This window comes from Pseudomonas sp. (assembly GCF_035512415.1).
GTDB lineage: Bacteria > Pseudomonadota > Gammaproteobacteria > Pseudomonadales > Pseudomonadaceae > Aquipseudomonas.
On the sequence record NZ_DATKDZ010000022.1, the window covers coordinates 1 to 57,671 of the forward strand.

Here is a 57,671-nt window from a genome sequence, read left to right on the forward strand (position 1 = left end):
GGCGGCGGTCGACGCGAAGCACCACCTGATCGTGACGCACGAGGTCACGAACGATGGGGCTGATCGTGACCAGCTGAGTTCCATGGCCAAGCAAGCGCGAGAGGCCATGGGTGTCGAGAAGCTCTCGGCGGTCGCAGACAGAGGGTATTTCAAGGGCGAAGAAATCCTGGCGTGCCATGAGGCTGGAATCACTGTTTTCGTGCCCAAGACGCTGACCTCGGGAGCGACAGCGGCTGGCCGCTTCGGCAAAGGTGATTTCATCTATGACCCAGCTAGGAACGAGTACCGATGCCCTGCTGGGCAAAGTCTGATCTGGCGCTACTCAAGCGTCGAGAAAGGGCTAAAGCTGCATCGCTACTGGAGTTCGCACTGCCAAGGTTGTGCGTTGAAAGAGCAATGCACACCGAGTCCGCAGCGTCGGGTGAGCCGCTGGGAGCATGAGGCCGTGCTTGAGGCGATGCAGGATCGACTGGATCAAGCGCCCGAAATGATGCGAATCCGCTGTCAGACGGTCGAGCATCCGTTCGGCACGCTGAAATCTTGGATGGGTGCCACCCACTTCCTCACCAAGACTCTCGACCGGGTGAGTGCCGAGATGAGCCTGCATGTGCTCGCCTACAATCTCAAACGCGTGTTGAGCTTGATGGGTAGCGATGCCTTGATGGCCGCGATGAAGGCCTGAGGCCTGTTTTACGACTCTTGCCGCCCTCCAGCAGGCGCACCGAAGTCGAAAGTGTCATAGCAACCAGAATCACCGATTGCGCCTGATCGGGCCTTCGACGGCCTTCTGGACGCCGAGAAAATCCCCGGCAGTTGATTGCCATCGCTTGCTGCGTTTTTACACGGTCTGGGCCAAAAGCGGCCAATCCCGGCAGGATGCTCTCTTCAATCTAGCAATACATGGCATCACGAAAGAGAAGCCGGGGCCTCAAGTCCAATCAGATGAGCTGCGGTTTGCTGTGCTTTCTCCAGATCGAGATACATCGTGGCGAACGACTCCATAAGAAGCTCAGGAGGCAGCGCCCAGTCCCATTTCTCCCTGATCATATTCTGAACGTTGTGAAGGACAGTGCTCGCCGTAAGCTCCTTCAAAGCCGCAACCTCTCGAAGCTTGCTTTCAAGCAATGCTCCTCCACCCTGCACTTCGATGACCAGTCCTGAGTTCTCAGTGGGCAAGCCGACGTACTCGAGAAGGACGGCCAAGGCATCGTTGGCCCAATCGCCCTGCCAGGTGAAAAGGCAGGTTCTTCCTCCGCTCTCAATAAAGCTTTGATGGCCCAACTTAAGATCAGCAAAGCTTTGCCGCGCCTCCGCCAGTAGATTCTGTGCCACTGGATCGAGGTAGGGATAAGTCTCCTCTTCCTGCAGTACGGTTTTCATCTCTTGCCGGACATTGTCGTGAACTCGAGCAGCCAGACCGTCAAAAGCAGGGGGAGCTCCTCCTGGGGAGGGCTTGACGACAATCACCTTGCCTTCCGTATCAACGTTAATCACCTGCCAACGACGCCCGGCGAAGATGATGCGCTGTTCAGCACACAGCGGTCGTGAGATAGGTAGAGCCCCAAGGGGTCTGCCATCGCAAACAACTCGGAATTCTTCATTGCTTGTGAATGCACTGTAGAAGTCGTAGTGGTTGATCAGCCGCTCGCCCAACTCACCAGGCAGCAAAAGCCCGGCCGGTTCCTGAATGATCAGATCTCGCTCACCCAAAGCACGCAGGAGGTTCAGAAAGCTGCCCTGCTCAACGGCCAAGAAAGGGCCATTGCTTACTAACGTTCCCCACAACTCAGCTGCAGTGGCACCACCTTGCTGCGCAATCATCGAGAGGCATTGTTGCACCAAGGTCGACAAATGCAGCCCCTGCGCTCTTGGCGGCTCAAACCATCCCCTCATCAGTAGCCGGATCATCGCGATGCTTTGTACCAATCCTTGGCGCAAGCGATCCGATATTGGAGAGTCATCCGTCAATCGACGCTCCTTGCAGTATCCGCGGAGAATGGCTGCCTCTCCTGGGCGACGCCCAGAACGGCCAAGACGCTGGCGCAAACTGGCAACTGAAGGTGGCGGCCCTATCTGTACAACCGTTTTGATGCTGCCAATGTCGATGCCCAGTTCCAGCGTAGTGGTACAGATCGCAGTCGCCGGCCGGTCCCCCGCTTTAAGGGCCCGCTCGGTATCCTCCCTAATATCTTTCGACAGGCTGCCATGATGTGGCCAGAACTCATTAGGTACACCGTCTTGCTCGCAGCGACGCCGTAGCTGATCGGCAAACCATTCGACCTGAGTCCTGCTGTTAGGGAACACCAAGTTGTTGCTTCCACGCAGCACCTGGAAGAGGTGCTCGGAAATTGCGTGATCGGAGGCTGAGTTGTCTTCTGGGCTCTCCTTATCTTCGGGCTGTTGGGGTGTGTCTTTCTCTGGCTCCTGAAAGCCTCTGATCTGAACTTTCAGAATTTGCCCCGAACCTTTCGATTCGATCACCGTCACCTTGCTCGGGGAAGCTGGGCGCAAGAAGGTAGCAGCCAGCATCATATCGCCCAGTGTCGCTGACAAACCTACTCGCGGGAGAGGACGTCCGATCACCTGCTCGACCCGATGCAACAAGGACTGCAGTTGCTTGCCTCGCTCACTGCCGATAAAGGCATGCAGCTCATCAATCACAAGGTAGCGCAGATTCGCGAAAATCCCGGGCAGACTCGTCCCCCGGTTCACGAACAGCGCTTCAAGAGACTCCGGGGTGATCAGCAGCACGCCTTCAGGAGATTTTAGAAAGCGGTGTTTGCGGCTCGACGAGATATCGCCGTGCCAGGCAACGACGGGAATCTCGAGTTCGTCGCAAAGCTTGCTCAGTCGCTCCCACTGGTCATTGATCAGCGCCTTGAGCGGACTGATGTAAAGCACTGACCCTGGCGGTTCCTGCTGCTTCAGCAGGTTCGTCAGAATGGGCAGGAACGCCGCCTCGGTTTTCCCCGCCGCCGTCGCCGCGGCGATGATGACGTCCTGATCAGCATTGAGCAGCGCGGGGATGGCCCGCTCTTGGGCATCTCGTAGAGAGGTCCAGCCTTCCATCCAGATCCAGCGCTGAATCCGGGAGTCAAGAAGGCTGAAGCCCTCCGACTCAGAGTTGGAAGGTTGCGAGCTCATCGTCGGCATCTACTTGAGTGTCGGCTTCACCACCTCTATCCGGGCTCAGCTCCACAGCCCCCAACAAATGTCTCCAGTCCGCGCTCGGGTTCTGCTCCAGCACGGCCAGCAAGTTGATGAATGCCGTGATCGTGGTGCGGGGTGTACGGAAATAGGCATCCCCCAACCGTTGGTTGCAATGCGCCATGAACAAAGGCAGCGCCTCGTCAGGAAGGAGGTAGCGTGTGCTGTCGCCCGAGGCGTAGACATGGCGCAGCTTCTGAAGAAGCACATAGAAGTCCTCGGGTGTCAGGCTCGCTAGGCGGATGACTGGCCCTGACAGATCCACCAACCCAGACTTGGCGAAACTGTTTTCCGCCAGACGCGACTGCAAAGCCGGATAGCTGTACAAGCCGCGGCGGGTATCCATCAGGAATTCGGGGGTGCCTCCGAGCACAAATCCAAGGCCTTCGGCAGAACCCTGCAAAGAGTCGTTGAGGATGCGCAGGATCTGTTCGTAGTTGGCGTTACGCGCCTGGGTATTGGCTAGCTTGTAGAGATTGACCAGCTCATCCAGGCAAACCATCAACCCCTCAAAGCCCGCCAAGCGGACAAACCGAGCCAGGAGCTTGAGCTGATCATAGACGGAAGCATCGTCGATGATTGTGCGTACACCCAAGGCAGCGCGCGCGTCGGTTCTTGTGGTGAACTCACCTCTCAGCCAGCGGATGGCATCGGCCTTGAGCTGTTCGTTGCCTTCCTCGAAGCCCTTGCAATAGGCCGCGATCACATCAGCGAAATCATAGCCGTTGACCATCTCGGTCAATTGGCCCAATTGCTCGCGTATCACAGCCTCGCTGTCCTTACCGGACGCCTTGGCCTCGCTCTTGGCTTGGGATATGAACCTTTCGACAATGCCCTGCAAGGCTCCGCCATCGGGCTTGGTACGCGTTGACATGTTTTTCGCCAGCTCAGCATAAAGCGAGCGAGCCTGGCCACCAGAGGCATGGAGCCGGCGATCGGGATTCAGATCCGCATGCATGGTCACGAGCTTGCGCTCCATCGCAATGGAGCGCACAAGATTCAGGAAAAAGGTCTTTCCCGCACCGTACTCACCAATTACGACTCGAAACGCTGAACCGCTCTCGGTCAAGCGCTCGACATCACGAATGAGCGCTTCCAGCTCACCAACCCTACCCACCTGGATCAGGTGTTGACCTGCCCGCGGAACGACTCCCGCACGAAGGGACTGAATAACCGCATCGCGATCTTTAGCTCTGATGCTGCTCATAATGGTAATTTTCCCATGATGTCAGGATTGATCTCGAGGGGATCTTCACCTTCGGTAATAGGCATATCGAAATGCTCGAAGGCCATGTCGTTAATGTGCTCAAGCGCGCCATCAAGCATGAGATCCATATCGCTGGCCACTGCTTCCAACTCCTCTCGTGACCATTCCATCCGAGAGACAAGCAAGCGAAGGAAGGCCGAGTGATCAGCATCCAGCCCACAGATGCTACTGGTGTCATCCGAAGCGCCACTGTTATCGGGCTCCTCTGGCTCGACGATTTGCTCATCTACGAAAACTTGGGCCAACAACGCCGACACCTGCTCGGTTTCACGTTGTAGTTGGGCAATCCGTTCATGATCCAACGTGAAGCCAGTCTTCGACGCTGATGATGCGGTGGATGGTGATATCGAGGCAACCGTAGGAGCAGTGCTCGTCGACGCGCCACTAGCTGCCACATGGAGGTCGCCGTATAGGAACTGAGAGTCCAGTTGAAGAACCTTGTAGACACGCTCAAGCAACTTCACTTCCGCAGGGCTCACCTCCCCATCCGCTTGAGCTAGGTGGGCAAGGAACGCCGCCACAGTTCGCTTCGCCGAGCTGGTCAGCGGTTCCAGCTTTTTCTTCAGGCTTTGCAAGGTCGGCGGCTGGTTGAGTTTTAGGCGGAGGTGGGCCTTCAGGCGCTTGCGATGCGCCCCACTCAAGTGGCTCCAGGAATCGACGTGACGGGACAGCAGCATGATCTCTTCTGGAGATGTGTCGCCATCCGCCGCCGCAACGGCACAGGCTAGATCCAAGGTGACCGAGGCGGCATTGTAAGCGGGAGATGCTCTTAGATCCCCGTCTTCGATCTGGGTGGCAAACAGCGCCACAGTATCTTCCGCCTTAGGTGTTTTGCTGCCGGCTAATACATCCGGCTCAATGCCGATATGCAATGACTCCAACGCCCGCGCCAGTGCGATCACCTTGTCCCGCGAAAGGGCTCCGGCACTTTTCAATCGCCCCGCCAATTCGCCGAAACTCATGACCACCATGCCATCGCCTATGCGCTGTTTCAGCGCATCCAACTCAGCACGCGACGCCGCCGGCCACAGCATGATGGGGAGCTGCAGCAAGCCTTCCAAGGCTTCAGGGGTATCGGGATTACGACCGAGATATCGGCTGTAGGGCTCCAGCTCCGCCGTGCATTCATCAACTATTTGCTGCAGCTTTTTGCGAGGAGCTGAAGTCGCTGTTACGTCTGGGATATCACCCACCCCCTCAAGCGCTTGAACCGGCAAGGCAGCCGACGCGGTGTTGTACTGCAACTTCAACCTGGTCTTGTTCTGCGGCAGAACCATGCCATCGCCATGAAGCTGCTCATACTTGATCTTGAACAACGCTGCGAAGGCGTCCTGGCAACGGCTCACTGGCGTTCGCTTGCCAATATTCTGATCCGCCAGCGCCCAGGACAAGGCCCATTCGGCGGGCACACGCTGCTTGTCGGCAGCTAGTTGTCCCAGGCCAATACGCAATTCCATGGGCATTTCATAACCGTAGGCCTGGTTGTCCGGCGGCGGTGCCAAATAACGTCTCGGCGGAGTCTCACCCATGCGTAGAAACGCTAGAAACCGACCGGCGTAGTTGCTAAATGAGCCGCTCCCCCCATAGATGGCGAGAAGGCGCTCGACTTCCGACACGATGCCAGCGATTTCGGAAGCGACATTAGGATCGCTCTTCGCATCAACGAATACACGCCGCTCAAGGCCGTAGAAGAACAGGAATACGTAGCCGATATTGGCATGAGGTGCTTTCCGCCCACTGGACAGCCAGTGTAAATAGGCGCGACGCGCCTCGGGTGAAATCGAGTCGTAACTGGCCCAGTAGCCAGTCAGCCTCTCGGCGATGTCGATAACACCACGCGCAACCTTGAGTTTGGGGTTGATCAAAGATGGCTCGGGTGCAGCATAACGATCAACTAGCCCTGTACCCACATAGATCATGCCGCCAGGAATCTTTTCTCCGGCTACCTCAACGAATTCACCGGCCGGAATCCATCGGACATTTTCATCCATCAGTGTCGCCGGCGCACTCGGCAGGCGATATGAAGGTGGCGTTGAGACTTCGAGGGTGACCGTGAAAAATTCTGAGTCCTCTCGCCTCCTGACTTTCTCCTCCGCAGCAGGTGCCAGTTCCCGAGTGTTGCCTGTATAGGCCTGATCTTGGACTTCGACCTCGTCCAGAGAAAACACTAAGCCACGATTCGGATCAGCCTCTACCGCTCTAGGCCAATTTCTCGAAGATGAAGGGCGGTGCTGTTGATGCGTCACAGAGGGAGGGGTTTTGGACGAGTTGCTGTTGGCCTTTACGATCAGCCATACACCGAAGCCGATAACCCCTACTCCAGCAAGAGCAATCCAGGCTTCTTTGGGGATAGAGGCAATCGCGCCCAAGAACAGAACCCCCAGGATAGCCACCCCGGAAATTTCAGATTTGTTTCTTCGCTTCCGTGCCATCAGATCTGACTGCCCCTCTGAGTCCATACTGGCTTATTGTCAGTATCTGCAATTTGAGCTGATCAGCCAATCTCTTTGATCCTCGGGATACGGCCTCGTCAAACACTTTTGCCTGCGGTTCCAGTTCGCGTTCGGGTACCAAGTCGGTTGGAGCCCTCAATGTGAGTCATTTTTGAGGCGCTCAGCAAGCACTCGGCCTCAATGACAGTGAACACTCCCGGCCTTGTTATCCATATGACAACACTGCCATGGCGGTGAGCTTTTGCGGCATCCACCCCCGTGCTCGACAATCTCCGTTCCACTCCGCGCCATACCATGACTTGCGCGCAGTCTTTGCCGTTCGATACACACGATTTCGATGGGATCGTATATCGACGCTTATGGCAAACATCAATGGCCACTATGGAGGTGGTTACCTCTCCGCCGCTTGCACTCCAGGCTTAAACAAGTGGAAGCCCAGAGCGGATAGCCATCACAGCAGACCATAGCTCGGCAGCCTGTCACCTACTGCCTCCCATAAGCGACAAACTTGTCGTGCCAGCTACACCAGGCCGCCTCCTTCCCAATCCCATACTTCTGTCGGCCTAAAGCCACGCACTATCGAACATTGCCAGATGTGCCCGCCCGAACCGTTCAAATGTGTCCACCGTGATATTCCTTCTTAATGCACCTATGCAACAGCGGTGCTACTGCAAAATATCAGGCTCCGGTGCCCGCAAATACTAGGTTCGCGGGCATAGCCCCGACCAACGCAGATCAGGTCAAATACAACCCTCACAGACCCAGTGATTTAGCCATTAAATGGCTGAAAAGCCATTCCTTAGTTGTAAAAGCCGCATCCTTTACTGAGTTTCATGACCCAGCCGACCGATTACGAACCTATCGGTAGGGTCACTGCGTATGAAATATGTAATGCAGTAACACGGGGAAAACATCAGACCATGCTGTAAGCCCCTATTCACTAAGGCTTGAGCAGAAAGAACGTAAACATCGAAACCCTGATTGCGATGTTTTTATATTGGGCCAGTTCTCACCGATTTGGCATGGATGTTGATGTGTGGAAGATGCAACCCAGTAACACCAAAAAAACATCAGGCCATTCTGGAGCCCTTTACTCATAAGGGCTTGAATTGAATTGATAAAAACATCAACTCATACACTTCGATGTTTTTCAGATGATTCGCAATACCTGGCAGCCCGGCCCGAAAATCGACCAGCAGGCAGTCTTCAACCGAGCTCAGATCGAGGGTTGGGTATATGAAATTGGTGCGTTTCTGAGTATCAAAAGTGCTCGTAGAGTTCACTTTTGTGAACTCCTAGTGTGAAGCTGCACATCAATAGATGTTCACAAAAGTGAACTTTATTGCCACCTCACCGTAGCGATTGTCGGCCTTCGACGCCCTCCTAGACACCGAGAAATTCCGCCGTAAGTTGATTACCGGCTCGTTTCGGTTTACACGGCCTGGGCCGAAATCGGTCTCGAAATTTCGTCTCTCATCCCCGCAAGCGCAATGCGTCACCAGCAACTTGAATGCCGCCGTCGGTTGCCGCCTAGGGTAGTACAAGCAGCCACCTCGGCACGAACCTTTCAACACGTTTACCACGCACGCTGTCGCTGAGTTTCTTACCAGCACAAATTCTCACGACGCCCCTACCACACTAACTTGCAGATCGAAGATCTCATGCTCAGATAAAAGAGAAAGAGCTTCGAAACTTCCGTCACGCAACTGACAAACGCCCACACAACCTATGCATACGGGTGCCTCGAACTGTCTGGTTTAAGGCCAGCCGGAAACTCAAAAGTAACTTTATGGCAATCACTCCAGCCGATCGTGATGAATCACCACAAATCTTGACCCGGGAGTTCAGACCCTGTTTAGGGCACAGATAGCCCGCATTTTCAGAAAATTGCCCCCCACCATGTACGCACCAAACGTTGATGAACGAAGAGGTGTTCATGGGTGGGGGAAAAAAATCAAAACCTTCTGGGCCTAGAAAAGGATGGTTTAGACAACTCCTGATGTCGAGTCAGGTGCGGCTATGACAACCGACGCTCACTCAATCGATCTCGACAAGATATCGGAAGAGAAAATGGCTGAGTTACTTGGCACAACCAAGCGCGCGCTGCAAGCAAAACGCGCTCGCAAGCAAATCCCTGAGGGGGTCTGGCTCAAAATTGGTCGAAAAATTATTTATAGCCTGCGGAGATACGACGAATGGCTCGAAAGTCAGTGGATATGCCCACCGGGGTGGAAGTTTTCCGAAACTCCATACGCATCAGGTTCACCTGGAATGGACGCCGGTGCAGCGAAACGCTCCCCTATCCCATCACGCCAAAAGGGATTGCGGCGGCATCCATCCTTAGAGATCAAGTAGTGCGCCTCTCCAAGATGGGCCTGCTCGATGATGCCAAGTACAGCGAACTATTCCCAGGCTCTGCGGTGCCGGAGGGCGGGCTTTCGTGCTTCGGTGAGTTTGCCCAGCTATGGCTGGACAGCCGTGACATCACTCAAGGAACCAGGCTGAACTACAAAAGCACGCTGAACCACTATTGGATGCCCCACTTGGCGTTAATTCGCATCGATCTGATCACCACAACACTGCTACGCCGCATCACTGCTGAGACGAAATGGACGTCCTCCGGAGTAAAAAGGAACGCACTCGTCAAGCTTTCGACGATCCTAAAAGCTGCTTTGGGTGATGGGCTGATCGAACGCAACCCAGCAGAAACATTGGAAGTGCCACGCAGATCACGCAAAGATCCGGATCCGCTGACTTTGGACGACGCCAATCGGATAGTCGAAAAACTCTACTCAACCTCGCACTGGCCAAGCCTGATCTATGCAGCCTTGTTCGAATTTCTATTTTTCTCAGGCCTGCGGTTATCAGAGGCGCTAGCTCTGCGATGGGAATCGGTGGATTGGAGTCGGAAACAAGTGCACGTCTGTCGCACAGTTGCACTAGGCGTGGTGGAAGAACGGACAAAGACCAAAAGTGGTCGGTATGTTCTGCTCAATGAGCGTGCGCTGCGGGCATTGTGGTTCGCCCTAAACTATGCGGAACGCCGGCAGCACGGTGTTGGTCGAGTCAAAAACACGCCTTACGTGTTTCCGCCGTCAAAAGGCCAGGAGTACATCAAGGAAACCTCCAACGTGCATCACCAATGGCGCCCTACCCTCGAGGCCTTGAGTATCCGCTACCGGCCGCCGTATAACTGCCGCCACACCTATGCGACAATATGCTTAATGTCCGGCATGAACCCCGCTTTCATCTCTCAGCAATTGGGCCATAGCGTCCAAATGTTGTTGTCGACGTACGCCCGCTGGATCAACTCAAGCTCCGACTGGAGCGAACTGGAAAAGCTGAACATTGGTATCAAATCGGTATCAACCCCATTCAGCAAGCCATAAGTCATTGATAGGTAAGACCTTTGATCTCCACCGCCAACATCACCATGCAATTCGGGGCCAAGCCCCTGTTCGAGAACGTTTCCGTCAAGTTTGGCGGCGGCAACCGCTACGGCCTGATCGGGGCCAACGGCTGCGGCAAGTCGACCTTTATGAAGATTCTCGGCGGCGACCTGGAATCCAGCGGTGGCCAGGTGATGCTGGAGCCGAACGTGCGCCTGGGTAAGCTGCGTCAGGATCAGTTCGCCTACGAAGACTTCAGCGTGATCGACACCGTGATCATGGGTCACGAAGAGCTGTGGAAGGTCAAAGCTGAGCGCGACCGTATCTACTCGCTCGCTGAAATGAGCGAAGAAGATGGCATGAAGGTCGGCGAACTCGAAGGTGAGTTCGCTGAAATGGACGGCTACACCGCCGAGTCCCGTGCCGGTGAGTTGCTGCTCGGCCTGGGTATCCCGTTGGAGCAGCATTTCGGCCCGATGAGCGAAGTCGCGCCGGGCTGGAAACTGCGTGTGTTGCTGGCGCAGGCACTGTTCTCCGATCCGGAAGTGTTGTTGCTGGACGAACCAACCAACCACCTGGACATCAACACCATCCGCTGGCTGGAAAACATCCTGACCCAGCGCAACAGCACCATGATCATCATCTCTCACGACCGTCACTTCCTGAACTCGGTCTGCACCCATATGGCTGACCTGGATTACGGCGAACTGCGCCTGTTCCCGGGCAACTACGACGAGTACATGACCGCCGCGACCCAGTCACGCGAGCAACTGCTGTCGGATAACGCCAAGAAGAAAGCGCAAATCAACGAGCTGCAAAGCTTTGTTAGCCGCTTCTCGGCCAACGCCTCGAAATCCAAGCAGGCATCGTCGCGCGCCAAGCAGATCGACAAGATCCAGCTGGCCGAGGTCAAGCCATCGAGCCGCGTCAGCCCATTCATCCGTTTCGAACAGAACAAGAAGCTGCACCGCCAGGCCGTGATGATCGATAAATTGGCCAAGGGTTTCGACGGCAAGGCGCTGTTCAAGAACTTCAGTTTCCAGGTTGAAGCCGGCGAGCGCGTGGCGATTATCGGCCCGAACGGAATCGGTAAAACCACCCTGCTGCGCACCCTGGTCGGCGAACTGACCGCGGATGCCGGCACTGTGAAATGGACCGACAGCGCGGAACTGGGCTACTACGCCCAGGACCACGCCTACGACTTCGAAGACGATATCAGCTTGTTCGACTGGATGGGTCGGTGGACTACCGGCGAGCAGATGATTCGCGGCACGCTGGGGCGCATGCTGTTCAGCAACGACGATATCCTCAAGTCGGTAAAAGTCATCTCCGGTGGAGAGCAAGGCCGTATGCTGTTCGGCAAGCTGATTTTGCAAAAGCCGAACGTGTTGATCATGGACGAACCGACCAACCACTTGGACATGGAGTCCATCGAAGCGCTGAACCTGGCGCTGGAAAACTACCCGGGCACGCTGATCTTCGTCAGCCATGACCGTGAGTTCGTTGGTTCCCTGGCTACGCGCATCATCGAGCTGTCGGCCAACGGCATCACCGACTTCAGCGGCACCTACGATGACTACCTGCGCAGCCAGGGCGTCATCGTCTAACACCGCAGTAACGCACGACCAACAAAAAGCCCGCTCAATTGAGCGGGCTTTTTGTTTTATGCAGCCAATCAGGCAGTGGCAAACAACTCAGCGACTTTCTCCTGCGCCGCCGTGATGGCATTGGCGCGCGGCTCTTCACCGTAGGCCAGGCCTTCGGCACGGACGATCTCGATATCGGTAATGCCGAGAAAGCGCAGCACCAGTTGCAGATACTCTTCATGGGCCTGGCCGCTTGGCTGACCCGCGTGAATACCGCCCGCAGTGGAAACGATCACCACCTTCTTGCCGCCCGCCAGGCCCTTGGGGCCGTTCTCGTCGTAGGCAAAAGTCTTGCCGGCTACTGACACACGGTCGATCCAGGCCTTGAGCTGGGTCGGTATGGTGAAGTTGTACATCGGCGCGCCAATCACGATGGCATCAGCCGCGAGAAACTCATTGAGGGTGCCTTCGGCCAGCTCGACTTCATGCTGCTGCGCCGCATCGCGCAGCTCCGCTGGGGTACCACCGGCTACCAGACTGGCGGCAGACAGATGGCTCAGTGCATCGCTGGCCAGATCGCGATAGCTCACCTGCGCTTCAGGCTCAGCGGCCAGCCAGGCGTCGACCACGGCGCGGCTGAGTTGGCGGGAGGCTGACGAGTCGCCGAGGATGCTGGAATCGAGGTGCAGTAGTTTCATGACAATCTCCAAATTGAGATCGCCCCGCGGCGATCAAGATGCTGGAGATACTATCGATGAAAGCAATAGCCGATTAGTCAGTGCAAATGCGATAGTTCGTCCTACTGATAGGACGATAGAACCATGCATGACCTCAACGACCTGTTCTACTTCGCCAAGGTGGTGGAAGCCGGCGGCTTTGCTGCGGCCGGGCGCACCCTCGGCATCCCCAAGTCACGCTTGTCGCGACGCATTGCCGAGTTGGAGAACCGCCTCGGCGCGCGCCTGCTGCAACGTACCACCCGAAAACTGGCATTGACCGATATCGGCGAACGCTACTTGCGCCATTGCCAGGCCATGCTGCAGGAAGCCGAACAGGCCGAGGAAACCGTGGCCAGTCTGACCAGCGAACCGCGCGGTCGTCTGCGGGTCAGCGCGCCAGGCGGCATCGCCCTGCTCTCGGAGCTGGTGGTGAGTTTTCTCGCGGCCTACCCCAAGGTGCAACTGGAGTTGATCCAGACCAACCGGCGCATCGACCTGCTCAACGAGGGCGTGGACGTCGCCTTGCGCGTGCGCAGCGCCGAAGATGAAGACCCAACGCTGATTACCCGCCGCTTACGTCCGGCACAGGCCTTTATGGTGGCCGCACCGGCCTTGCTGCAGCACGCCAGGATCAGCACGCCCGGCGACCTCTCAGCGCTACCTGCATTGGGCGCAATAGAAGCGGACCGCAGAATCCACCTGCGTTTGCAGCACGACAGCGGGCCCGTGCAGGAGGCTGTGCTGGAAGCACGCCTGGCCATCGAAGATTTCAACGTACGCAAGCAAGCAGCCATGGCCGGCCTGGGCTTTACCATGCTGCCCGCGCCCCTGTGCCTGGATGAACTGGCCGATGGCCGCCTGATCCGCCTGCTGCCTGACTGGGCGCTACCCGCCGCTAATCTACAAGCGGTGTACACCCACAGACGCGGCATGCTGCCGGCCGTACGCGCGTGGATCGAACACCTGAGTGATGCCTTTAGCCGTTGGGATCAGCCAATTTAATCGTAATCAAGCCTGTGGTTTACCCAGGGAAATGCCGAGCGAGGAAAGCCAGTAGCAACAGATTGACCTGCTCGGCCTGCTCGTTCTGAATCCAGTGTCCGCACTCTTTCAGCACATGCTGTTCAAGTCGGGCGACTCGCTTGGGCATCTGCTTGAGGGTATAGGCCTCCAGAGTGCCGACTGGATCCATATCCCCCAGTAGAAACAGCGCTGGTTGCTCGATCTGCCGGTCAGCCAGGGCCTCGGTGCGCTGCCAGTTACGCTCAAAGTTGCGATACCAGTTCAGCGCGCCATAAAAGCCGCGGCCCTCAAAGGTTTTCAGGTAATGCTCGAACGCTGCACGGTCACACCAGGCCGGCAGCACGCCGGGGTCCTGCATGCCATCAAACAGCCCAGCGCCGGCGGGTTTGTCCTGCAGAAAGTGATCCTTGGGCACGGCTGCCGAGGTGTTGTGCATCATCATGCGCAGGGTACGGGGGATGTCGGCATCCATTTCCGCCTCGGCTACGCCAGGCTGCTGAAAATGCAGAATGTAATGGAAACGCCCGGCGTACAGCTGACGCATGATCTCGATGGCCGGCTGCCGAGGCCTCCCACCAAACGGCACCGCCATGCCGACTACCGCCTGCACTCGCTCGGGCTCAAGCAGGGCCAGGTGCCAGGCAATCGGCGCGCCCCAGTCATGACCGACCACACACACCTGCTGCTGGCCTAGCTGATCCATAGCGGCCTGGATGTCGGCGCAGATGGTTAGGAGGTCATAGGCCGCAGGATCACGCGGTGCACTGCTCTGGCCATAGCCACGCATTTCCGGAATCAGCACGCGGTAACCGGCAGCGGTCAAAGGCGTGATCTGCTGCCGCCAGGAATGCCAGCACTCGGGAAAGCCGTGCAGCAACCAGACCGGCCGCCCCGCTGCAGGGCCAGCGCTGTATAGGCTCAGGTCGATACCGTTGACCTGAAGTATGTGCTGTTCGAGCTGATGCATATGCGCCTCCATCTAACCGAGGCCACTATGACAAAGGCGCACCCTGGGGTGCGCCTTTATTTATCCCCTGAATACTTAGGGCTGTGCCGTGCTCCAGTCGATCCACTGCAACTGCCAGGTCGCCAGAATCAACAAGCCGAAACCGATGCGATACCAGGCAAAGGCGGCATAGCTGTGCTTGCCGATAAAACTGAGCAGCGCCCGCACCGCGATCATGGCGAAGATAAAGGAGGTGACAAAACCAATGGCAAACACCGGCAGGTCACTGATCTGAAATAGATCGCGGTACTTGTAGCCGGAGTACGCAGCCGCGCCAACCATGGTCGGCATGGCAAGGAAGAAGGAGAACTCGGTCGCTGCCTTGCGCGACAACCCGAACAGCAGGCCGCCGATAATCGTTGCGCCGGAGCGTGAAGTACCCGGAATCATCGCCAGGCACTGGGCGAAACCGATCTTCAGCGCATCCTTCCAGGTCATCTCACCCACGCTCTCGGCGTGTACCAGATGCGTGCGCCGTTCGGCCCAGAGCATGATCACCCCGCCCACCACCAGCGCCAGCGCCACGGTGATCGGGTTAAACAGGTAATGATGGATCAGGTCGGCAAACAATACGCCCAGCGCCACGGCGGGCAGAAAGGCGATCAGCAGATTGGTCGTGAAACGTTGGGCCAAGGGCTCTTTCGGCAGGCCCACAACGATATCGAGGATCTTGCGCCGGTACTCCCACACCACCGCGAGAATCGCCCCCAGCTGGATGATGATATTGAAGGCCATCGCCCGCTCGCCGCCGAAACCAATCAGGTCGGCGACGATAATTTGGTGCCCCGTACTGGAGATCGGCAGAAACTCGGTAACCCCCTCAACTATCCCAAGAATAAGCGCCTGAAAAGCCACCCACAGATCCATCCGAACTCCCTAAAAGCGCACGCCACCGCGTGCGAACAACCGAGTCATAACAACCGGGTAATAAAGACAAGCCAAATCAGACAGCTACGTAAGACGGAAAGTTCAGTGTCGCTATCCGAACGGCAGCGCTGCGCGCAGATGATGCCACAGCCGGCACGCAACAGCCTCGCGCGGCACCAAAAAGTGTGCCCATAAACAGTGGCAGTACCGTTAATAATCGACTGCCCAGGTGCAATTAGCCTAATGTCTAACGTATTCCGCGATGTCATTACCCTATAAGAGGCGCCCGACGCCCCGTGAGAGAGCCAAACCATGAACAGCCTACGTAGCCTGCCCATTAGTCGTCGTCTCTGGTTGATCCTGTTAGTGGCCATTGTGATGCTGATTTTTCAAGGCGCGCTGCTGTTGCGCCAGATCCATACAGACCTCTATGCCGCCAAAGGCGAAAAAACCCAGCATGTGGTGCAAAGCGCCGCCGGTATCCTCAAGCATTACCACAGCCTGGAAAGCAGTGGCGGCATAAGCCGTGAAGAGGCCCAGGCCCAGGCCATGAACGTCATAAAGGGGCTGCGCTACGACGGCCAGGAGTACTTCTGGATCAATGACCAGACCCCGGTCATGATCATGCACCCTACCAATCCCAAGCTGGATGGGCAGAACCTCTCCGGGTTCAAGGACCCAGACGGCAAAGCCCTGTTCAATGAAATGGTCGCCATCAGCAAGAGCAAGGGGGCGGGCCAGGTCAACTACCGCTGGCCAAAACCCGGCTCCAGCGAGCCGGTACCCAAGGTTTCCTATGTCGAACTGTTCCAGCCCTGGGGCTGGATTATCGGTTCAGGCGTTTATGTGGATGACGTCCAAGCCGAGTTCCAGGCCCAGGCCCTGAAGGCAGTCGCCATTGGTGGGGCCATCGCGATACTGATGGTTGTGCTCCTGCTGCTGATCGTGCGCAGCATCACCCAACCGCTGCAGCAGGCCGTCAGCGCCATGGCCAATATCGCCAGCGGCGACGGCGACCTGACGCGTAATCTGGACGCCAGCGGTGGCGATGAACTCACGGCCCTGGCCAGGCACTTCAATGCCTTTACCGACAAGCTGCGCCAGGTAATCAGACAATCACTCGACTCCGCCGGCGAACTCGACAAGGCCGCTAATGCCCTTGGCCAGGTTTCCGGGACGGCGCAGCAGCACAGCGAACAACAATCGCAACAGATGGAGCTGGTGGCGACCGCGATCAATGAAGTGACCTACGGCGTACAGGATGTGGCAAAGAACGCCGAACACGCCTCCTCCGAGGTGCATGCCGCCGAAGAGCAGGCCCAGCAGGGGCTGCAGAATATCGATGCAAGCCTGCGGCAGATCAACCAGCTGTCTGGCACCATCAATCAGGCCGTCGAGGTCATCCAGACCCTCGCTGAGGAAAGCACCCAGATCGGCAGCGTGCTGGAAGTCATCCGTTCAATTGCCGAACAAACCAACCTGCTGGCCCTCAACGCCGCGATCGAAGCCGCCCGTGCCGGCGAGCAAGGCCGTGGCTTCGCCGTGGTCGCTGACGAGGTACGCCTGTTGGCACAGCGCACGCAGAAGTCCACCGCCGAGATTCAGGGCATGATCGAGCGCCTGCAGGGCAACTCGGAAGCGGCGGTCAAGGTCATCAACGAGAGCAGCCGCGCCTCGCAGCAGACTATCGAACAGGCTAGCCAGGCTGGGGCCAGCCTCACCCTGATCGCCAATGGCCTGCGCAACCTAATCGGCTTGAATGCTTCCATCGCCAGCGCTACGCTGCAACAATCTCACGTAGTCGAAGATATCAATCAGAATGTCACCCAGGCTGCCAGCCTGGCCCATAACAATGCATTGGCTGCCGAGCAATCCAGCGAGGCGGGCCGTCGTCTTGGGCAGTTGGCTGAGCAGTTAAACGGATTGCTCGGACAGTTTCGCGTATGAGGACTTAATGAGCAGCATGGAACATCAGGAAGTTGACCTCAATCGCGCGCAGAATCAGGACCTGGTCTGGGATCTGAACAGCATCGCTCGTCGCGAACTGGCCGAGCGCTTTATCAAGCTGTTCGAAAACCGCCTGTGCGTGTTCTCCGAGTCGGTGCACCAGCTGTACACCAACTACAACCTGCACTTCCCCAGCGATCAGGGCCGCAAGATGGTGGTGCTGCCCAACCCCTACGCCTTCCACGACACGCTGCACGGCATCGAGTCCCAGGCCGTGCGCCCAACCGGTCTCTGTGTGCTGCCAGGCGTGGTGCTGGGCAAACCCGGCCTGTTGCTCACCACCATGTTCAAGGAAGGCGGACCGGCCCCCAAGACCATGCCGTTCAAACAGGCCCTGGCGCAGATCATCAGCAATCAGAAAAAGGCTGGCGATGTATTTTTGCCGATCATGATGAAAGGCGATTTGCGCGAGTTCAATCAGCAGATGCCCTATATCCACCTGCATCGCCTGCAGGTCAGCCGCCTGACCCGCCTCTCCACCTTCGAGCGCGACGATATTCAGCAGACCATCACCCGCAAGCTCCTCACGCTCTATCGCCAGGCCGATAGCCTGAGCTGTCAGGAGCCCTGAGGGCTGCACAGCGGCCGCCCGGCATAAATCCGACGCATAAAGAAGCCGGCAGCAGTGACACTGCTACCGGCTTGTTGTCTCGTACCGCCGCTCTGGCGCGCTCAGTACCCATGCCTCCGAGCCCGGAGACGGCGTGGCTTATTGCTGGCTGACCCAGAACACCGCGGTGGCGACAAAGATCAGGATCAAGGCAAAGATCGCCTTGGCATCTACAGCGCTGTCGCCGTTATCAGATTCGGTATGTTCGCTCATGGCTACCCCTCTTGTTGTGATTATGGGTGAATCGCCCCTGCAGTTAAGACCAGTCAGGGCACTTACTCAAGCTCAGAGGTTATGTTCCACCCCTCACTTATCCCTTTAAGTTCTTTCCATATACTCAAACATCACTTTTGCGCATAACCCTGAGCTGGTATCTTCCTTCGGCTCCGCAGGGAGTGCGCGGCCGTGCGCGCTGATTAGCTGTAAAAAGCCTGATAACAGGACACTTCATGTACGTATACGACCAGTACGACCAACAAATCGTCGAGGACCGCGTCAAGCAGTTCCGCGATCAAACCCGCCGTTACCTGGCTGGCGAACTGAGCGGCGAAGAATTCCGCCCGCTACGCCTGCAGAATGGCCTGTATATCCAGCGCTTTGCGCCGATGCTGCGCATTGCCGTGCCCTACGGCCTGATGTCATCCGCGCAGGTTCGCATGATGGCCAAGATTGCCCGTGACTACGACAAGGGTTACGCGCATATCAGCACCCGGCAGAACGTGCAGTTCAACTGGCCGGATCTGGAAGATGTGCCGGAGATCCTCGCCGAGCTGGCCACCGTGCAGATGCACGCGATCCAGACCAGCGGCAACTGCATCCGTAACACCACCACCGACCAGTTCGCCGGTGTGGCCAAGGATGAAATCGTCGACCCACGTCCGTGGTGCGAAATTATTCGCCAGTGGTCGACCTTCCACCCCGAGTTCACCCACCTGCCGCGCAAGTTCAAGATTGCGGTCAACGGTGCGACCAGCGACCGTGCAGCGATTGAAGTGCACGACATCGGCCTGGAAGCGGTACAGAACGCCGCTGGTGAGCTGGGCTTCCGCGTCTCCGTCGGTGGCGGCCTGGGCCGTACCCCGATCGTTGGCAGCTTTATCAACGAATTCCTGCCGTGGCAGCACCTGATCAGTTACCTCGACGCCATCCTGCGTGTGTACAACCGCTATGGCCGTCGTGATAACAAATACAAGGCGCGCATCAAGATTCTGGTCAAGGCGCTAACACCTGCGGTGTTCGCCGAGCGGGTCAATGCCGAGTGGGCCCACCTGAAAGACGGCCCCACCACCCTGACCGAAGCCGAAGTGGCGCGCGTTGCCGCGCACTTTATCGACCCAAGCTACCAAGCCCTCGACGACCAGGACGCCGCGCTGGCTGCCCTGGATACCGAGCACCCAGGCTTTGCCCGCTGGCGTCAGCGCAACACCTTTGCGCACAAAAAGCCGGGCTATGTCGCCGTCACCCTGTCGCTCAAGCCGACCGGCGTGGCCCCGGGCGATGTCACCGACAAGCAGCTCGACGTGATCGCCGAACTGGCCGACCGCTACAGCTTTGGCGAAGTGCGCAACAGCCACAACCAGAACATCATTCTGGCGGATGTCGAGCAGGCGCAGCTGTTCACCCTGTGGGGCGAGCTGCGCGAGAATGGATTCGCCACGCCGAACGTCGGCCTGCTGACCGACATCATCTGCTGCCCGGGCGGCGACTTCTGCTCCCTGGCCAACGCCAAGTCGATCCCGATTGCCGAAGCCATCCAGCGCCGTTTCGATGACCTGGATTACCTGTTCGACATCGGCAATATCGACCTGAACATCTCCGGCTGCATGAACGCCTGCGGCCACCACCACGTTGGCCATATCGGCATCCTCGGGGTGGACAAGAAGGGGCAGGAGTTCTATCAGGTGTCCCTCGGCGGTAGCGCCGGCCGTGACGCCAGCCTGGCACAGATCCTCGGCCCATCCTTCGCCGAAGCGGACATGGCCGATGTGATCGACAAGATCGTCAAGGTCTATGTCGAGCGCCGCGATGAAGAAGAGAGTTTCCTCGACACCTTCCGCCGTATCGGTGTCGACCCGTTCAAGGAGCGCGTATATGCAGCGAATCATTAAGAATGGCCAGCTGATCGATGAAAGCTGGCATCTGCTGCCCAAGGACGCCACGCTGGACGGCATCTCCAACTGCGCCGACCTGATCGTACCGCTGGCCCTGTGGATCGAACACAGCACGGCGCTCAAGGCCCGCGATGGCGGGCTGGGCGTGTGGCTGGACGCCGGTGAGGAAATCGAGGAAATCGCCGATCAGCTGGATAACTTCCAGGTTATCGCGCTGAACTTCCCGGCCTTCACCGATGGCCGCCACTGCTCCACCGCCTACCTGCTACGCAACCGCTACGGCTACAAGGGCGAAGTGCGCGCCATCGGCGATGTGCTGCGCGACCAGCTGTTCTCCTACCTGCGCGTGGGCTTCGATGCCTTCGCCCTGCGTGAGGACAAGGACCCGCTGGATGCCTTGAAAGCCTTCGAGGAGTTCAGCGAGGTCTATCAGGCCTCCAGCGACCAGCCGCTGCCGCTGTTCCGCCGCCGCGCCTGATCAAAGGCAACAAAAAGCCCCGCCTATCCGCAAATAGGCGGGGCTTTTTTATCGGTCTCAAATGGCCCGCACACTGTCCCAGGCGATTTGCGCAAAGAGCTCACGGCATTGCGCCAGGTCGCTGCGTACCCGTCCGGCCAACCAGTTGCGGGAAAAGTCATGGGTCGGGCCGATGATCACCGAGGCAAAGCAATCGCTCGGCATGACCTTGAAACAGCCCTGCTCCCGATAGGCCGCCAGGGCCTGGAGGATCCGCGCGTAGTGCTGCTGATTGGCTTCGCGCAGTTGCTCGCCCATTTCACTGGCCTCGACCCGGCCACGGCTGTGCAGAACAAAGCGCGCCCAGTCCGGGTTGGCCACCACCCAGTCGATATAACTGGTGACCAGCAGCTTGACGCAGGCCTCGGCGCTATCGGCCCCGGCAAAGCCCTGCTCCAGCAGTTCGGCATACTGTGCGGTACCGGCCATATAGAGCGCCGCCAGGATGCGCTCCTTGTTGCCGAAATGGTGATACAGGCTGCCGATGCTGGCACCTGAACGATCGCGAATCATCTCGATGGTGGTGGCATCCACCCCCACTTCGGTTACGCACGCCAAGGCGGCCTGGAGAATCTCATCTTTACGGGTACTGCGAGCCATAACACTCCCTGGCGCTGAACCATGCATCGAAGCCGAAACGGCTCAGTCGAGGTTGACCAATACGCGGCCAACCTGCTGACCCGCCAGTATCCGGCCGATGGCCTGAGGCAGCTCGGCCAGGCCCAGCTCTGTGACCAGGGGCTCCAGATCGAGCTTCCATTGCAGCGACAGTCGGTCCCACATCGAGGCCTTGACCACCAACGGCAGCTCCACCGAATCGACGCCCAGCAGGTTCACTCCGCGCAGGATAAACGGCAGCACACTGCCGTTGAGGGCCACGCCTGCGGTCAGGCCGCAGCAGGCGGCACTGCTGCCATAACGCAACGACTTGAGTACATTGACCAGGATGTCGCCGCCCACCGTATCCACCGCACCGCCCCAGCGCTCCTTGAGCACGGGCCGCTCGACGCCCTCCAGCAACTCAGCGCGCGAGACGATCTCCTGCGCCCCCAGGCCCTTGAGAAAAACCGCCTGCTCGGCCTTGCCCGTCGAGGCGGCCACGCGGTAGCCCAGAGTATTGAGCAACACCACAGCGATACTGCCGACGCCACCCGTGGCACCGGTCACCAGCACGGGGCCGGCATCCGGAGTCATTCCTGCCTGCTCGAGCTTGTCGACACACAGCGCCGCGGTAAGCCCCGCAGTCCCCAGCAGCATGGCTTCGCGCAGGGACAGGCCCTTGGGCCGCTTCAGCGCCCAGGCAGCCGGAATGCGGATGTACTGGGCAAAGCCCCCGGAGGTATTCATACCCAGGTCGTAACCGGTGACTATCACCTCATCGCCAACGCCAAACTCGGCCACGGCAGACGCCTCAACCACCCCTGCTGCATCGATGCCCGGGGTATGCGGGAAGCTTCTGGTCACGCCGCGGTTGCCGCTGGCCGACAGGGCGTCCTTGTAATTGAGCGAGGAATATTTAACCCGCACCAGCAACTCGCCGGCGGGCAACTGATCGATCTCGCGCTGAACCATCACCTGCTCGAATTGGCCGGCGGCGTTCTCGACAGCCTGCAATGCGTTGAACCCACTCATCGTCTTCCCCTGTAGCAAACGGATTACCAGAAACGCTGCTGCAAACGGCTCAGCCAGGTCAGGGCAAAGCGATCCAGCGCCACGCTGGCTGCCAGCCCTACACGTTCCTGCAAGGATTTCTTCTCGGCATAGTGCAAATGAAACAGCTCGGTGCTCTTCGCCCGCTCTGCCAGGTACTCGTCACTGGTCTTGAGTTCATCGACCAGCTGCTTTTCCAGGGCGCTAAGGCCCAGCCAGACTTCGCCCGTGGCGATATCGTCGATATCCAACTGCGGGCGATAGCGCGCCACAAAATTCTTGAACAGTACATGGGTGGTTTCCAAGTCTTCCTGGAATTTCTCCCGGCCCTTCTCGGTATTTTCGCCAAATACCGTCAGGGTGCGCTTGTATTCACCAGCGGTGAGCACCTCGAAGTCGATGTCGTGTTTCTTCAACAGACGATGCACGTTGGGTAGCTGCGCCACCACGCCGATGGAGCCGAGAATGGCGAACGGCGCGGAAATAATCTTCTCGCCGATGCAGGCCATCATATAGCCGCCGCTGGCCGCGACCTTGTCGATGCAGATGGTCAGCGGCACGCCGGCCTGGCGAATACGCGCCAGCTGCGAGGACGCCAGGCCGTAGCTGTGAACCATGCCGCCGCCGCTTTCCAGGCGCAGCACCACTTCATCCTCGGGGGTGGCCATACTCAGCAAGGCGGTGATCTCGTGGCGCAGGTTGTCGGTGGCCGACGCCTTGATATCGCCATCGAAGTCCAGCACATAGACCCGGGGCTTGTGGCTGCCGGCTTTTTTCGCCTGCTTGGCCGCCTTGGCTTCGGCCTTGTGCGCGACTTTCAGCTGGTCCTTGTCCAGCACCGCCTGTTCCAGGCGCTGGTGCAGTTGCTTGTAGAAGTCGTTGAGTTTATTGACCTGCAACTGGCCGGCAGTGCGCCGCCCCCGTCCGCGCAATGCGGCAATCGCCACCAGCACGATCAGGATGGCCACCACCAGGGTCACCGTCTTGGCCAGAAAGCCCACATACTCCGCAATAAACTCCACGCATTCCCCCTAATCCAGATAGCAGCGCCTACTCGTCAGCACGCCGATGTTGCCCAAGCATACCGAGGCCACTGGCCCGCGACCAGCGAGCCAGGAGCAGACATTGATTGCAATGGTGCAATTCAAACAAGCGTATGTTTTTACGTTGACAGCTCCCCGGCTTCCCCATAACCTCGCGAAAACTTCAACGTACCGGGATCTTAGCGGACGTGGGCAGCATCTACCTGATTCGACATGGCCAGGCCTCCTTCGGTGCAGACGATTACGATGTGCTATCGCCCGTCGGAATTCGCCAGGCCGAAGTGCTGGGCGCACACCTCGCCCAACTCGGCACGCGCCTCGACCGCAGCCTGAGCGGCGACCTGCGTCGCCAGCAGCACACAGCCAATACCACCCTGGAGCAACTGCGCGCAGCGGCCATCGACGTGCCCGCCTTGGAAATCGATGCGGCCTTCAATGAGTTCGATGCCGACGCGGTGGTGCGCACCCTGCTCCCAGGCATGCTTGGCGAAGAACCTGAAGCCCTGCATATCCTGCGCAATGGCCCGAGTAATCGTGCCGAATTCCAGCGCCTGTTCGCCAAACTGATCGGTCGCTGGATCGCTGGCGAGCATGACCAGCCCGATCTGCAAAGCTGGCAAGGCTTTGTCGAGCAGGTGCGCGGCGGCCTCGAGCGCTTGCTTGAGCAGGCCGAGAGCAAACAGAACATTGCCGTATTCACCTCCGGCGGCACTATCACCGCCCTGCTCCATCTGATTACAGGTATTGCGCCGGCGCAGGCTTTCGAGCTGAACTGGCAAATCGTTAACACCTCACTCAGCTGCCTGAAGTTTCGTGGCAGCCAGGTGAGCCTGGCTTCCTTCAACAGCCATGTGCATTTACAGCTGTTGAAGACGCCGGAACTCATCACCTACCGTTGAGTACCGGCCCACTGCGCCCATACCGGCGCTAGAAAAACCTGAGAAAAGGAAAACAACATGAGCGTTGCAGACATCGTCACCACCATGCAGTCCAAATTCAACGCCAGTGCCGCCGCAGGCCTGGACCTGGTCTTCCAGTTCAACATCGAAGACGGCGAGAACTACGCCCTGATCGTCAAGGATGGCACCTGCGCCGTTGAGCAAGGTGACAACCCCAACGCCAGCGTCACCCTGATCATGGACACCGAAACCCTGAAAGGCATCACCAGCGGCGAGACCGATGGCATGCAGGCCTTTATGTCCGGCAAACTGCGCGCCGAAGGCGACATGATGCTGGCCATGAAACTGGGCGAACTGTTCCCGGTTTAAGCGGCAAGGCACTACGCAGAACAGAAAAAACCGGAGTCTCGTACTCCGGTTTTTTTATGTTCAGCACATCCATGCGCTTCACCCCTTCGGGGCTTACGCGCAAAAACCGCTCCCGGCGTTTTTGTGCCCGGCCATCCATGGCGGCCACCCTACGGGCCGTCGCTACGCGACGTTAAAAATTGCTCCCGGCAATTTTTTTATGCCCGCAAACTAGGCTTCAATGGTCAATCAGGCAGCCTGATTGTGTGGCAACACGCCAGCCTATAACGGCGCGTATCGCTTGTGAGCAACCGACCGCAGCATTAGATTAACCAATAATCTTGGGCACCCATCATAAGTAGAAGGGATAAACATGGCGCTTACCGACCAGTCCACCCGCATCCGCGAAGGCGAAGAACTCGACACCGCGGTTATCGACCAGTACCTCAAGGCACATATCCCCGGCCTTACTGGCGAGCCGCGTATCAGCCAGTTTCCCGGTGGTGCCTCGAACCTGACCTACCTGCTCGAATACCCAAACCAGGAATTCGTCCTGCGCCGCCCGCCCTTTGGCCACAAGGCCAAATCCGCCCATGACATGGGCCGCGAGTACCGCATCCTCAACCAGCTCAATGCCGGCTTCCCCTACTGCCCCAAGGCCTATGTGCACTGCACCGACGAGTCGGTGATCGGGGGCGAGTTCTATGTGATGGAGCGGGTCAACGGCATCATCCTGCGTTCGGACATGCCGGCTGAGCTGAACTTCAGCGCCGAGCAGACCCGCGAACTGTGCAAGAGCTTTATCGACAAGATGGTCGAGCTGCACAACGTCGACTACCAGGCCTGCGGCCTCGGCGATCTGGGTAAGCCCGAAGGCTATGTGCAACGGCAGATTGGCGGCTGGAGTGATCGCTACGACAAGGCCCTGACCCCCGACGCGCCACTCTGGGAGCCGGTCAAAGCCTGGCTCAAGGATAAGATGCCCGCCGATCACGCCAAGTCGGCCATCGTCCACAACGACTACCGTTTCGACAACGTGATTCTCGACCCGCAGAACCCGAGCCAGATCATCGGCGTGCTGGACTGGGAGCTGACCACCATCGGCGACCCGCTGATGGACCTGGGTAACACCCTCGCCTACTGGATCGAAGCCGCTGACCCAGCGCCGGTGCAGTTGATGCGCCGCCAGCCAAGCAATGCCCCGGGCATGCTCACCCGCCAACAGTTCGCCGACTATTACGCCGAACGTTCGGGCATCGAAATCAAAAGCATCGACTTCTACTACACCTACGGTCTGTTCCGCCTGGCCGGTATCGTGCAGCAAATTTACTACCGCTACTTCCATGGCCAGACCCAGGACAAACGCTTCGCCCAGTTTATTCAGATGAACAAACTGCTGGAGCAGATGAGCCTGCAGGTCATTAATAAATCGCAGCTGTAAACGGCCGAACAGGCCTCTCAAATCAGGAAAGGAAAAGCCCATGTCCAAAACCCAACTGTTCGACCTCGACGGCAAGATCGCTTTCGTCTCCGGTGCCAGCCGCGGCATCGGTGAGGCCATCGCCAAACTGCTGGCCCAGCAAGGCGCTCATGTAATCGTCTCGAGCCGCAAGATCGACGATTGCCAGAAAGTCGCCGACGCCATCATCGCCGCTGGCGGCAAAGCCACTCCTGTGGCCTGCCATATCGGCGAGATGGAGCAGATCAGCAACGTCTTCGCACAAATCAAGGAGCAGTTCGGCCGCCTGGACATCCTGGTCAACAACGCCGCCACCAACCCGCAGTTCTGCAACGTACTGGACACCGATCTGGGCGCGTTCCAGAAAACCGTCGATGTGAACATCCGCGGTTACTACTTTATGTCCATCGAAGGCGGCAAGCTGATGAAGGCCAACGGTGGTGGCAGCATCATCAACGTCGCATCGATCAACGGCGTCTCGCCAGGCGAGTTCCAGGGTATCTATTCGGTGACCAAGGCTGCCGTGATCAGCATGACCAAGGTGTTTGCCAAGGAATGCGCGCAGTTTGGCATCCGCTGCAACGCCCTGCTGCCGGGCCTGACCGACACCAAGTTTGCCTCGGCCCTGACCAAAAACGACGCCATCCTCAAAATCGCCCTGCAGCGTATTCCGCTCAAGCGTGTTGCCGACCCGAGCGAGATGGCCGGCGCGGTGCTCTATCTGGCCAGCGATGCTTCCAGCTACACCACCGGCGTATCGCTGAACGTCGATGGCGGCTTCCTCTCCTAAGTGAGCTGAAGCGGATAAGAGAAAGGGACCCGCGGGTCCCTTTTTATGGCCTGCCATCCATGGCGGCCACCCTACGGGCCGTCGCTACGCGACGTTAAAAATTGCTCCAGGCAATTTTTATGGCCTGAAGTTTATTGCCAGTCCTGCAGGGCCTGTTTGGCGGCCTGATTCATCGGCTTGGCGAGCAAGCCTGCCGGGGTCAGGCTGATGCTGTAGACGGCATCGTCGGCAATCGGCAGATAGTTCACCCGCAGCCCCTGCGGGTCGAAGATGAACAGATCGTGCTGGCCAAGCCGCAACCAGCGCCACAGGTCGATGCCATAGGGACTGTGCGCCAGGGCGACCCGTGCGTGCTGAGCCAGAGACTGCTGCTCGATGGAAAGAAAACGTCCCGAGAGTTTTTCCAGGCGATAGCCCGGCTCCAGGCCGATCAGGGCCGCCAACCCCTTCCACTGCAGCAAGCGCGCATCCAGTTGCCAGAGATCGCCCTCCAGGGTCAGGCTGCGCTCGCGATTGCCCTCCAGCAGGCTGACCCGATAGTAGGGCCCGTCGGCCTTGAAGCTCAGGGTGGCCAGGGGCTTGTCCTGGGGGATCGGTTGGTAACTGCTGATGTCGTAGGTCAGAACGCCGATAAGCGCTGCCAGGCCGAGAAATGCCAGCCCGCAGGTACCGCGCAACCACCCCATAAACCACTGCCGGTTAAACAGGATTCGGGTCGCCACCAAGGCCGCCAGCACTGCCAGCAATGCCGTAGCCCACGCCAGTCCGCCATATTGCATCGAGGTCCATTCCTTATGCTGGAAAATGCCGGCATTATGCGCAGCTGCCTGGCTTGCGAACAGCAAGAGAACCACACAATCAGACACAGGACGTGTTTTTCATGCCTTTCCCCTTCGAGCTCGGCGTCGATCTCTCGACCCTGGCGATTCTGGCCCTGGTTGCCTTCATAGCTGGCTTTATCGACGCCATCGCTGGTGGTGGCGGCCTGCTGACCATTCCCGCTCTGCTCACCGCGGGCCTGCCGCCGCACCTGGCCCTGGGCACCAATAAACTCAGCTCGACCTTTGGCTCGGCCACCGCCAGCTACACCTTTTACCGGCGCAAGCTGTTTGCCCCCCGGCAATGGCGCAATGCGCTGATCGGTACTGCCGTGGGCGCGCTGCTGGGGGCGGCGCTGGCGCAATGGGTGCCGTCGGCCTGGCTCAACCAGATGCTGCCGGTGGTGGTCTTTGCCTGCGGCCTATACCTGTTGTTCGGCAAGACACCCGCCGCACCGCTGCTGGCCGACGCCCCCATCGCCCAGGGTCGGCAATGGCCGCAGGGCCTCAGTTTGGGTTTCTACGATGGGGTGGCGGGGCCAGGCACCGGCGCGTTCTGGACGGTTAGCAGCCTGCTGCTCTACCCGCTCGATCTGGTACGGGCCAGTGGCGTAGCACGCAGCATGAACTTCGTCAGCAATGCCTGCGCCCTCAGCGTGTTTATCCTCAGCGGTCAGGTGGCCTGGCTACTCGGCATCAGCATGGGCCTGGCGCTGATGGTTGGGGCCTTCCTCGGCGCGCGCACGGCGATCAAGGGCGGCTCGAAGTTTATCCGCCCGGTATTTATCCTGGTGGTACTGGGCTTGACCGTGCGCCTGGCCTGGCAGCACTGGTTCGGGCTGGCGTAGCCTACGCGGCTATCCCGGCAGCAACGGCTCGGGCAGCCCCAATTGGCGTGCGACATAGACATCGATCAGATAGCGGGCGATGGAACGGGCCGCCGGCAGCGGCGGCAGATCGTGCACGCTGAACCACTGCGCATCCTCGATTTCATCGGCCTGCATAACGATATCGCCGCTGACATACTCGGCGTGAAAACCGAGCATCAGGGAGTGGGGAAATGGCCAGCCCTGGCTGCCCAGGTAACGCAGGTTGCCGACCTCAACCCCCACCTCCTCGCGCACTTCGCGGACCACACACTGCTCAACCGATTCACCGGCCTCGACGAACCCTGCCAGGGTGCTATAGACCCCGGCAACAAAACGCGGCGAACGGGCCAGCAGCACTTCGTCGCCACGGGTTACCAGCACAATCATGCTCGGTGACAGGCGCGGGTAATGCTGCAGCTCGCAGCGCGGGCAATGCATCGCGCGCTCGCCGGCGATGTGCTGCATGGCACCGCCACAGCTGCCGCAGAAACGGTGCTGACGCGCCCAGGTGCCGATCTGCGTGGCATAGCTGAGCAGCCTGAAGGTATCGTCGTCGCCCTGCAGCATAAATTGGCGCAGGCTCTGCCAGGAACAACCAGGCATATCGGCCGGCTGTTCCAATTCGAGCAGGTAAACGGCATCGCCATCGAAATACCCCACGCCGTGTTCGGCCAGAATCGGCAATTCCTGCTTTTTCAGCCATTCGCGGGGGAACAGCACACCATTGCTATCGGCCAGAAAGTGCTGCTTGCAGTGTGCCAGCACCCAACCGCCCGGTTGCTGGCTATCGAGATGAGCGGGTTGCCAACGCTGCTTCATTCAAGCCACCAAGGGCATACCAAGAGCTCGGACACTCTCGGCCGCCAGATCAAGGACGCTGGGTTTGGTTTCCGGGCGCATCACCGCGCCGGCTTCCAGGTAATACTCGAGGCTGCTGAGGGCATCGGCGAGGGTTTCCAGCATTTGCTCGGAAGGCATCTGCGGCGCTTCGAACATCTGCTTCTGGATGTAATCGGCGCACGCGCCCACCAGCAGTGCGGCACGCTCCTGTTCAAGAAACCACAGGCCACCACGCACCGCCTGCAGACTGAACGGTACATTGGACAGGTGCATACGCTCGCCGCCCGACTCCAGATAGGCAGTGATCGCACGCTTGGCCAGCGCCAGACCGGCCTGGGCCTCATCGACCACCACGATGCGCGCCTCATTGAGCTGATGCAGGGCAAAGGACTCTGCATCGCTGACCGGCTGCGCCTGGGCAGGCCGCGGCTCGCGCCGCTCGCCACTCTCCAGGCTGGCGACCATGCCTTCGACATAGAGCACCGCATCCGCCAGGCTGTTCAGCTGCGCGGAATCAGGGGCCTGCTCCTCGCTCCAGCTGGCGACAGTCTGCAATTGTGCAGCCAGGGCGTTGCCCGCTGAACTCAAGCCGACCATGCCCAGGGTCTTGCTCAGCTTGCCAAGCAAGGCATGCAAGTTGCTCAGGCTATCCGCCTGCACGGTGCCGCGCTCGATCAGGTCGAGCATATCCTTGACGCTGGTCAGCTCCTCGCGAATCGCCGCGCTCAGCGAGCGCATGACCGCCTGCCCCGGGCCTGCCAGGCGCTGGTATTCGGCCTCCAGCATATGATCGGTAAACGGCATCGGCGTCAGGGCGAAGACTTCACTCAGGGCCAGGGCCTGCGGGCCACGGCTGTCGGCCAGCGCCACCAGGTAGAGCAGCTCCTTGAGCAGGCTGCGCGGAGCCTCATACTGGCCGTTGCCGAGCATCTGCTTGAGCTCGCGGTCCAGCCGCGAGAACAGTTGCTTGCGCGATCTACGCGGCAGCAGCTGACCGTCCACCTGAGCTTCCAGCGCGGCCGCGCCAATCCAGCACAAGCGCCCTCGCGGCTCGTTGGCAAACAGGTTGTCCAGACGACTCAAGGCGCGGCCCATCAGCTTCAGGCTGGCCTGGGCGTTCTGCTCGCGGATAAAACCGAGCAGACCCACTTGATACATATGACGCAAGCGCCGCCCTTCCGCTGTCTTGGCGGCCGCATCAAGGGCCGCTGGTGCGCTGCGCGGGCGCTCGTGATCGAGTCGTACGCTGAAAAAGAAGCTTTCCGGCAAGCCCTGCTGGCCGCCGGCCTGACGCAGGTCGTTGATCGCCGGCAACAACAGCTCGGGCAGTTCCTGGCGATTGGCTTCAACGTTTTCCAGATAACGGCGCAGCACATGCAAGGCATTGCTCAGGGCCGACAGCTGGGCATCACGCTCTTCGCCAGCGCCTGCGGGGATATCGGTGGCCTGGTCGAGCACTTCCTGGGCCAGCAACTCGGCCCCGGCAAGCTCGATCAGGTTGAGCGTGCCGCGTACCTGTTGCAGGTTTTCCACCGCCTGCTGCAGCAGGCTGCCGTTGTGCCGATCGGCGATAAACTGTTCGAGACTCGACTCGGCCTCCTCCATGGTGGTGAACAGTTCATCGCGCACCAGATTGAGTGACGTGGCTCCAGATACCATGAGCTATTGCGCCTCCCGCGTCGGTGAGAAAAACAGGTGGAAGGACGGCATCAGTCGGCGAACTCCGGCTTCTGCTTGCTCATATGGGCGGCCATGGCCACCCGCAGATCGACCGACTGCAGCATGGCGGCGTTCCAGGTGGCGATATATTCCAGGCCATCGTCGACCCGATGGTCGCGCATATAGCGAATCATTTCCTTGGTACCGCGCACCGCCACCGGCGATTTGCTGGCGATTTCACGGGCAATGGCCATGACCCCGTCGAGCAGGGCGTCGGTGTCGGCATAGGTGCGGTTGACCAGGCCGATGCTGCGCGCCTCTTCGCCATCAATGGTGCGGCCGGTAAAGGCCAGCTCACGCATCATGCCGTCACCGATAATCCGCGGTAGACGCTGCAAGGTGCCAACATCGGCGGCCATGCCGATATCGATCTCCTTGATCGAGAACTGTGCATCGACCGTCGAGTAACGCATGTCGCAGGCCGAGATCAGGTCGATCGCGCCGCCCAGGCAGTAACCCTGAATGGCTGCCAGTACCGGCTTGCGGCAATTGTCCACGGCATTAAAGGAGGCCTGCAGCTCAAGAATCTTGCGTCGCAGTTTTTCCGCATTGCGGCCCACATCAGGGCCCATCTGGCTGCCCAATTGCGCCAGCATCATCAGGTCGATACCCGAAGAGAAATGCTTGCCCGCCCCGGAAAGCACCACTACCCGCACTTCATCGGTGTTGTCCACCCAGCGGAAGATGTCGATGATTTCGCTCCAGAAATCGGCGCTCATGGCGTTGATCTTTTCCGGGCGATTGATCACCACATGGGCGACCTTATCTGCCAACACGACATTAAAGGCTTTGTAGTCGGACATGGCAGTCATCCTCAGCAGGGGCGCAAGCGCGCATGGCATTCTTCTTATGCTAAAAATCGAGCAACTATAACAACCACGACATAAATGTCGATGCTGTCCTCTGTGACGCAGGACACGTCATCAAAGTTAAGCTCAATTTTCAGTTATCCACGATAACCGCTTGATCTGCTGAGCTTCATAAAAGTCGGGCCTGGCCCGGCAGATAAGCTGCCGAGCCAGAGGGCGATCAAACCCTGATGCAGTCGACCGTGTAGACCCCCTCCTCGCGCTGCAAACCGTGCACATCGGCATCGAAACCCGGAAAGCTCAGGTCGAAGGTGCGGGCAAACATCAGGTAGTCGATGATCGAACGGGTCTGCGCGGTAAAGCGCTCCCCCGGCATGATCAGCGGAATACCTGGCGGGTAAGGCACCAGCATTACCGCGGCGATGCGCCCTTCCAACTGCTCGATCGGCACCGCCTCGACTTCGCCGCGCACCAGCTGGTTGTAGGCATCGGCCGGCTTGATCGCCACCTCCGGCAGCACCGTGTACATACGTTTGAGCGCCTTGGCTGTGGCGTTTTCGCGGTAGCAGGCATGCAAGGCATCGCACAGATCACGCAGGCCCATGCCCTGATAAAAGGCTTTGCCGGCCTGGGCAATCGAAGGCAGCACATCGCTCAACGGCAGGTTGGCGTCATAGCTGCGTTTGAACTCCAGCAGCTCGGTCAGCAGGGTGCTCCACTTACCCTTGGTGATGCCCATGGAGAACAGCACCAGGAAGGAATACAGACCGGTCTTCTCCACCACCAGGCCGCGCTCCCAGAGGAACTTGCTGACCACGGCCGCGGGGATGCCCTGAGCGTCCAGGGTGCCGCCCGCGGTCAAGCCGGGAGTGACCAGGGTGACCTTGATCGGGTCGAGCAGCACATAGTCTGCGGCCACCTCGCCGAAACCATGCCAGTCGGCCTGCGGCTGCAGCAGCCAGTCGACGGTGCTGACATTGTCGCCACCGGCCTGAGGCGGCTGCCAGATGCTGAACCACCAGTCGTCGATACTCAGGTTCTGCCGCAGGTTGGCCAGGGCACGGCGAAAGCTCAGGGCCTCGTCGAAGGTTTCCTGAATCAGCGAACGGCCCGCTGGGCCCTCCATCATGGCCGAGGCCACGTCCAGAGAAGCGATGATGCCGTACTGCGGCGAGGTGGAGATGTGCATCATAAAGGCTTCGTTGAAGCGATCCCGATCCAGTTGGCGCACGCCGCCATCCTGCACATGGATCATCGAGGCCTGGCTGAAGGCCGCCAGCAGCTTGTGGGTGGAGTGGGTGGTAAACACCAGCGGCGCATTCTCGGTACGCGCGGTGCCCATGCCGTAACGCCCGGCGTAAAACTCGTGAAAGGCCGCATAGGCATACCAGGCTTCGTCGAAATGCAGCACCTCGACGCTATTGCCCAGGGTTTGCTTGATCAGCTCGGCGTTGTAGCACAGGCCGTCGTAGGTGGAGTTGGTCACCACCACCAGCTTGACCATGGCCCCGCTGCTGCTCGGCACGCGGCCACGGGCAAGGGGGCTGGCATCGATCTTGGCCTGAATCGATTCGCGACTGAATTCGGACAGCGGAATCGGCCCGATAATGCCCAGCTCGTTGCGCTCAGGGCACAGGTACAGCGGGATCGCGCCGGTCATGATGATCGAATGCAGAATCGACTTGTGGCAGTTGCGGTCCACCAGCACCAAGTCATCACGGCCGACCATGCTGTGCCAGACGATCTTGTTCGCCGTCGAGGTGCCGTTGATCACGAAATAGGTATGGTCCGCACCGAAGTTGCGCGCCGCACGGGCTTCGGCCTCGGCCAGGGGACCGGTGTGATCGAGCAGCGACCCCAGCTCCGGCACCGATACCGAGAGGTCGGAACGCAGGGTGTTTTCGCCGAAAAACTGGTGAAACGCCTGGCCCACCGGGCTCTTGCGATAGGCCACGCCGCCGCCATGGCCGGGGGTGTGCCAGGAATAGTTGGACTGCGCGGTGTGCTGCACCAGGGCCTTGAAAAACGGCGGCAGCAAGCCATCCAGGTAATTACGTGCGGCGCGGGCGACCTGGCGGGCGAGAAAGGGCACGGTGTCTTCGAACAGGTAAAGAATGCCGCGCAGCTGATTGAGGTCGGCCATGGCTTCGGCCGGCGCGTTCTCGATGGTCACCTGTTCGCCCAGGGCGAAAATCGGCAGCTGCGGCGCGCGTACCCGGGAGATCCGGATCAGCTCGACCATGTCCTGCAACAGGCGCTTGTCTTCGCCCGCCCCCTCGGCGGCGACCAGGATGCAGGCCAGACCGTGGTGGGTGGAGGCGACGATGCGCCCCTCGGCGGAGCTGGCGGTGGAGAGAATGCTGAAGCCGTCCTGCTCCAGTTCCTGGGCGATGGCGCGTACCCGGTCACCGGCCACGGTATCGGCCTTGATGTCACGGTGCACGATCAGGACGGGGAATTTGAGGTCTTTATACATTGTGGCGTCCCTGAGACTGGCAAGTACTGGCTTGCCTATCGCCTCAGGGTAGAGGCTCGCCTCGCCAGGCGGAACCCCCTCTGCGTGCCGCTGTACGAAAAGGTCGCGAGTCGATAACTCGCGGCCCTTCTCAACCTTCGCTGCCAGCCTGTTCCAGCTGCTGCCACAGCGCGGGAGCGCCGGCAGATTTCTCGATGGCGGCCAGGCGCGCCTGGTGCAGAGCCAGCTCATCCGCGCTGGCGCGGATCACCCGGGTAAGCGCACGCTCGGCCGGCAGGCGACGAATCGCACTGGGCTGCTGGCGACCGTTGCTGTCGCCCTCGGAACCGTCGCCGGCCAGGGACAGATTGGTCTGCCCGCCGGTCATGGTCAGGTAAACGTCGGCGAGAATCTCGGCGTCAAGCAAAGCGCCGTGCAGGTCACGACCGGAGTTGTCGACGCCATAGCGCTTGCACAGGGCATCGAGGTTGTTGCGCTGCCCTGGGTGGCGCTCACGGGCCATCATCAGGGTGTCGAGAATCGAGCAGTGCTCGCTGATATCGGCGCGCTCGTCCTGCTTGATCAGGGCGAACTCGTTATTGATAAAACCAACGTCGAACGCGGCGTTATGAATGATCAGCTGCGCGCCCTTGATAAATTCGAAGAACTCATCGGCGATTTCCCTGAAGCGCGGCTTGTCCTGAACGAATTCGTTGGTGATGCCGTGGACCGCGATAGCGCCTTCGTCGATCTCGCGATCCGGCTGCAGGTAGACATGGTAGTGCCGCCCGGTCAGACGCCGGCCGATCAGTTCGACGCAGCCGATTTCAATGATCCGGTGGCCATCGCCCACCGGCATACCGGTGGTTTCGGTATCGAGAACTACACTACGCACGCTTCGCACTCCTCACATCATCTACACCGCGGTTGGCCAGTTGGTCGGCCCGCTCGTTGCCCGGGTGGCCGGTATGACCGCGCACCCATTGCCAAGTCACCTTGTGCCGCCCTACCTGCTCGTCCAGCAGCTGCCACAGGTCAGCATTCTTCACCGGCTGTTTGGCCGCAGTTTTCCAGCCGCGCTTCTTCCAGTTGGGCATCCAGTCCTGAATGCCCTGCATCACATACTGGGAGTCGGTAACCAGGCGCACATCGCACTCACGCTTCAATTCGGCCAGGGCACGAATGGCCGCAGTCAGCTCCATGCGGTTATTGGTGGTATCGGCTTCGCCGCCCCACAGCTCCTTCTCGACACCCTTGAAGATCAGCAGTGCCCCCCAGCCACCCACGCCAGGATTGCCCTTGCAGGCACCGTCGGTATAGATCTCGACCTGTTCATTCATGTAGCTGCAATCTCTCACTCAATATATTCGGTCGGTTCTATTTCTGCGGCGGCTCGCGGCGACTGACCTTGGCAACCGGCATCGGCACTAGCTTGCCCATGGGCTGGCGGCTCGGCTGGCGCAGCGGGCGCAAACCCACCACTAACTTGCGCGCCACCAGCACATAAAAGCCGCCACCGGGCGGCTGCCAGGCTGCGCCCCAGGTTTCCAGCGGAGCCAGGCGCGCCTGCCAGGCGCTCGAAGAAAGCGGCGGACGATAGCACCCGAAGCGGCGTTTCTCCAGCGCGAAGCCCAGCAGATGCAGCCAGTCGCTGACCCGGTTGGGCGCAATGCAGCGCGCCTGATGCAAGGCATCCCGGGTAAAGAAATGGCGCAGGCCCCAGGCGCTGCGCGGGTTGACGCCGACGATCAGCAAATGCCCGCCGGGCCTGACGCTACGCGCAGCCTCGCGCAGCAGACCATGGGGCGACACGCTGAAGTCCAGGCCGTGCTGCAGCACCACAACATCGGCGGCATGTTCGGTAAGGGGCCAGGATTGCTCCTCGCAGACGATCTCCACGCCAGTGAAGGGCGCGCCCAGGCGCACACTGCGCTGGATCTGTGCGGCATCGGGAATAGGCTGGGCCGAAGGGCCGTAGTGCACCAGGTAGCCGCCAAAGAAACGCGCCAGCTCGTCTTCCAGCAGGTGACGCTCCTGCTCCAGCAGCAATTGCCCGTAGGGGCCGTTGAACCAGCTGCGCGCCTTGCCGATCAGGCTGAGCCAATCGCTGTCGGCCAGAGCAAAAGGATGGTCGGACATAAAAATTACCTGCATAGCCAGCACCGCCAATGAGACCTAAGATGCACCTTTATGGCCTGCTTAGCGACCCGCATCATGATAAAAATCGACGCCCTGCCCGCTTTCTCCGACAACTACATCTGGTTGCTGCAGGACCCCGAGCAACGCCGTTGCGCGGTCGTCGACCCTGGCGATGCCGCCCCCGTCGAAGCCTGGCTCGCGGCCCATCCCGACTGGCAGTTGAGCGATATCCTGATCACCCATCACCACTTCGACCATGTCGGCGGTATCGAACGGTTGAAGGCCCTGAGTGGGGCCCGGGTACTGGGGCCGGCCAAAGAACAGATTCCCGGCCGCGACCAGGCACTCGGCGAAGGTGACCAGGTCGAGGTGTTGGGCCAGGTTTTCAGCGTTATCGAGGTGCCCGGCCATACTCTGGGGCATATTGCCTACCACCAGGCGCAACAGCACTGGCTGTTCTGTGGCGACACCCTGTTTGCCGCAGGCTGCGGCCGCCTGTTCGAAGGCAGCCCCGAGCAGATGCACGCCTCCCTCAGCCGTCTGGCCGCCCTGGCAGGGCAGACCCAGGTGTTCTGCACTCATGAGTACACCCTGAGCAACCTGCGTTTTGCCGTCGCGGTGGAGCCGCATAATCAGCAGATCCAGCAGCGCCTCGAACAGGTCACGGCCTGGCGCGAAGCCGGGCGAATCAGCCTGCCCTCGCCCCTGGCTCTGGAGCGCGCCACCAACCCCTTTCTGCGCAGCGCCGAAGTCGGCGTGCAGCGCAAGATCGACGAACGCGATGGCCCCATGGCGCGCACTAACGAGCAGGTTTTTGCCGCCCTGCGCGCCTGGAAAGATAAGTTCTAAAAGCACGATAAGCCCACAAAAGACTGGTTAAAACTTGACCAGCGCCGGCCTCGTTCCTAGAATCCCCCGATCTTTCAGCCCGGACGTCCCCATCAGCCAATGCCCCAATCACCACGCAAGACCTTGAATTTAAAGGCATTGACCCAAGGCTCCCGGGCGCTTGCGGTGGTGTTTTGCATAACCCTCGCCGGCTGTCAGAGCGTGGGCGAGAAGCCCGCCGACGACCGCAGCCGCGACACCGATCGCGCCGTCGGCCTGGAGCAGGAACCCGAGTGGCTGACCGACAGCATCCAGCCGCCAGTACCGGAAGAACCCAAGGACATCTGGGAGCGGGTACGCGCCGGCTATCAGCTGCAAGACAGCATCACCCTCAATCCGCGCATCGAGCAGCAGCGCCTGTGGTTCGTCAGCAACCCTTCCTTTGTGGAAAAGGTCGGCGAGCGCAGCAGCCCCTATATCCACTTTATCGTCGAGCGCCTGGAACAGCGCAATATGCCGATGGAGCTGGCCCTGCTGCCGATGATCGAAAGCGCCTACAACCCCCTGGCCTATTCCCACGCCCAAGCGGTCGGCCTGTGGCAATTCATTCCCTCCACCGGGCGCAACTTCAACCTGCGTCAGACCAACTGGTACGACGGCCGGCGCGATGTAATGGCCTCGACCGATGCCGCCATCAGTTACCTGACCCGCCTCAAGGAAATGTTCAACGGCGACTGGTTGCTCGCCCTCGCCGCCTACAACGCTGGCGAAGGTCGGGTTAGCCGGGCGATCGAGCGTAATCAGAAACTCGGCCTGCCGACCGATTACTGGAACCTCAACCTGCCCAAAGAAACCCAGAACTACGTGCCCAAGCTGCTGGCCCTGTCGCAAGTGGTGATGACCCCGCAGGCTTATGGCGTCAGCCTCAATCCGATTGCCAATGAACCCTACTTCGAGAAGGTCGAGTTCAAACAGCGCATGGATCTGTCGCGGGTGGCCGCCATGGCCGGCCTCGATGAGGATGAGCTCTATCTGCTCAACCCTGCCTTCAAGAAAGGGGTGACCCTCGACGGCCCGCAACACCTGCTGGTACCAACCGACAAGGCCGAACTGCTGACCGCCAACCTGCTCTTGATGAAGCCCCAGGAACTGGTTGACTGGCAGCAATACCGGGTGCGCTCGGGCGACAGCCTGCACAGCATCGCCAACCGCCATCAACTGACGGTCAATACCCTCAAGGACATCAACAAGCTCACCAGCAACTCGCTGCGGATCGGCCAGGTGCTGAGCATCCCCGCCCAGCCCGGCGCGCAGCTCGCCGACCTGGGCCTGCAGCACAGCCCCAGCAGCGCGCAGAAGCCCCGTACCTATAGGGTGAAGAGCGGCGACAGCCTCTGGCAGATCGCCAAGAACCACCAGCTTGCGGTCAAGGACGTGCAGCGCTGGAACAAGCTCTCGGGCAACACCCTGCGCGTGGGCCAGACCCTCAGCCTGCATGGCGCAAGCGGCGCAACGGCCGGCTCACCCCGTAGCAACGTGACCTACTACCGAGTACGCCAGGGCGACTCCCTGTACCTGATCGCCAAGCGCTTCAAGGTGCCGATGAAGAACCTGCAAACCTGGAACCCGCGGGCCGGCAAAGCCCTCAAGCCAGGGCAGACCCTGACCCTCTACGTACCGCGCTAACAGCGTTCGTGACAGCCTTACCGGCTGTCACGAAGCAGCCTGTCAGCCCTTCTTTGTCAGCGCTTCCAGACAGCGCCCAGTCAGCTGAGTAAAGCGCTGGAAGGCAACGAACTGTTCGTGCTTCAGAGCCCGTCCGGAAACCCGGCCATCGGCATATATCACCCCGATTTCGCGCTTGCCGGCCAACAGCGGGGCAATAAAGAACATGCCTTGGCCCAACCGCTGGCGGATCGGCTGGGTCACCAATTCGGCGAGGTTATAACTAGCCGGCACGCCCATCCACAGGGCCTCCTTGTGGCGCAGCACATAACTGAAGATATGCTGCTGCTCGGGCTGTTCGACCGGCAGGACAAAATCGTTCAGGCCTTTTTCCGTGGCCTCGCCCACCACCCGCTTGGCCCGGAAGCAGCTCTGCCCGTCAGCCAGCACCACCAACATCACCCGCTCCAGCCCGGCCCCCTGATGCAGGCCCCTGAGCAGGGTGTCGAGAATATTGCCCACCTCGCCGCGCTGCACCGCCATCTGCCCCAGGTCCTGCAGGGCTTGCTGCAATACCAGCAGATTGGGCTGTAACAGGCTGGCCTTGCGCTGTTCCTGCTGCAGACGAATCTGCTCCGGGTCGGTATTGGGAATCAGCTTGCCGAGTTCGCTGGCCCCGAAGGTTGCGGCCACCTTGACCGCCTCGTCGGCACTGGCCAGCACCTGCTGCATGGCCTCCTCGGGAGTAACCCCGGTCAGGCTCGCCATCTCGTCGAGCAGTTTTTCCATGGCCACCGAGTCCCAGCCCTGCAAGGCAGCCTCGCTGATCCGCGCACCCAAGCTGACCGCACGCACGGCGGGGTCGTTATGGTTGGCACTGTTTTGCGCCAAGCCGACAATGCCACCCAGGTTCCAGCTTTTCACCAGGCCCTGGGTCAGGTGGCGAAAGCTGGTTCCGAGCACCGCCATGACCGCCTCGTCGGCATCCACGCCGGGCTGGGCCAGGGCGCTGGCCAGCTCGTCGGCCTGGTCATCGGCGCAGCCCCAGAACGCCAGCTCGCCGATGTTATGCAGCAGGGCGGCGACGAAGACTTCTTCCTCATGCCTGGACAGCACGTAACCGGCGATGTTGCGGGCCTGCACGGCGGCATGAAAGGAGCGCGCCAGCAGTTCCTGCAACTGATGCCGCGAGGCACTGCCCAACAGGCCATCGATCAGACTCACCGACAGGCCGATCTGGCGCACGTTATCGAAGCCGATCAGCACAATCGCGCGGGAAATGGTGCGAATGGTTTCCTGGGACGGGTTGTAATAGACGCTGTTGCCGATGCGCAGCACCTTGGAGGTCAAGGAGGCATCGCGTAACAACACATCGGCCAGCTGCTGGACCGAAGACTTGCCGTTCTGGGTCAATCGATGCAAGTCCTGCACCACCGCCGCGAGGGCGGGCAATTCAGCTTGGTTAAATCGTTCAATCCATGAATGCATACCATGGCTATGTGTACCCAAGATCATTGCCTCGCAGTTATTGGGGGTAGTGTAGTCAAACTGTTACTCACTGGCTGACCTGCTCTTTTTCCAGCGGATACAAGCTGTTACTGTACCTGACCAGCAGCCCATAAGACGCCACGGATCGGATATTTCACTTGATACGTCCCCTCCTCTCGCTGTTCCTCTGCCTGGCCATCAGCTTTCCGGCCTGGTCGACTCTTCGCGAAAGTCACGGCTACGCCCAATTCGGGGTACTCAAGTACCCCGCCAGCTTTACCCACTTCGACTGGGTAAACCCCGAAGCCCCCAAGGGCGGCACCCTGCGGATCATGGCTTCAGGCAGCTTCGACACCCTGAATCCCTATACCTTCAAGGGCAGCAGCCCCGTCGCCACCGCCAACTTTCTGCAATACGGGGTCAATGAATACAATGCCCCGCTGATGGTGGGTACTGGCGCGTACGACCCCTCGGGCGATGAACCCACCTCCAGTTATGGCTTGATTGCCCGCTCGGTCGAGTACAGCGAGGACCGCAGCTGGGTGGTATTCAACCTGCGCCCCGAGGCCCGCTTCCACGATGGCAAGCCCATTACCGCCTATGACGTGGCCTTCTCCTACAAGCTGCTGCTCAAGGACGGCCACCCGCAGTACCGCACCAACCTGCAGGAAGTCCAGCGCGTCGACATTCTCAATCGGCACAGCGTGCGCTTCGTCTTCAAGCGTGCCGGTAATCCGCTGCTGATCCTGCGCCTGGGCGAGCTGCCGGTGCTGCCGCAACATTACTGGCAGGATCGCGACTTCAAGGCCACCACCTACGAACCGCCGCTGGGCAGCGGGCCCTACCGCATCACCAAGGTCAGCCCAGGGCGCAGCCTGACCTTCGAGCGGGTCAAAGACTGGTGGGGCACGCAACTGCCGGTCAACCGCGGCAAATACAATTTCGACCGAGTTGAAGTGGAGTTCTATCGCGACAGCCATGTCGCCTTCGAAGCCTTCAAGGCTGGCGAGTTCGACGTCTATATCGAGCAGCAGGCGAAGAACTGGGCCAGCGGCTACCGCTTCCCTGCCCTGGCTCGCGGTGAAGTGATCAAGGCGGAAATTCCCCACCAGATCCCCACCCAGACCCAGGCACTGTTTATGAACACCCGGCGCAGCGTGTTCAGCGACGTCAGGGTGCGCGAGGCCATGGGCCTGATGTTCGATTTCGAATGGGCCAACCGCGCGCTGTTCAACAGCTCCTATACCCGCGCCAAGAGCTACTACCCCAACAGCGAGTTCTCCGCCAGCGGCAAACCGGAAGGGGCCGAATGGCTGCTGCTTTCGCCGCACCGCAAGCAATTACCGCCGCGCCTGTTTAGCGAACCCTTCACGATGCCGCAAACCGATGGCCGCGGTATCCCCCGGGAAACCTTGCGCCGCGCCTTGGGTCTATTGGCCGACGCCGGCTGGAAACCTTCAGGGCAACGCCTGCTCAATAGTCAGGGCGAGCCTCTGCGCTTCGAGATACTGCTGGTCAATCCCAACCTCGAGCGCATTCTCCAGCCCTTTACCGAAAACCTTGCCAGCATCGGTATCCAGGCCAGCCTGCGCACCGTTGACCGCGCCCAGTACAAGCAACGCCTTGATCAATTCGACTTTGACATGATCCTTCTGACCCTGCCGCAGACCCTCAGCCCTGGCCTGGAACAATCGCTGTACTTCCACTCCAGCCAGGCCAGCCTCAAAGGTGGCAGGAACTATGCAGGCGTCAGCCACCCGGTCGTGGACAGCCTGATCGACCGCCTGCTCTCGGCGCAGACGCGCGACGAGCAGGTTGCCGCGACCCGCGCCCTCGACCGCGTGTTGCTCTGGCAGCATTACAGCATCCCGAACTGGTATATCGATTATCACCGCCTGGCATATCGCAACCGATTTGCCTTTGTCGCCACACCGCCCTACACCCTGGGGCTACGGACCTGGTGGCTGAAGTCCATGGAGAACGCTAAATGACCCATGCGTTGCGCGCCTTACTCGTCCACGGTAGCGGCATTGCCCTGCTCAGCCTTGCCGGCCTGGCCCTGGCCGGCCCCAAACACGCCCAGACCCTGTACGACGAGCCCCCCAAGTACCCAGCCAATTTCCAGCACTTCGATTACGTAAACCCCGACGCGCCCAAGGGCGGTAGCTTACGCCAGGCCGGTTTCGGTGGTTTCGACAGCCTCAACCCCTTTATCAACAAGGGGGTGGCCGCCGACGATCTCGGCCTGATCTACGACACCCTGACCCATCACAGCCTGGACGAACCCTTTACCGAGTACGGCCTGCTCGCGGAAAAGATCGAGAAGGCCCCAGACAACGCCTGGGTGCGTTTTTATCTGCGCCCCGAGGCACGTTTCCACGATGGCCAGCCGGTCACCGCCGAAGACGTCAAGTTCACCTTCGAAACCCTGATGAGCAAAGGTGCCCCCACCTACCGCGGCTACTATGCCGATGTCGATCGGGTCGAAATCGAGGGGCCACTCAAGGTTCGCTTTGTCTTCAAGCACGCCGGCAACCGCGAACTGCCGCTGATTGTCGGTCAGTTGCCGGTGCTGCCCAAGCACTGGTGGGCCGAGCGCGATTTCAGCAAGAGCAATCTGGAAATCCCCCTGGGCAGCGGCCCCTACCGGGTCGCAGACGTACAAGCCGGCCGCTCGATTCGCTACGAGCGAGTCAAGGACTGGTGGGCCAATGGCCTGCCAGTCAGCCGCGGCTTCTACAACTTCGACACCCGCCGGATCGATTACTACCGCGATAACACCGTGGCCCTGGAAGCCCTGAAGGCCGGCCAGTTCGACTATTGGCTGGAAACCAGCGCGAAGAACTGGGCCACCGCCTACAACATCGGCGCGGTCGCCAACGGCCAGCTGATCAAGGAAGAAATCGCCAACCACAACCCCACGGGCATGCAGGGCTTTATCTACAACACCCGCCGCCCGTTGTTCCAGGACCGCCGCGTACGTGAGGCCCTCGGCCTGCTGTTCGATTTCCAATGGGCCAACCGCCAGCTGTTCAATGGTGCCTACACCCGTACCCGCAGCTATTTCGACAACTCCGAACTGGCCTCCGTCGGCCTGCCCAGCCCAGGCGAGCTAAAGCTGCTTGAGCCGCTGCGTGAACAGATTCCGCCGCAGGTCTTTACCGACGAATACCAGCCGCCGGTCACCGACGGCAGCGGCATCATTCGCGAACAGCAGCGCCGCGCCTATCAGCTGCTGCAGGAAGCCGGCTGGCGCATCGAAGGCGACCAGATGCTGGACGCCGAAGGTAAGGCCGTCAGCTTCGAGTTCCTCCTCGCCCAGACCGAGTTCGAGCGCGTACTGCTGCCGTTCAAACGCAACCTGGCGGACCTGGGCATCGACCTGGTGATCCGCCGGGTCGATGTCTCCCAGTACATAAACCGCCTGCGTTCGCGTGACTTCGACCTGATTGTCAGCGGTTTCGGCCAGTCCAACTCCCCCGGCAACGAGCAGCGTGAGTACTGGCACTCCAGCAGCGCCGACAACCCCGGCAGTCGCAACTTTATCGGCCTGAAGGACCCGGCCGTGGATCAGCTGGTCGAAGGCCTGATCAAAGCCGACTCGCGGCAAAGCCTGATCGAGCATACCCGCGCCCTGGATCGCGTCTTGCTCTGGGGCCACTACGTGATCCCCAACTGGCATATCAAGACCTGGCGCGTGGCCTACTGGAATCGCTTCGAGCACCCGAAAGTCACCCCGCAGTACGATATCGGCCTGAACACCTGGTGGGTCCGCCCACAGGCACCCGAAGCGCAGCCAGAACCGGCTGCCTCCCCGACGGCGGAGCAATAAGATGCTGGCGTATATCTTCCGTCGCCTGCTGCTGATCATCCCCACCCTGTTCGGCATTCTGCTGATCAACTTCATCATCATCCAGGCCGCTCCCGGCGGCCCGGTCGAGCAGATGATCGCCAAGCTGGAAGGCTTTGAAGGTGCCACCAGCCGCATCGCCGGCGGAGGTGCCGAGGTCTCGGTGGCCGGCTCCAACTACCGTGGTGCTCAGGGTCTGGACCCCGAGCTGGTGGCGGAAATCGAGCGCATGTACGGCTTCGACAAGCCGGCCCCGGAACGCTTCTGGCTGATGCTGAAAAGCTATGCCCAGCTCGATTTCGGCTCGAGCTTCTTCCGCGATGCCGAGGTCATCGACCTGATCATCGAGAAGATGCCGGTGTCGATCTCCCTGGGGCTATGGAGCACCCTGATCATGTACCTGGTGTCGATCCCCCTGGGGATCGCCAAGGCCACCCGGCATGGCAGCGCCTTCGACGTCTGGACCAGTTCAGCAATCATCGTCGGCTACGCCATCCCGGCCTTCCTGTTCGCCATTCTGCTGATCGTGCTGTTCGCCGGCGGTAGCTATTTCGACTGGTTCCCGCTGCGCGGGCTGACCTCGAACAACTTCGACGAGCTGAGTTTTAGCGGCAAGCTGCTCGACTACTTCTGGCACCTGGCGCTGCCCGTCACCGCCTTGGTCATCGGCAACTTTGCCACCCTGACCCTGCTGACCAAGAACAGCTTCCTCGACGAGATCAACAAACAGTACGTGACCACCGCCCGGGCCAAGGGCCTGACCAACAACGGCGTGCTCTACGGCCATGTATTCCGCAACGCCATGCTGATCATCATCGCCGGCTTCCCCTCGGCCTTTATCGGTATTTTCTTCACCGGCTCCCTGCTTATCGAGGTGATCTTCTCCCTCGACGGCCTCGGCCTGATGAGCTTCGAGGCGGCGATCAACCGCGATTATCCGGTGGTGTTCGGCACCCTGTTTATCTTCACCTTGCTCGGGCTGGTAGTGAAATTGATTGGCGACATTACCTACACCCTGGTCGATCCGCGTATCGACTTCGAAAGTCGGGAGAGTTGAGATGAAACTGTCCCCTATCAACCAGCGACGCTTCCAACTGTTCAAGGCCCACAAGCGCGGCTGGTGGTCGCTGTGGATCTTTCTTGCGCTGTTCTTCGTCACCCTGGGTGCCGAACTGATCGCCAACGACAAACCGCTGGTCGTGCAGTACGACGGCGAACTGTATTTCCCGGTGCTCAAACGCTACCCGGAAACCACCTTTGGCGGCGAATTCCCGCTCCAGGCCAACTACAAGAGCCCCTATATCCGCGAACTGATCGAACAGAAAGACGGCTGGATGCTCTGGCCGCCGATTCCCTACAGCTACTCCAGCATCAACTACGACCTGCAGGTGCCGGCCCCCGCGCCGCCGTCCGCAGAGAACTGGCTGGGCACCGACGACCAGGGCCGCGACGTATTAGCCCGGGTGATCTACGGCTTTCGCATCTCGGTGCTGTTCGCCCTGATCCTGACCCTGGCAAGCTCGGTGATCGGCGTTTTCGCCGGCGCCCTGCAGGGGTTCTACGGTGGCTGGGTCGATCTGGCCGGACAACGCTTTCTGGAAATCTGGTCCGGCCTGCCGGTGCTCTACCTGCTGATCATTCTGGCCAGCTTTGTACAGCCGAATTTCTGGTGGTTGCTGGGCATCATGCTGCTGTTCTCCTGGATGAGCCTGGTGGATGTGGTGCGCGCCGAGTTCCTGCGTGGACGCAACCTGGAATACGTGCGCGCCGCCCGTGCTCTGGGCATGGAAAACGGCGCGATCATGTTCCGCCATATCCTGCCCAACGCCATGGTCTCAACCATGACCTTTATGCCCTTTATCCTCACTGGCGCGATCGGCACCCTGACCGCTCTGGACTTCCTTGGCTTTGGCCTGCCGCCGGGCGCGCCGTCCCTGGGCGAGCTGGTGGCCCAGGGCAAATCCAACCTGCAGGCCCCTTGGCTGGGGATCAGCGCCTTTGCGGTCCTGGCCCTGATGCTGAGTTTGCTGGTGTTTATCGGCGAAGCGGCGCGCGACGCCTTCGACCCGAGGAAATAAGATGACCGAATCGAACAACCTCATCGAAGTGCGCGACCTGGCCGTCGAGTTCGTCACCGGCAACAGCAGGCAGCGCGTGGTGGAGGCGGTCAGCTTCGATATCAAGCGCGGCGAAACCCTGGCTCTGGTCGGCGAAAGCGGCTCGGGCAAGTCGGTCACCGCCCACTCGATCCTGCGTCTGCTGCCCTACCCGCTAGCCCAGCATCCGAGCGGCAGCATTCATTACGCAGGGCAAGACCTGCTCAAGCTGAACGAGAACAAACTGCGCGGGATTCGCGGCAACCGCATCGCCATGGTCTTTCAGGAACCCATGACCTCGCTCAACCCGCTGCACAGCATCGAGAAGCAGATCAACGAGGTGCTGGCCCTGCACAAGGGCCTGAGCGGCAAGGCCGCCACCGCCCGCACCCTGGAGCTGCTCGACCTGGTGGGCATCCCCGAACCGCACAAGCGCCTCAAGGCCTACCCCCACGAGCTCTCCGGCGGTCAACGGCAACGCGTGGTGATCGCTATGGCCCTGGCCAACGAGCCGGAACTGCTGATCGCCGACGAGCCCACCACCGCCCTGGACGTGACCGTACAACTGAAGATCCTCGAACTGCTCAAGGACCTGCAGAGCAAACTGGGGATGGCCATCCTGCTGATCAGCCATGACCTCAACCTGGTCAGGCGCATTGCCCATCGCGTCTGCGTGATGCAGCGCGGCCACATCGTCGAACAGGCCAGCTGCCAGACCCTGTTCCACTCCCCGCAACACCCCTATACCCGCGAACTGCTGGGCGCGGAGCCCAGTGGCGGCCCCGTTGACCTGCCCCCGGGCAAGACCATGCTCGAAGTCGAGAACCTGCGCGTCTGGTTTCCGATCAAGAAAGGCTTGCTGCGCCGCACGGTCGACCACGTCAAGGCTGTGGACGGGATCAACTTCAGCCTGCCCCAGGGCCAGACCCTGGGCATCGTCGGCGAAAGCGGCTCGGGCAAGTCCACCCTCGGCCTGGCGATCCTGCGCCTGCTCGGCAGCCAGGGCGGCATACGCTTTCAGGGGCAGGCCCTGGACGGCCTGTCGCAGCATGAAGTACGGCCGCTACGCCGGCAGATGCAGGTGGTCTTTCAGGACCCCTTTGGCAGCCTCAGCCCGCGCATGTCGGTCGGCCAGATTGTCGGCGAGGGTTTGCAGATTCACCGCATGGGCAGCGAAGCCGAGCAGGAACAGGCAATTATCGACGCCCTGGTGGAAGTGGGCCTGGACCCGGACACCCGCCATCGCTACCCCCACGAGTTCTCCGGCGGGCAGCGTCAGCGGATTGCCATCGCCCGCGCCCTGGTGCTGAAACCGGCGCTGATCCTGCTGGATGAGCCAACCTCGGCCCTCGACCGCACCGTGCAGCGCCAGGTGGTTGAGCTGCTACGCTCGCTGCAGGCCAAATACAACCTGACCTACCTGTTTATCAGCCACGACCTGGCGGTGGTCAGGGCCCTGAGCCACCAGGTCATGGTGGTCAAACAGGGCAAAGTGGTGGAACAAGGCCCGGCGGCACGTGTCTTTGCCGCGCCACAGGACATCTATACACAGCAGTTGCTGGAAGCGGCCTTTATGGTCCCAGCTGACTAATTCTTGTAGACAGGAAGAGGAACAACACCCATGGGTTTTCTAAGCGGCAAGCGCGTACTGATCGTTGGCGTCGCCAGCAAACTGTCCATCGCCTCCGGCATCGCGGCAGCCATGCACCGTGAAGGTGCCGAACTGGCCTTCACCTACCAGAACGAAAAGCTCAAAGGCCGTGTCGAAGGCTTTGCCGCTGATTGGGGCTCAGGCCCTGAGCTGTGCTTCCCTTGCGATGTGGCCAACGATGAGGAAATCGCCTCGGTATTCGAAGCCCTGAGCAAGAAGTGGGACGGCCTGGACTGCATCGTTCACTCTGTTGGTTTCGCCCCGGGCGACCAGCTGGATGGTGACTTCACCGACGTCACCACCCGCGAAGGCTTCCGTATCGCCCACGACATCAGCGCCTACAGCTTCGTCGCCCTGGCCAAAGCCGGCCGCGAGATGATGAAGGGCCGTAACGGCAGCCTGCTGACCCTTTCCTACCTGGGTGCCGAGCGCACCATGCCCAACTACAACGTCATGGGCATGGCCAAGGCCAGCCTGGAAGCCGGTGTACGCTACCTGGCCGGCAGCCTCGGCCCAGAAGGCACCCGCGTCAACGCCATCTCCGCCGGCCCTATTCGCACCCTGGCCGCCTCCGGCATCAAGAGCTTCCGCAAGATGCTCGCCGCCAACGAGAAGCAGACCCCGCTGCGCCGTAACGTCACCATCGACGAAGTCGGCAACGCCGGGGCCTTCCTCTGCTCCGACCTGGCCTCGGGCGTCAGCGGTGAGATCATGTACGTCGACGGCGGCTTCAACACCACCGCCATGGGCGCCATGGAAGAGTAAGCAGTTAAATCGCAGCAATAAAAAAGGCCGCTTAGTTAAGCGGCCTTTTTTATGCGTTGCCATCCATGGCACTCACCCTTCGGGCCGTCGCTGCGCGACGTTAGAAATAGCTCCCTGCCATTTCTTTATTCAACGCTATCGATCAGAAGCGCTCGATATCAGCCTTGGCTTCCAGCTGCTTACGGAAGGCAGCGAAATCCTGCTGGCCAACGCGTGAGGCCAGGAAGCGGCTGTACATCGCCTTATCCTCATCGGACAGGGCTTGCTCGGGCTGGCTGACGCCGTTCAGACGCAGCACCACCAGGTCGCCGTTGTTCAGGCTGACAGTGGCAAAGCTCGGCGTGTCGGCATTGGCCGGTTTGGGCATGCGAAACAGCGTCTGCAACACTGCAGGCTCTACGCCCTCATGGCTCCGGGTAGCCGCTTCGACCACTTGCCAGGACTGCGCTGCGTCCGCCTGCTCTATCGGCGTCTGGCCGCTGCGCAGCGCGGTCAGCAGCGCCTCGCCCTTGGCCTTGACCGCTTCGCTGGCGCGCACCTTGGTCAGCTGATCACGGATGCTGTCCTGCACCTGCTCAAGCGGCAACTGCTCAGGCTTGCTGTGCTCCTTGACCCGCACCACCACCACGGTATCGGGATCGAGCTCAATCACGCTGCTGTTGCTGCCGTCTTCCAATACTTCGTCACTGAACGCGGCCTGGATCACCTGCCGATTGGCGCTCAGGCCTTCGCTGCCGCCCTGACGCCCGAAGGCTTCAGTCAGCTTGACCTCGAGGCCGAGCTCCTGGGCTGGCTGAACCAGATCGGAAGCTTCGAAAGCCGAATCCTCGAGTTCCTTGGCGACTTCGACAAAGCGCTGCTCGACCTGACGCGCCTTGAGATCGCGCTGCAGTTTTTCTTCCAGGCTGGCGAAGCTCGGCACTTCCGGTGCCTGCACGTCCAGGAGCTTGATCAAGTGCCAGCCGAACTCGCTGCGCACGGGTGCGGACACGGCATTCTCGTCCAGCGCATAGAGCGCTTCTTCAAAGGCCGGGTCATATACACCAGGGCCGGCAAAGCCCAGATCACCGCCCTCACCTGCCGAACCCGAGTCATCGGAGACTTCTTTGGCCAGCGCGGCAAAATCCTCACCCTGCTCCAGACGCTTCTGCACCTCGACCAGTTTGGCCTGGGCTTGTTCGTCATTCAGCGCGTCATTCACTTCCAGCAAAATATGCGCGGCGCGACGCTGCTCGGCCAGGTTGGCGATTTCATTTTCGTAAGCGGTCTGCAACGCCTCGGCGCTGACTTCCACCTGATCGAAGAATGCCGCCTTGTTCAGCTCGACATACTCCAGGACCACCTGCTCCGGGGTCATGAACTCGCTGGATTGGGCGTTGTAATAGGCCTTGATGTCATCGTCGCTGAGCACCACGGCATCGAGATCAGCCTGCAGCGTGAGGGTAGCGAAATCGCGGGTCTGTTTCTCCAGACTGGCAAACGCCTGCACCTGCTCATCGGTGACAAAACCGCTATTGGCCAGACCGGCACGCAACTGACCAATCAGCATTTCCTGCTCAAGCATCTGGCGGAACTGCAAACGGTTGTAGCCCAGCTGACGAATCACCTGATCGAATCGCTCGGCGCTGAATTTGCCATCCACGAGGAACTCGGGGGTTTGCAGAATCAACTGATCGAGGGCTTGTTGGGAAAATGCGAACTTGGCGTCCTTGGCCCCCTGCAGCAACACGGCGCGCTCAACCAGACCATTCAGGGCCGATTCGCGCAGCAGCTTCTCATCCAGCAAGGACGCATCGAAATCGCGGCCCAGTTGCTGCAGCAATTGACGACGCTGCATCTCGACAGCCTGACTCAGCTCCACCGTCGTGATTTTCTCGCCGTTGACGGCGGCGGCATTCTGGCTGTTGCTGGTGCTGGTGAAAATGGCATCGACCCCCGTCAGCGCCAACAGCGCGACAATGATGCCGATAATGGTTTTGGCAATCCAACCCTGTGAATTGTCCCTGATGTTCTGCAGCATGCGTCCCCCAGAACGACTGTACAAAATTAGCAGTCGCGCAGTGTGGGTAAAATCCGGATAGAAGAAAGGCGCATCAGAGGATGCGCCTTCTCGTAACTAACGAAGCGGAACGAAATGACAGTATCGATTCGTGATGGCCCGGAGATGCTGTCCGTCCGGGCTACCGCTCCGCTGCCAGGTCAGGTGTACTGACCTGGTGGGCAAGATCGAAAGCGGCTTAGTTAACAGCGTCTTTCAGAGCTTTGCCGGCTTTGAAGCCTGGAATCTTGGCAGCAGCGATGCTGATCGGGTTACCAGTTTGCGGGTTGCGGCCGGTACGAGCAGCGCGCTCTTTGACAGCGAAGGTACCGAAACCAACCAGTACTACGGAGTCGCCCGCTTTCAGAGCACCAGTAACGGATTCAATTACTGCGTCCAGCGCACGGCCAGCGACAGCTTTTGGGATATCAGCAGATGCAGCGATGGCATCGATCAGTTCCGACTTGTTCACTCTTAAGTCCCCTTAATTTCTATTGAGTTTGTTTCTTGCTTTTAAGTGTAAGCAAAGCGGGTGCTGGATGGCCTGCTGACACAATAAGAGCCGCTTTATAACAAGGGCTTCAAAATTATGTCAAGGAAGCCCTCCGGCTAATGCGTGCTGATTCGCTCCTTGGAGTCAGACTCGCGCTTGTCATCCTTTGCAACTATCTCGGGAGCCGCATCAGGCAAGGGCTCCGGGGCGTATTGCAGCGCAATTTGCAGGACTTCGTCAATCCATTTAACCGGTTTAATCTGCAAGTCCTGCTTAATATTCTCGGGAATTTCCTTCAAATCGCGCACATTCTCTTCGGGAATGATCACTGTTTTGATTCCACCACGGTGCGCCGCCAGCAGTTTTTCCTTGAGACCACCAATCGCCAGAACCTGCCCGCGCAAGGTGATTTCACCGGTCATTGCCACATCGGCGCGCACGGGAATCTGGGTCAAGGCCGAAACCAGCGCCGTACACATGCCAACGCCGGCGCTGGGGCCATCTTTGGGGGTTGCCCCCTCCGGCATATGGATATGGATGTCCTGCTTCTCATAGAAGTCCACAGGCACGCCCAGGCTCTTGGCGCGACTTCTGACCACGGTTTGCGCCGCGGTGATCGATTCGAGCATCACATCACCCAGTGAGCCGGTCTTGATCAGCTGGCCTTTGCCAGGCACCACAACCGCTTCGATGGTCAGCAGCTCGCCGCCCACCTGGGTCCAGGCAAGGCCTGTGACTTGGCCAATCTGATCCTGCAACTCGGCCAGACCGTAGCGGTGCTTGCGCACACCGAGGAAATGTTCGAGCGAGTCGGCCGTAACGCTGACCTGGAAGCGCTTCTCGGTGGAGTGTTCCTTGACCACCTTGCGGCATACCTTGGCAATCTGCCGCTCAAGGCCACGCACGCCGGCTTCGCGGGTGTAGTAGCGAATGATGTCGCGGATCGCCGCCTCATCAAAAACCAGCTCGGCTTTCTTCAGACCGTTGGCCTGAACCTGCTTGGGTGCCAGGTACTTGATGGCGATATTGATTTTTTCGGCTTCGGTGTAGCCCGGCAGGCGAATAACCTCCATGCGGTCCAGCAATGCCGCCGGAATATTCATGGAGTTGGCCGTGCAGAGGAACATCACATCCGACAGGTCGTAATCGACCTCCAGATAGTGATCGTTGAAGTTGTGGTTCTGCTCTGGATCGAGCACTTCAAGCAGCGCCGACGCAGGATCGCCACGCATGTCCTGACCCATCTTGTCGATTTCGTCGAGCAAGAACAGCGGGTTGCGCACGCCAACCTTGGTCATTTTCTGAATCAGGCGACCCGGCATGGAACCGATATACGTGCGCCGGTGACCGCGAATTTCCGCTTCGTCGCGCACACCGCCCAAGGCCATTCGCACGAACTTGCGGTTGGTGGCACTGGCAATCGACTCAGCCAGCGAGGTTTTACCCACGCCAGGCGGGCCAACCAGGCAGAGCACCGGACCCTTGATTTTCTTTACCCGCTTTTGCACGGCGAGGTATTCAAGGATGCGCTCCTTGACCTCGTCCAGACCGTAATGGTCGGCATCGAGGATCGCTTCGGCGCGCGCCAAATCCAGGCGCACCTTGCTCTGGGCCTTCCACGGCACATTGACCAGCCAATCGATATAGGAGCGCACCACGGTGGCTTCGGCCGACATCGGCGACATCTGCTTGAGCTTGTTTAGCTCGGCATTGGCCTTGGTGTGGGCCTCGGCAGTCAGCCCGGCATTCTCGATGCGCTTTTTCAGCTCATCGAGTTCGTTATGGCCTTCCTCGCTATCGCCAAGCTCTTTCTGAATGGCCTTCATCTGCTCATTCAGGTAGTACTCGCGCTGACTGCGCTCCATCTGCTTCTTGACCCGGCCGCGGATGCGTTTTTCCACCTGCAGCAGGTCGATTTCGGCATCCAGCAGAGCCAGCACATGCTCGACCCGCGCCTGCAGATCGGTGATTTCCAGGATTTCCTGCTTCTGCTCGATCTTCAGCACCATATGCGCAGCCATGGTGTCGACCAGACGCCCCGGCTCATCGATGCCGTTGAGCGAGGCCAGTACCTCGGCCGGGACTTTCTTGCCCAGCTGCACGTACTGTTCAAACTGGCTGAGCAGGCTGCGGGTAAAGACCTCGGACTCGCGCTCGGCAACCTCGACCTCATCGATCAGCTGCACCTCGGCGCGGCAGTGGCCTTCGACCTCGATAAAGCGCTCGACTTCGCCGCGCTGCTCGCCTTCGACCAGCACCTTGACGGTGCCATCCGGCAGTTTCAGCAGCTGCAACACAGTGGCTACGGTACCGACGCGATAGAGACCGGCTTCATCCGGATCATCGTCGGCGGGATTCTTCTGCGCGAGCAGCAGAATCTGCTTCTCGCCCGTCATGGCCGCTTCTAAGGCCTCGATGGATTTTTCGCGCCCGACGAACAATGGGATGACCATGTGCGGATAGACCACAACATCGCGCAGCGGCAGGAGAGGCAATTCGATGGTTGTCTTCATGATATTCGGCTCTACGTCGGCCTTGCGGCCGTGAACAGATGGGATGACCCTTAGCCCTAAGATGGGGGCAGCCCCAACAAAAAACAAGCGCTGCCATAGCAAAAGCAAAGGGGCCCGCAGGCCCCTTGCTTTCAACATGTTGCAAGCCTGTTACGCGTCAGGCGCAGCCTTGGCTGGCAGCTCGCTGTTTTCATAAATCAACAGCGGCTTGGAGGTGCCATCGATCACGCTCTCATCGATAACCACCTTGCTGACGTCGGACTGCGACGGGATCTCGTACATGGTATCGAGCAGGACACCTTCGAGAATCGAACGCAGGCCGCGGGCACCGGTCTTACGCTCAAGCGCCTTGTGGGCAACCGACTTCAGCGCATCCGGACGGAATTCCAGCTCTACCCCTTCCATCTCAAACAGCTTGCCGTATTGCTTGGTCAAAGCATTCTTCGGCTCAGTCAGAATCTGCACCAGAGCCGCTTCGTCCAACTCATCCAACGTGGCGATAACCGGCAAGCGGCCCACGAACTCAGGAATCAGACCAAACTTGACCAGATCATCAGGCTCAACGGCGCGCAGTGACTCGCCAATTTTCTTGCCCTCTTCCTTGCTGCGTACTTCTGCGTTGAAGCCGATACCACCCTTGGTCGAGCGGCCCTGGATGACTTTTTCCAGGCCAGAGAACGCACCACCGCAGATAAACAGAATGTTGCGCGTATCAACCTGCAGAAATTCCTGCTGCGGATGCTTGCGACCACCCTGCGGTGGTACAGAGGCAACCGTGCCCTCGATCAGCTTGAGCAGTGCCTGCTGCACGCCCTCGCCCGATACGTCGCGGGTAATCGACGGGTTATCCGATTTGCGCGAAATCTTGTCGATTTCGTCGATGTAGACGATGCCCATCTGGGCTTTTTCCACATCGTAATCGCACTTCTGCAGCAGCTTCTGAATAATGTTCTCGACGTCCTCACCGACATAACCGGCTTCGGTCAGGGTGGTGGCGTCGGCGATGGTGAAGGGTACGTTAAGCAAACGTGCCAGGGTTTCGGCCAGCAGAGTTTTACCCGAGCCAGTCGGACCAATCAGCAGGATATTGCTTTTGCCCAGTTCGACATCATCTTTCTTGTCGCGCTGATTGAGGCGCTTGTAGTGGTTGTACACCGCTACCGCCAAAACCTTCTTCGCACGCTCCTGACCGATCACATACTGATCGAGGATGGTGCTGATTTCTTTGGGAGCAGGCAATTTATGCGCGCTGCTCTCGGCCTGGGCTTCCTGCACCTCCTCGCGGATGATGTCGTTGCACAGGTCGACGCACTCGTCGCAGATAAAGACCGAGGGGCCGGCAATCAATTTGCGCACTTCATGCTGGCTTTTGCCGCAGAAGGAGCAATAAAGCAGCTTGCCGTTGTCCTCGCCGTTGCGGGTGTCAGTCATTCGTTCAATCCAATCCGGTAGGCTTGAAACACAAGATGAGGGCAAATGCGGGCATTTTCAAGCCCGCCGGCGGCCGGGCACGCCGACCTGCCCTATTTTGAGCTGCTTATATTAAGCGGGGCGCTTCTCAATCACTGCGTCGATCAACCCGTATTCACGAGCCGCTTCGGCGCTCATGAAATTATCACGATTGGTATCGCGCTCGATTTCTTCCAAGGTGCGCCCACTGTGCTTGGCCATCAGCATGTTGAGACGCTCACGGATGAAGAGGATTTCCTTGGCGTGAATTTCGATGTCCGACGCCTGGCCTTGGAAACCGCCCAGTGGCTGGTGAATCATCACACGCGAGTTCGGCAGGCAGTAACGCTTGCCCTCAGCACCAGCGGTCAGCAGGAAAGCGCCCATGCTGCACGCCTGACCAATACAGGTGGTGGACACGTTAGGCTTGATGAACTGCATGGTGTCGTAGATCGACATACCCGCCGTCACCGAACCACCTGGAGAGTTGATGTAAAGATGTATGTCCTTGTCCGGATTTTCCGCTTCAAGGAATAACAGTTGCGCACAGATCAGGTTGGCCATGTAGTCCTCTACAGGGCCGACAAGAAAGATCACTCGCTCCTTGAGCAGGCGCGAATAGATATCGTAGGCGCGCTCACCGCGAGCCGTCTGCTCGACAACCATGGGTACCAGGCCGCCAGCGGCTTGGATATCAGGCATTTGTTGCATAAAAGGATTGCGGGACATGCGTGCACTCGCTCCCTAAATAGTCATGTCACAAATACGCATAAGCCAGCACGGAGGCTGGCTTATGGCGTGTTCGAACGAGGTAAAGAAATCAGGCGGCTTGCGGAGCTTCCACCGGCTTGACAGCTTCTTCGTAAGAGACCGCTTTATCGGTCACGTTGGCCTTCTGCAAAACAGTATCTACAACTTGCTCTTCGAGCACAACCGAACGCACTTCGTTCATTTGCTGGTCGTTTTTGTAGTACCAGGCCACAACCTGCTCAGGCTCTTGATAAGCCGAAGCCATTTCTTCGATCATTACACGGATGCGCGCTTCGTCCGGCTTCAGCTCGGTCTGCTTGACCACTTCAGCGACGACCAGGCCCAGCACGACGCGGCGCTTGGCTTGCTCTTCGAACAGCTCGGCCGGCAGTTGATCAGGCTTGAGGTTGCCACCGAACTGCTGAACGGCCTGCACACGCAGACGGTTTACTTCGTTACCGATCAGGGCCTTCGGCACTTCGATCGGGTTGGCAGCCAGCAGGCCGTCCATGACCTGGTTCTTGATCTTGGACTTGATGGCCTGGCGCAGCTCGCGCTCCATGTTCTTGCGCACTTCAGCGCGGAAACCTTCCAGGCCGCCTTCTTTCACACCGAACAGGGCGAAGAAGTCATCATTCAGCTCAGGCAGCTGCGGAGCGCTGATGCTGTTGACGGTGACGGTGAATTCGGCGGCTTTGCCAGCCAGATCAAGATTCTGGTAATCAGCCGGGAAAGTCGGGTTGATCACGCGCTCTTCGCCAGCCTTGGCACCCACCAGAGCATCTTCGAAGCCAGGGATCATGCGGCCGGAGCCGAGAACCAGCTGAGTGCCCTTGGCCGAACCGCCTGCAAAGGCTTCACCATCGACCTTGCCAACGAAATCGATATTCAGCTGGTCGCCATTTTCGGCGGCGCGCTCAACGGTTTCGAAACGGGTGTTCTGCTTGCGCAGGATTTCCAGCATGTTGTCGACATCGCTGTCGGCCACGTCAGCCTGCAGGCGCTCAATGGCAATGGACTCGAAACCGGCAACGGTGAATTCCGGGAATACTTCGAAGGTGGCAACGTATTCCAAATCCTTGCCCTTCTCGAAGGACTTCGGCTCAACGGCCGGAGCGCCAGCAGGATTGAGCTTCTGCTCGACCACGGCTTCATAGAAAGTGGACTGGATCAGGTCGCCCAGGGCTTCCTGGCGCGCAGCATCTTCGTAACGCTGACGGATCACGCTCATCGGCACTTTGCCGGGACGGAAGCCGGGAACCTTGGCGCGACGGGCAGTCTGCTGCAGACGCTTGTTGACTTCAGTCTCGATGCGCTCAACGGGAACGCCAACGGTCATACGGCGCTCAAGAGCAGAAGTGCTTTCAACAGAAACTTGCATGGATATTCCTCGTTGCACAGACATAAGCCGGCCGTTTACCGGCCCCTAATCAAGGGCATGCATTCTAGAGGCTGAATTTGCAGAAGTCACCCTAGATGCAAGCG

Annotated in this window: 46 protein-coding genes; 22 read left to right on the plus strand and 24 right to left on the minus strand. The window is 59.6% G+C overall.

Features of this window, described 5'->3' with window-relative positions; all coding sequences use genetic code 11:
* On the plus strand, nucleotides 1-682 hold a 682-nt coding region (locus VMP31_RS11010), incomplete at its 5' end, for a transposase (RefSeq protein WP_325507007.1).
* Between the two features lie 224 nt (nucleotides 683-906).
* Here VMP31_RS11010 and VMP31_RS11015 read toward each other — a convergent pair.
* Genes VMP31_RS11015 through VMP31_RS11025 form a run of 3 tightly spaced genes read right to left on the minus strand, consistent with a single transcriptional unit; the run spans nucleotide 907 to nucleotide 6,906 of the window.
* Nucleotides 907-3,144, minus strand: coding sequence for a DEAD/DEAH box helicase (locus VMP31_RS11015; RefSeq protein ID WP_325507009.1), 2,238 nt, complete (start codon nucleotides 3,142-3,144; stop codon nucleotides 907-909).
* Nucleotides 3,119-4,414 (minus strand): ATP-binding protein, encoded by a 1,296-nt coding sequence (locus VMP31_RS11020; RefSeq protein WP_325507011.1) that lies wholly within the window; start codon nucleotides 4,412-4,414, stop codon nucleotides 3,119-3,121. The genes VMP31_RS11015 and VMP31_RS11020 overlap by 26 nt, the downstream gene beginning before the upstream one ends.
* The gene (locus tag VMP31_RS11025; RefSeq protein ID WP_325507013.1) at nucleotides 4,411-6,906 is read right to left on the minus strand and encodes a TerB N-terminal domain-containing protein; all 2,496 of its coding nucleotides are present in this window, start codon (nucleotides 6,904-6,906) and stop codon (nucleotides 4,411-4,413) included. Before VMP31_RS11025 ends, VMP31_RS11020 begins: the two co-directional genes overlap by 4 nt.
* 2,040 nt (nucleotides 6,907-8,946) lie before the next feature.
* On the opposite strand from VMP31_RS11025, the gene VMP31_RS11030 reads away from it, so the two are divergent.
* Genes VMP31_RS11030 through VMP31_RS11040 form a run of 3 tightly spaced genes read left to right on the plus strand, consistent with a single transcriptional unit; the run spans nucleotide 8,947 to nucleotide 11,923 of the window.
* Nucleotides 8,947-9,282 (plus strand): hypothetical protein, encoded by a 336-nt coding sequence (locus VMP31_RS11030; RefSeq protein ID WP_325507015.1) that lies wholly within the window; start codon nucleotides 8,947-8,949, stop codon nucleotides 9,280-9,282.
* Entirely contained in the window at nucleotides 9,183-10,316 is a 1,134-nt protein-coding gene (locus tag VMP31_RS11035; RefSeq protein ID WP_325507205.1) for a tyrosine-type recombinase/integrase, read from the plus strand. The genes VMP31_RS11030 and VMP31_RS11035 overlap by 100 nt, the downstream gene beginning before the upstream one ends.
* A 20-nt stretch (nucleotides 10,317-10,336) precedes the next feature.
* Nucleotides 10,337-11,923, plus strand: a complete 1,587-nt coding sequence (locus VMP31_RS11040) for an ABC-F family ATPase (RefSeq protein ID WP_325507017.1) — start codon at nucleotides 10,337-10,339, stop codon at nucleotides 11,921-11,923.
* A gap of 68 nt (nucleotides 11,924-11,991) precedes the next feature.
* Here VMP31_RS11040 and VMP31_RS11045 read toward each other — a convergent pair whose 3' ends face one another.
* Nucleotides 11,992-12,600, minus strand: a complete 609-nt coding sequence (locus VMP31_RS11045) for an FMN-dependent NADH-azoreductase (protein ID WP_325507019.1) — start codon at nucleotides 12,598-12,600, stop codon at nucleotides 11,992-11,994.
* 123 nt (nucleotides 12,601-12,723) lie between these two features.
* On the opposite strand from VMP31_RS11045, the gene VMP31_RS11050 reads away from it, so the two are divergent.
* A complete protein-coding gene (locus VMP31_RS11050) occupies nucleotides 12,724-13,623 on the plus strand; it encodes a LysR substrate-binding domain-containing protein (RefSeq protein ID WP_325507021.1) in 900 nt (299 codons plus the stop codon).
* Between the two features lie 19 nt (nucleotides 13,624-13,642).
* On the opposite strand, the gene VMP31_RS11055 is transcribed toward VMP31_RS11050, so the two are convergent.
* Both VMP31_RS11055 and VMP31_RS11060 read right to left on the minus strand, forming a co-directional pair.
* On the minus strand, nucleotides 13,643-14,611 hold the full coding sequence (locus VMP31_RS11055; RefSeq protein WP_325507023.1) for an alpha/beta hydrolase: 969 nt from the start codon (nucleotides 14,609-14,611) through the stop codon (nucleotides 13,643-13,645).
* Nucleotides 14,612-14,686: 75 nt separating this feature from the next.
* Nucleotides 14,687-15,517: an undecaprenyl-diphosphate phosphatase gene (locus VMP31_RS11060; RefSeq protein ID WP_325507025.1), complete on the minus strand. Its 831-nt coding sequence runs from the start codon at nucleotides 15,515-15,517 to the stop codon at nucleotides 14,687-14,689.
* A gap of 312 nt (nucleotides 15,518-15,829) precedes the next feature.
* Between VMP31_RS11060 and VMP31_RS11065 the strand changes: the two genes are divergently transcribed.
* From VMP31_RS11065 to VMP31_RS11080, 4 genes are all read left to right on the plus strand, one after another.
* Nucleotides 15,830-17,464 (plus strand): methyl-accepting chemotaxis protein, encoded by a 1,635-nt coding sequence (locus tag VMP31_RS11065; protein ID WP_325507026.1) that lies wholly within the window; start codon nucleotides 15,830-15,832, stop codon nucleotides 17,462-17,464.
* A 7-nt stretch (nucleotides 17,465-17,471) separates the two neighbouring features.
* Nucleotides 17,472-18,095: a hypothetical protein gene (locus VMP31_RS11070; RefSeq protein WP_325507028.1), complete on the plus strand. Its 624-nt coding sequence runs from the start codon at nucleotides 17,472-17,474 to the stop codon at nucleotides 18,093-18,095.
* Between the two features lie 488 nt (nucleotides 18,096-18,583).
* Nucleotides 18,584-20,242: a nitrite/sulfite reductase gene (locus VMP31_RS11075; protein WP_325507030.1), complete on the plus strand. Its 1,659-nt coding sequence runs from the start codon at nucleotides 18,584-18,586 to the stop codon at nucleotides 20,240-20,242.
* Complete coding sequence (locus VMP31_RS11080; protein WP_325507032.1) at nucleotides 20,226-20,723, plus strand: DUF934 domain-containing protein; 498 nt, start codon at nucleotides 20,226-20,228, stop codon at nucleotides 20,721-20,723. Before VMP31_RS11075 ends, VMP31_RS11080 begins: the two co-directional genes overlap by 17 nt.
* 57 nt (nucleotides 20,724-20,780) lie before the next feature.
* Here VMP31_RS11080 and VMP31_RS11085 read toward each other — a convergent pair whose 3' ends face one another.
* The 3 genes from VMP31_RS11085 to sohB are packed head-to-tail and all read right to left on the minus strand — an operon-like array spanning nucleotide 20,781 to nucleotide 23,434.
* Nucleotides 20,781-21,362 carry a TetR/AcrR family transcriptional regulator gene (locus VMP31_RS11085; protein ID WP_325507034.1) on the minus strand — a complete coding sequence of 194 codons (582 nt, stop codon included), beginning with the start codon at nucleotides 21,360-21,362 and terminating at the stop codon, nucleotides 20,781-20,783.
* A gap of 42 nt (nucleotides 21,363-21,404) precedes the next feature.
* Complete coding sequence (locus VMP31_RS11090; protein ID WP_325507036.1) at nucleotides 21,405-22,394, minus strand: YhdH/YhfP family quinone oxidoreductase; 990 nt, start codon at nucleotides 22,392-22,394, stop codon at nucleotides 21,405-21,407.
* Nucleotides 22,395-22,417: 23 nt separating this feature from the next.
* Nucleotides 22,418-23,434, minus strand: a complete 1,017-nt coding sequence (sohB, locus tag VMP31_RS11095; protein WP_325507038.1) for a protease SohB — start codon at nucleotides 23,432-23,434, stop codon at nucleotides 22,418-22,420.
* A 209-nt stretch (nucleotides 23,435-23,643) separates the two neighbouring features.
* Between sohB and VMP31_RS11100 the strand changes: the two genes are divergently transcribed.
* The 4 genes from VMP31_RS11100 to VMP31_RS11115 all read left to right on the plus strand — a co-directional run bounded on the left by VMP31_RS11100 (nucleotide 23,644) and on the right by VMP31_RS11115 (nucleotide 26,951).
* Nucleotides 23,644-24,354 (plus strand): histidine phosphatase family protein, encoded by a 711-nt coding sequence (locus VMP31_RS11100; protein ID WP_325507040.1) that lies wholly within the window; start codon nucleotides 23,644-23,646, stop codon nucleotides 24,352-24,354.
* 57 nt (nucleotides 24,355-24,411) lie between these two features.
* Complete coding sequence (locus VMP31_RS11105; protein ID WP_325507042.1) at nucleotides 24,412-24,723, plus strand: SCP2 sterol-binding domain-containing protein; 312 nt, start codon at nucleotides 24,412-24,414, stop codon at nucleotides 24,721-24,723.
* A 352-nt stretch (nucleotides 24,724-25,075) separates the two neighbouring features.
* Nucleotides 25,076-26,143: a phosphotransferase family protein gene (locus tag VMP31_RS11110; protein WP_325507044.1), complete on the plus strand. Its 1,068-nt coding sequence runs from the start codon at nucleotides 25,076-25,078 to the stop codon at nucleotides 26,141-26,143.
* Between the two features lie 40 nt (nucleotides 26,144-26,183).
* Nucleotides 26,184-26,951, plus strand: a complete 768-nt coding sequence (locus tag VMP31_RS11115; protein WP_325507046.1) for an SDR family oxidoreductase — start codon at nucleotides 26,184-26,186, stop codon at nucleotides 26,949-26,951.
* Between the two features lie 131 nt (nucleotides 26,952-27,082).
* On the opposite strand, the gene VMP31_RS11120 is transcribed toward VMP31_RS11115, so the two are convergent.
* On the minus strand, nucleotides 27,083-27,730 hold the full coding sequence (locus VMP31_RS11120) for a hypothetical protein (RefSeq protein WP_325507048.1): 648 nt from the start codon (nucleotides 27,728-27,730) through the stop codon (nucleotides 27,083-27,085).
* Between the two features lie 101 nt (nucleotides 27,731-27,831).
* On the opposite strand from VMP31_RS11120, the gene VMP31_RS11125 reads away from it, so the two are divergent.
* Nucleotides 27,832-28,617 (plus strand): TSUP family transporter, encoded by a 786-nt coding sequence (locus VMP31_RS11125; protein WP_325507050.1) that lies wholly within the window; start codon nucleotides 27,832-27,834, stop codon nucleotides 28,615-28,617.
* Between the two features lie 9 nt (nucleotides 28,618-28,626).
* Here the strand turns inward: VMP31_RS11125 and nudC are convergent, their stop codons facing one another.
* The 7 genes from nudC to VMP31_RS11160 all read right to left on the minus strand — a co-directional run bounded on the left by nudC (nucleotide 28,627) and on the right by VMP31_RS11160 (nucleotide 36,600).
* On the minus strand, nucleotides 28,627-29,457 hold the full coding sequence (gene nudC / locus VMP31_RS11130; protein ID WP_325507052.1) for an NAD(+) diphosphatase: 831 nt from the start codon (nucleotides 29,455-29,457) through the stop codon (nucleotides 28,627-28,629).
* Nucleotides 29,458-31,137, minus strand: a complete 1,680-nt coding sequence (locus tag VMP31_RS11135; protein WP_325507055.1) for a ferrous iron transporter B — start codon at nucleotides 31,135-31,137, stop codon at nucleotides 29,458-29,460.
* Between the two features lie 50 nt (nucleotides 31,138-31,187).
* Nucleotides 31,188-32,000, minus strand: a complete 813-nt coding sequence (locus tag VMP31_RS11140; protein ID WP_325507057.1) for a crotonase/enoyl-CoA hydratase family protein — start codon at nucleotides 31,998-32,000, stop codon at nucleotides 31,188-31,190.
* Between the two features lie 226 nt (nucleotides 32,001-32,226).
* Entirely contained in the window at nucleotides 32,227-34,482 is a 2,256-nt protein-coding gene (locus tag VMP31_RS11145; protein ID WP_325507059.1) for an Orn/Lys/Arg decarboxylase N-terminal domain-containing protein, read from the minus strand.
* A 130-nt stretch (nucleotides 34,483-34,612) separates the two neighbouring features.
* Complete coding sequence (gene dnaQ, locus VMP31_RS11150) at nucleotides 34,613-35,356, minus strand: DNA polymerase III subunit epsilon (RefSeq protein WP_325507061.1); 744 nt, start codon at nucleotides 35,354-35,356, stop codon at nucleotides 34,613-34,615.
* The gene (rnhA, locus tag VMP31_RS11155; protein ID WP_325507063.1) at nucleotides 35,349-35,801 is read right to left on the minus strand and encodes a ribonuclease HI; all 453 of its coding nucleotides are present in this window, start codon (nucleotides 35,799-35,801) and stop codon (nucleotides 35,349-35,351) included. The genes dnaQ and rnhA overlap by 8 nt, the downstream gene beginning before the upstream one ends.
* 37 nt (nucleotides 35,802-35,838) lie before the next feature.
* Nucleotides 35,839-36,600: a class I SAM-dependent methyltransferase gene (locus VMP31_RS11160; RefSeq protein ID WP_325507065.1), complete on the minus strand. Its 762-nt coding sequence runs from the start codon at nucleotides 36,598-36,600 to the stop codon at nucleotides 35,839-35,841.
* Between the two features lie 75 nt (nucleotides 36,601-36,675).
* Between VMP31_RS11160 and gloB the strand changes: the two genes are divergently transcribed.
* Entirely contained in the window at nucleotides 36,676-37,449 is a 774-nt protein-coding gene (gloB, locus tag VMP31_RS11165) for a hydroxyacylglutathione hydrolase (protein ID WP_325507067.1), read from the plus strand.
* Between the two features lie 99 nt (nucleotides 37,450-37,548).
* Complete coding sequence (locus VMP31_RS11170) at nucleotides 37,549-39,114, plus strand: lytic transglycosylase domain-containing protein (protein WP_325507069.1); 1,566 nt, start codon at nucleotides 37,549-37,551, stop codon at nucleotides 39,112-39,114.
* A gap of 42 nt (nucleotides 39,115-39,156) precedes the next feature.
* On the opposite strand, the gene VMP31_RS11175 is transcribed toward VMP31_RS11170, so the two are convergent.
* The gene (locus VMP31_RS11175) at nucleotides 39,157-40,581 is read right to left on the minus strand and encodes an HDOD domain-containing protein (RefSeq protein WP_325507071.1); all 1,425 of its coding nucleotides are present in this window, start codon (nucleotides 40,579-40,581) and stop codon (nucleotides 39,157-39,159) included.
* A gap of 161 nt (nucleotides 40,582-40,742) precedes the next feature.
* Here VMP31_RS11175 and VMP31_RS11180 point away from each other — a divergent pair, with 161 nt between their 5' ends.
* From VMP31_RS11180 to fabI, 6 genes are read left to right on the plus strand one after another with little or no spacing between them, the layout of a single operon-like run.
* Entirely contained in the window at nucleotides 40,743-42,572 is a 1,830-nt protein-coding gene (locus VMP31_RS11180; RefSeq protein WP_325507207.1) for an extracellular solute-binding protein, read from the plus strand.
* Complete coding sequence (locus VMP31_RS11185) at nucleotides 42,569-44,413, plus strand: extracellular solute-binding protein (RefSeq protein ID WP_325507073.1); 1,845 nt, start codon at nucleotides 42,569-42,571, stop codon at nucleotides 44,411-44,413. Before VMP31_RS11180 ends, VMP31_RS11185 begins: the two co-directional genes overlap by 4 nt.
* Before the next feature lies 1 nt (nucleotide 44,414).
* Nucleotides 44,415-45,488, plus strand: coding sequence for a microcin C ABC transporter permease YejB (locus VMP31_RS11190; RefSeq protein WP_325507076.1), 1,074 nt, complete (start codon nucleotides 44,415-44,417; stop codon nucleotides 45,486-45,488).
* 1 nt (nucleotide 45,489) lies between these two features.
* The gene (locus VMP31_RS11195) at nucleotides 45,490-46,509 is read left to right on the plus strand and encodes an ABC transporter permease (RefSeq protein ID WP_325507077.1); all 1,020 of its coding nucleotides are present in this window, start codon (nucleotides 45,490-45,492) and stop codon (nucleotides 46,507-46,509) included.
* A gap of 1 nt (nucleotide 46,510) precedes the next feature.
* Nucleotides 46,511-48,118 (plus strand): ABC transporter ATP-binding protein, encoded by a 1,608-nt coding sequence (locus VMP31_RS11200; protein ID WP_325507079.1) that lies wholly within the window; start codon nucleotides 46,511-46,513, stop codon nucleotides 48,116-48,118.
* Between the two features lie 30 nt (nucleotides 48,119-48,148).
* Complete coding sequence (fabI, locus tag VMP31_RS11205; protein ID WP_275962620.1) at nucleotides 48,149-48,943, plus strand: enoyl-ACP reductase FabI; 795 nt, start codon at nucleotides 48,149-48,151, stop codon at nucleotides 48,941-48,943.
* A gap of 142 nt (nucleotides 48,944-49,085) precedes the next feature.
* On the opposite strand, the gene VMP31_RS11210 is transcribed toward fabI, so the two are convergent.
* The 6 genes from VMP31_RS11210 to tig form a co-directional block, all read right to left on the minus strand.
* Nucleotides 49,086-50,963: a SurA N-terminal domain-containing protein gene (locus VMP31_RS11210; protein WP_325507084.1), complete on the minus strand. Its 1,878-nt coding sequence runs from the start codon at nucleotides 50,961-50,963 to the stop codon at nucleotides 49,086-49,088.
* 217 nt (nucleotides 50,964-51,180) lie between these two features.
* The gene (gene hupB, locus VMP31_RS11215) at nucleotides 51,181-51,453 is read right to left on the minus strand and encodes a nucleoid-associated protein HU-beta (RefSeq protein WP_010490206.1); all 273 of its coding nucleotides are present in this window, start codon (nucleotides 51,451-51,453) and stop codon (nucleotides 51,181-51,183) included.
* Between the two features lie 137 nt (nucleotides 51,454-51,590).
* Complete coding sequence (lon, locus tag VMP31_RS11220; protein WP_325507086.1) at nucleotides 51,591-53,987, minus strand: endopeptidase La; 2,397 nt, start codon at nucleotides 53,985-53,987, stop codon at nucleotides 51,591-51,593.
* A gap of 150 nt (nucleotides 53,988-54,137) precedes the next feature.
* The gene (gene clpX / locus VMP31_RS11225; protein ID WP_325507088.1) at nucleotides 54,138-55,418 is read right to left on the minus strand and encodes an ATP-dependent Clp protease ATP-binding subunit ClpX; all 1,281 of its coding nucleotides are present in this window, start codon (nucleotides 55,416-55,418) and stop codon (nucleotides 54,138-54,140) included.
* Nucleotides 55,419-55,529: 111 nt separating this feature from the next.
* Nucleotides 55,530-56,165, minus strand: coding sequence for an ATP-dependent Clp endopeptidase proteolytic subunit ClpP (clpP, locus tag VMP31_RS11230; protein WP_275962616.1), 636 nt, complete (start codon nucleotides 56,163-56,165; stop codon nucleotides 55,530-55,532).
* A gap of 91 nt (nucleotides 56,166-56,256) precedes the next feature.
* Nucleotides 56,257-57,567: a trigger factor gene (gene tig, locus VMP31_RS11235; protein ID WP_325507090.1), complete on the minus strand. Its 1,311-nt coding sequence runs from the start codon at nucleotides 57,565-57,567 to the stop codon at nucleotides 56,257-56,259.
* Nucleotides 57,568-57,671: the final 104 nt, after the last annotated feature.

Bases quoted from the DNA above. Each gene is read 5' to 3' on its own strand.
- VMP31_RS11015 (WP_325507009.1), bottom strand. From the start codon at position 3,144: ATGAGCTCGCAACCTTCCAACTCTGAGTCGGAGGGCTTCAGCCTTCTT.
- VMP31_RS11020 (WP_325507011.1), bottom strand. From the start codon at position 4,414: ATGAGCAGCATCAGAGCTAAAGATCGCGATGCGGTTATTCAGTCCCTT.
- VMP31_RS11025 (WP_325507013.1), bottom strand. From the start codon at position 6,906: ATGGCACGGAAGCGAAGAAACAAATCTGAAATTTCCGGGGTGGCTATC.
- VMP31_RS11030 (WP_325507015.1), top strand. From the start codon at position 8,947: ATGACAACCGACGCTCACTCAATCGATCTCGACAAGATATCGGAAGAG.
- VMP31_RS11045 (WP_325507019.1), bottom strand. From the start codon at position 12,600: ATGAAACTACTGCACCTCGATTCCAGCATCCTCGGCGACTCGTCAGCC.
- VMP31_RS11050 (WP_325507021.1), top strand. From the start codon at position 12,724: ATGCATGACCTCAACGACCTGTTCTACTTCGCCAAGGTGGTGGAAGCC.
- VMP31_RS11055 (WP_325507023.1), bottom strand. From the start codon at position 14,611: ATGCATCAGCTCGAACAGCACATACTTCAGGTCAACGGTATCGACCTG.
- VMP31_RS11060 (WP_325507025.1), bottom strand. From the start codon at position 15,517: ATGGATCTGTGGGTGGCTTTTCAGGCGCTTATTCTTGGGATAGTTGAG.
- VMP31_RS11065 (WP_325507026.1), top strand. From the start codon at position 15,830: ATGAACAGCCTACGTAGCCTGCCCATTAGTCGTCGTCTCTGGTTGATC.
- VMP31_RS11070 (WP_325507028.1), top strand. From the start codon at position 17,472: ATGAGCAGCATGGAACATCAGGAAGTTGACCTCAATCGCGCGCAGAAT.
- VMP31_RS11075 (WP_325507030.1), top strand. From the start codon at position 18,584: ATGTACGTATACGACCAGTACGACCAACAAATCGTCGAGGACCGCGTC.
- VMP31_RS11080 (WP_325507032.1), top strand. From the start codon at position 20,226: ATGCAGCGAATCATTAAGAATGGCCAGCTGATCGATGAAAGCTGGCAT.
- VMP31_RS11085 (WP_325507034.1), bottom strand. From the start codon at position 21,362: ATGGCTCGCAGTACCCGTAAAGATGAGATTCTCCAGGCCGCCTTGGCG.
- VMP31_RS11090 (WP_325507036.1), bottom strand. From the start codon at position 22,394: ATGAGTGGGTTCAACGCATTGCAGGCTGTCGAGAACGCCGCCGGCCAA.
- VMP31_RS11105 (WP_325507042.1), top strand. From the start codon at position 24,412: ATGAGCGTTGCAGACATCGTCACCACCATGCAGTCCAAATTCAACGCC.
- VMP31_RS11110 (WP_325507044.1), top strand. From the start codon at position 25,076: ATGGCGCTTACCGACCAGTCCACCCGCATCCGCGAAGGCGAAGAACTC.
- VMP31_RS11115 (WP_325507046.1), top strand. From the start codon at position 26,184: ATGTCCAAAACCCAACTGTTCGACCTCGACGGCAAGATCGCTTTCGTC.
- VMP31_RS11120 (WP_325507048.1), bottom strand. From the start codon at position 27,730: ATGCAATATGGCGGACTGGCGTGGGCTACGGCATTGCTGGCAGTGCTG.
- VMP31_RS11125 (WP_325507050.1), top strand. From the start codon at position 27,832: ATGCCTTTCCCCTTCGAGCTCGGCGTCGATCTCTCGACCCTGGCGATT.
- nudC (WP_325507052.1), bottom strand. From the start codon at position 29,457: ATGAAGCAGCGTTGGCAACCCGCTCATCTCGATAGCCAGCAACCGGGC.
- VMP31_RS11135 (WP_325507055.1), bottom strand. From the start codon at position 31,137: ATGGTATCTGGAGCCACGTCACTCAATCTGGTGCGCGATGAACTGTTC.
- VMP31_RS11140 (WP_325507057.1), bottom strand. From the start codon at position 32,000: ATGTCCGACTACAAAGCCTTTAATGTCGTGTTGGCAGATAAGGTCGCC.
- VMP31_RS11145 (WP_325507059.1), bottom strand. From the start codon at position 34,482: ATGTATAAAGACCTCAAATTCCCCGTCCTGATCGTGCACCGTGACATC.
- rnhA (WP_325507063.1), bottom strand. From the start codon at position 35,801: ATGAATGAACAGGTCGAGATCTATACCGACGGTGCCTGCAAGGGCAAT.
- VMP31_RS11160 (WP_325507065.1), bottom strand. From the start codon at position 36,600: ATGTCCGACCATCCTTTTGCTCTGGCCGACAGCGATTGGCTCAGCCTG.
- gloB (WP_325507067.1), top strand. From the start codon at position 36,676: ATGATAAAAATCGACGCCCTGCCCGCTTTCTCCGACAACTACATCTGG.
- VMP31_RS11170 (WP_325507069.1), top strand. From the start codon at position 37,549: ATGCCCCAATCACCACGCAAGACCTTGAATTTAAAGGCATTGACCCAA.
- VMP31_RS11175 (WP_325507071.1), bottom strand. From the start codon at position 40,581: ATGCATTCATGGATTGAACGATTTAACCAAGCTGAATTGCCCGCCCTC.
- VMP31_RS11185 (WP_325507073.1), top strand. From the start codon at position 42,569: ATGACCCATGCGTTGCGCGCCTTACTCGTCCACGGTAGCGGCATTGCC.
- VMP31_RS11190 (WP_325507076.1), top strand. From the start codon at position 44,415: ATGCTGGCGTATATCTTCCGTCGCCTGCTGCTGATCATCCCCACCCTG.
- VMP31_RS11195 (WP_325507077.1), top strand. From the start codon at position 45,490: ATGAAACTGTCCCCTATCAACCAGCGACGCTTCCAACTGTTCAAGGCC.
- VMP31_RS11200 (WP_325507079.1), top strand. From the start codon at position 46,511: ATGACCGAATCGAACAACCTCATCGAAGTGCGCGACCTGGCCGTCGAG.
- fabI (WP_275962620.1), top strand. From the start codon at position 48,149: ATGGGTTTTCTAAGCGGCAAGCGCGTACTGATCGTTGGCGTCGCCAGC.
- VMP31_RS11210 (WP_325507084.1), bottom strand. From the start codon at position 50,963: ATGCTGCAGAACATCAGGGACAATTCACAGGGTTGGATTGCCAAAACC.
- lon (WP_325507086.1), bottom strand. From the start codon at position 53,987: ATGAAGACAACCATCGAATTGCCTCTCCTGCCGCTGCGCGATGTTGTG.
- clpX (WP_325507088.1), bottom strand. From the start codon at position 55,418: ATGACTGACACCCGCAACGGCGAGGACAACGGCAAGCTGCTTTATTGC.
- clpP (WP_275962616.1), bottom strand. From the start codon at position 56,165: ATGTCCCGCAATCCTTTTATGCAACAAATGCCTGATATCCAAGCCGCT.
- tig (WP_325507090.1), bottom strand. From the start codon at position 57,567: ATGCAAGTTTCTGTTGAAAGCACTTCTGCTCTTGAGCGCCGTATGACC.